This is a genomic window from Streptomyces sp. NPDC048441 (assembly GCF_043200235.1).
Lineage (GTDB): Bacteria > Actinomycetota > Actinomycetes > Streptomycetales > Streptomycetaceae > Streptomyces.
In genome coordinates, this window is the sequence record NZ_JBICXM010000005.1 from 453,268 (window position 1) to 507,905 (window position 54,638).

Here is a 54,638-nt window from a genome sequence, read left to right on the forward strand (position 1 = left end):
GCGACAACAAGTTCGCGTCGCTGAACTCCGCGGTGTGGTCCGGCGGCTCGTTCATCTACGTGCCGAAGGGCGTGCACGTCGAGATCCCGCTCCAGGCCTACTTCCGTATCAACACGGAGAACATGGGCCAGTTCGAGCGCACGCTGATCATCGTCGACGAGGGCGCGTACGTTCACTACGTCGAGGGCTGCACGGCGCCGATCTACAAGTCGGACTCCCTGCACTCCGCCGTGGTCGAGATCATCGTGAAGAAGGGCGGCCGCTGCCGCTACACGACGATCCAGAACTGGTCGAACAACGTCTACAACCTGGTCACCAAGCGCGCCGTGGCGTACGAGGGCGCGACCATGGAGTGGATCGACGGCAACATCGGCTCCAAGGTGACGATGAAGTACCCCGCCGTCTACCTGATGGGCGAGCACGCCAAGGGCGAGACCCTGTCCATCGCCTTCGCGGGCGAGGGCCAGCACCAGGACGCCGGTTCCAAGATGGTCCACATGGCGCCCAACACGTCCTCGAACATCGTCTCCAAGTCCGTGGCGCGAGGCGGTGGCCGCACCTCCTACCGCGGTCTCGTCGAGATCGGCGAGGGCGCTCACGGCTCGAAGTCGAACGTGCTCTGTGACGCGCTGCTGGTCGACACGATCTCCCGCTCGGACACGTATCCGTACGTCGACGTCCGCGAGGACGACGTGTCCATGGGCCACGAGGCGACCGTCTCCAAGGTCTCCGACGACCAGCTCTTCTACCTGATGAGCCGCGGTCTGACCGAGTTCGAGGCCATGGCGATGATCGTGCGAGGCTTCGTCGAGCCGATCGCCAAGGAACTGCCCATGGAGTACGCCCTGGAGCTGAACCGGCTGATCGAGCTGCAGATGGAGGGTTCGGTCGGTTAAGACCGGCCGACCGGCCCCGCAGCGACTGACTTCTTACGCAGTTACGCAGAGAGAGAGCACGACGACAGCCATGGCTGAGGCTCAGAACATCCCCGTGGGGTCGACGACCGCCGGGTCCATCGCGGTGGCCGCCGAGTCCACCGTCGCCACCCGCATGAGCGCGCCCCCGTCCTTCGACGTGGCGGACTTCCCGGTCCCCCACGGCCGCGAGGAGGAATGGCGGTTCACGCCGCTGGAGCGGCTGCGCGGGCTGCACGACGGCACGGCGGTCGCCACCGGCGGCATCCGTGTCGAGGTGAGCGCCCCGGCGGGCGTGACCCAGGAGACCGTCGGCCGTGACGACGCGCGCGTGGGCAAGGCGGGCAAGCCCGTCGACCGCGTCGCCGCGCAGGCGTACACGTCCTTCGAGAAGGCCTCGGTCGTGTCCGTCCCCAAGGAGACGGTCCTCACCGAGCCGATCCGCATCGCCGTGCACGGCGAGGGCGGCGTCGCCTTCGCGCACCAGGTCATCGAGGTGGGTGCGTTCGCCGAGGCCCTCGTCGTCATCGACCACACCGGTGACGCCGTGCTCGCCGCCAACGTCGACTACCTCCTGGGCGACGGCGCCAAGCTCACCGTCGTCTCCGTCCAGGACTGGGACGACAAGGCCGTGCACATCGCGCAGCACAACGCGCTGATCGGCCGTGACGCCACCTTCAAGTCGGTCGTCGTGACCTTCGGCGGCGACGTCGTCCGCCTGCACCCCCGCGTCGAGTACGCGGGCACGGGCGGCGAGGCCGAGCTCATCGGCCTGTACGTCACCGACGCGGGCCAGCACCAGGAGCACCGACTCCTGGTCGACCACAACCAGCCGCACTGCAAGTCGAACGTCGTCTACAAGGGCGCGCTCCAGGGCGACGACGCCCACGCGGTGTGGATCGGCGACGTCCTCATCGAGGCCGCGGCCGAGGGCACGGACACGTACGAGATGAACCGCAACCTGGTTCTGACCGACGGCGCCCGCGTGGACTCGGTCCCGAACCTGGAGATCGAGACCGGCGAGATCGTCGGAGCGGGACACGCCTCGGCGACCGGCCGCTTCGACGACGAGCAGCTCTTCTACCTGCAGTCGCGCGGTATCCCGGAGGGCGAGGCGCGCCGCCTGGTCGTCCGCGGGTTCTTCGCCGAGCTGATCCAGCAGATCGGCCTGCCCGACGTCGAAGAGCGCCTCCTCAGCAAGATCGAAGAGGAGCTGGAGGCGTCGGCCGCATGACATTCGTACGCGTCTGTGGACTGAGCGAGCTCTCGGAGGACACCCCGAAGCGGGTGGAACTCGACGGCACGCCGGTCTCGGTCGTCCACACCGAGGGCGAGGTGTTCGCGATCAACGACATCTGCTCGCACGCGAACGTCTCCCTCTCCGAGGGAGAGGTGGAGGACTGTCAGATCGAATGCTGGCTGCACGGCTCCGCCTTCGACCTCCGCACCGGCAAGCCGTCCGGCCTCCCCGCGACGCGCCCCGTCCCCGTATACCCCGTAAAGATCGAAGGGGACGATGTGCTCGTCTCCGTCACCCAGGAGTCCTGAGGCACATGGCAACGCTTGAAATCCACGACCTGCACGTCACCGTCGAGGCCGACAACGCCACGAAGGAGATCCTCAAGGGCGTCGACCTCACCGTGAAGCAGGGCGAGACGCACGCCATCATGGGCCCGAACGGCTCCGGCAAGTCGACGCTCGCCTACTCCATCGCGGGTCACCCCAAGTACACGATCACGCAGGGCACCGTCACCCTCGACGGCGAGGACGTCCTCGAGATGTCCGTCGACGAGCGCGCCCGCGCCGGCCTGTTCCTGGCCATGCAGTACCCGGTCGAGGTCCCCGGCGTCTCGGTCTCCAACTTCCTGCGTACGTCGGCGACGGCGATCCGCGGCGAGGCCCCCAAGCTGCGCACCTGGGTGAAGGAGGTCAAGTCCGCGATGGAGCAGCTCCAGATGGACCCGGCCTTCTCCGAGCGCAACGTGAACGAGGGCTTCTCCGGCGGTGAGAAGAAGCGCCACGAGATCCTCCAGATGGAGCTCCTCAAGCCGAAGATCGCGATCCTCGACGAGACTGACTCCGGCCTGGACGTCGACGCCCTGCGCCAGGTCTCGGACGGCGTGAACCGCGTCCGCGAGACGGGTGAGGTCGGCACCCTGCTGATCACGCACTACACGCGCATCCTGCGCTACATCAAGCCCGACTTCGTGCACGTCTTCGCGAACGGCCGCATCGCCGAGTCCGGCGGCGCCGAGCTCGCCGACAAGCTCGAGGCCGAGGGCTATGAGGCTTACACGAAGGGTGGCGTATCCGCGTGACACAGCTGCCGGGCCTCCTCGACACCGAGGCGATCCGCAAGGACTTCCCCATCCTGGATCGCACGATCCACGACGGCAAGAAGCTCGTGTACCTGGACAACGCGGCCACGTCCCAGACGCCGCGCCAGGTGCTCGACGTCATGAACGAGTACTACGAGCAGCACAACGCCAACGTCCACCGCGGCGTGCATGTCCTCGCCGAGGAGGCCACGGCGCTGTACGAGGGCGCCCGTGACAAGGTCGCGGCGTTCATCAACGCGCCGAGCCGCGATGAGGTGATCTTCACCAAGAACGCCTCGGAGTCGCTCAACCTCGTGGCCAACATGCTGGGTTGGGCCGACGAGCCCTACCGCGTGGACCACGAGACCGAGATCGTCATCACGGAGATGGAGCACCACTCCAACATCGTGCCGTGGCAGCTGCTCTCGCAGCGCACGGGCGCGAAGCTGAAGTGGTTCGGTCTCACGGACGACGGCCGGCTCGACCTGTCGAACATCAACGAGATCATCACGGAGAAGACGAAGATCGTCTCCTTCGTCCTGGTCTCGAACATCCTGGGCACGCAGAACCCCGTCGAGGCGATCGTCCGCCGCGCGCAGGAGGTCGGCGCGCTCGTCCTCATCGACGCCTCGCAGGCCGCCCCGCACATGGTGCTCGACGTGCAGGCGCTGCAGGCCGACTTCGTGGCCTTCACCGGCCACAAGATGCTCGGCCCGACGGGCATCGGCGTCCTCTGGGGCCGTCAGGAGCTTCTCGAGGACCTGCCGCCGTTCCTCGGCGGCGGCGAGATGATCGAGACGGTGTCGATGAGCTCGTCGACGTACGCTCCCGCGCCGCACAAGTTCGAGGCGGGTACGCCCCCGGTCTCCCAGGCCGTCGGCCTGGGCGCGGCCGTGGACTACCTCTCCGCGATCGGCATGGACAAGATCGCCGCTCATGAGCACGCGATCACCGAGTACGCGGTCAAGCGCCTCCTTGAGGTCCCCGACCTCCGGATCATCGGCCCGGCATCGGCCGAGGACCGCGGCGCCGCGATCTCCTTCGTACTCGGCGACATCCACCCGCACGACGTGGGCCAGGTCCTTGACGAGGAAGGCATCGCGGTCCGCGTGGGACACCACTGCGCCCGCCCCGTCTGCCTCCGTTACGGAATTCCTGCGACCACGCGAGCGTCGTTCTATCTGTACTCCACGCCCGGCGAGATCGACGCGCTGATCGACGGCCTGGAGCACGTACGGAACTTCTTCGGCTGAGGGGCTGACCGGGAACGTGAAGCTGGATTCGATGTACCAGGAAGTCATCCTGGACCACTACAAGCACCCGCACGGGCGCGGTCTTCGTGATGGCGACGCCGAGGTGCACCACGTCAACCCGACGTGCGGCGACGAGATCACGCTGCGCGTGAAGTACGACGGGTCGACGATCGCCGACGTGTCCTACGAGGGCCAGGGCTGCTCCATCAGCCAGGCCAGCGCATCCGTCCTGAACGACCTCCTGGTCGGCAAGGAGCTGGCCGAGGCGCAGAAGATCCAGGGCGTGTTCCTGGAACTGATGCAGTCCAAGGGCAAGCTGGAGCCGGACGACGCGATGGAGGAGGTCCTGGAGGACGCCGTCGCGTTCGCCGGGGTCTCGAAGTACCCGGCGCGTGTGAAGTGTGCTCTGCTGAGCTGGATGGCGTGGAAGGACGCGACGGCCCAGGCGCTGGGTTCCGACGACGTCGCTGAGAGGAAGACCGCATGAGCGAGAACGAGACTCTGTCCAAGCCGGCCTCAGAAGAAGAGGTCCGCGAGGCGCTGTACGACGTGGTCGACCCCGAGCTGGGCATCGACGTCGTCAACCTCGGCCTGATCTACGGCGTCCACGTCGACGACGCGAACATCGCGACGATCGACATGACGCTCACGTCGGCGGCCTGCCCGCTGACGGACGTCATCGAGGACCAGGCGAAGTCCGCCACCGACGGCATCGTCAATGAGCTGCGGATCAACTGGGTCTGGATGCCGCCGTGGGGCCCGGACAAGATCACGGACGATGGGCGCGAGCAGCTTCGGGCGCTCGGGTTCAACGTCTGAGGTGTGAACAGTAAGTACTGCAGGTTCGGCCCCCCGCGCTCACCGCGCGGGGGGCCGAACTGTTTCTACGGGGCGGGTTCCCGGACCGACACGGCCTCCGTCAGCGTCTGCGCGAGGCCCTCCTTGCGGATGCGCTGGTCGATGTAGAGCACGGCGGTCACCAGGGGCAGGAACACGCTGGCGGCCAGCTGCGTGAGGAACGTGGCGACCAGGCCGAACAGGGCGTACAGGCCGAACTGGGAGCGCAGTTGGTCGAGCAGGACCGCGGAGGCGGAGCTGCCCGGGGCGGGCGGGGGCGGCATCGGGGTGGCGAACTGCAGGGGCAGGCGTACCACGAGGGACACGATGCCCACGATGACTCCGGCGAGCAGGGAGATGCCGAACGTGCGCCACCAGGCGCCGCGGACCAGGCGTACGGAGCGGCGCAGGGCCTGGAGCGGGCCCGCCGTTTCGAGGGCCGCGACCGCCGGGGCGAAGGCGAAGAGGACGTACAGCCAGGCCGCGAGCGGGGTCACGACGAGGAGCAGCAGGAAGACCAGGCCGAAGGGGACGGCCGACTGGGTCAGGACCGTGATGAAGAAGGAGACGAAGAGCAGCGCGCACGCGCCCAGCGGAAGCAGCAGGACGAGGGCGAGCAGGACGGTCACGGCCATCACCGACGGCGTCCGTGACCACGCCCTGCGCCAGACCGCCCCGAACGTCGCCGGACGGCCGAGCACCGCCTCGTGCAGCGTGGCGGAGCACGAGGCCTGGATGAACGAGTTGACGGCCAGCGAGGCCAGCAGGCCCGCGAGCCACACCGCGCCGAACGCGATCAGGATCGGCCTGCCGTCGTCCCAGGAGAACGTCGCGCCGGGCTCGTACATCGCCTGGACGTGCTCGCGTACGGAGAGGTAGGCGAGGGCGGCCACCGTCGCCATGACCACGACGAGCAGGCCGTACGCCGCGACGGCGGTGCCGAACAGGGGCTTCGCGTACCGCCGCATCGTGGCGAACGTGCCGCCGAGTATGTGGTCGACGCCGAGCGGGGCGAGGGGGATGACGCCGGGCTTGGGCGGCGGGGGAGGCGGCGCCCAACCGCCGTTCGAGCCCCAGCCGTACGGCGGCCCGCCGTACGGTCCCGGCGGCCCGCCGTAAGGCGCCTGTGGTCCCCACCCCGATGTGTCTGACATCGCTCTTGTGCTCCGTAGTTCCGTGCGGTTTCCCGCGTGCGTCGCTGTGGCCCCCCACAGTGATCGCGTCACCTTAGCCGGTTCGTCCGCCGCCGTCCGCCGTCGTTATGTACGAGCGTACGCAACGTTGTGTACACTCGTACGCATGGGATACGGACTGCTGGCCGCGGCGATCGCGGCGGAGGTGGCCGGGACGACGGCCATGAAGTACAGCGAAGGGTTCAGCAGGCTCTGGCCTTCGCTGATCACTGTCGCGGGGTATCTGATCGCCTTCACGCTGCTCGCGCAGACGCTGAAAACGCTGTCGATGGGGACCGCCTACGCGATCTGGGCGGGCATCGGGACCGCCGCCGTCGCCGCCATCGGGATGCTGTTCATGGGGGAGTCCGCCAGTCTCGTTAAGATTTCGGGCGTCGCGCTCGTGATCGCGGGCGTCATCGTGCTCAACCTGGGAGGAGCCCACTGATGGTTCGCCGTTACGACCCCGAACGGCGGCAGCGGATCATCGACGCGGCGATCCGGGTCGTCGGGAAGAAGGGGATCAACGGGCTCAGTCACCGGTCGGTCGCCGCCGAGGCCGATGTGCCGCTCGGGTCGACGACCTACCATTTCAAGACACTTGACGACCTGATGGTGGCCGCGCTGCGGCAGGCCAACGAGGGGTTCGCCAAGGTGGTCGCGGGGCGGGGCGCGCTCGGGGATCCGCGGGCCGATCTCGCAGGTGAGCTCGCCGCGCTGCTCGGGGAGTGGCTCGGGGGAGACCGCACGGCGGTGGAGCTGGAGTACGAGCTCTATCTGGCCGCCCTGCGCAGGCCCGCGCTACAGCCCGTCGCCGCGGAGTGCGGCGTGGACCTCGGCGAGCTCCTCGCGCAGCGCACCGATCCCGTCACCGCGCGGGCGCTCGTCGCGCTCATGGACGGGATCTGCCTGGAAGTGCTGCTCACGGACGCGTGCTACGACGAGGCGTACGCGCGCGAGGCGTTCGGCAGGCTCGTTCCGTCGGAGGGCTGACGGCCGCAGGGGACTGGCGGACGCGGAGGGCTGGTGGCCGCAGGCTGCTGACCGGGCACGCCGGGGCCCGGACCCTGAGACCGGTTCGCTCGCGCGCCGCCCCGCCGGTTAGGTTTTCCCCATGACCGACACGAACGCTTCCCGCACCACCGGCGCCGTCGCCGCAGGCCTCGCCACCGTCACCGCCGACGGCACCGTTCTCGACACCTGGTTCCCCGCGCCCGAGCTCGTCGCCGAACCGGGCCCCGCCGGTACCGAGCGGCTGACCGCCGAGGGTGCCGCGCAGCTGCTCGGCGAGGGTGCCGCCAAGGCCATCCGCCTCGATGCCCGCCGTGGCGTGGAGATCATCGCCGTACGTACGGTCATCGCGTCCCTCGACGACAAGCCGCTGGACGCCCACGACGTCTACCTCCGCCTGCACCTGCTCTCGCACCGCCTGGTCAAGCCGCACGGCGTGAACCTCGACGGCCAGTTCGCCTTCCTCGCCAACATCGCGTGGACCTCGCTGGGCCCGGTCGCCGTCGACGACGTCGAGAAGGTCCGGCTCAACGCCCGCGCCGATGGCCTGCACCTCTCGGTGACCTCCATCGACAAGTTCCCGCGCATGACGGACTACGTCGCGCCGAAGGGCGTCCGCATCGCCGACGCCGACCGGGTCCGCCTCGGCGCGCACCTCGCCGAGGGCACCACGGTCATGCACGAGGGCTTCGTGAACTTCAACGCGGGCACCCTCGGCACCTCCATGGTCGAGGGCCGCATCTCCGCCGGTGTCGTCGTCGGCGACGGCTCCGACATCGGTGGCGGCGCCTCCACGATGGGCACCCTCTCCGGCGGCGGCAACGTCCGTATCGTCATCGGCGAGCGCTGCCTGATCGGCGCTGAGGCGGGCGTCGGCATCGCGCTCGGCGACGAGTGCGTCGTCGAGGCCGGTCTGTACGTCACCGCGGGCACGCGCGTCACCATGCCCGACGGGCAGATCGTCAAGGCCCGCGAGCTCTCCGGCGCCTCGAACATCCTCTTCCGCCGCAATTCGGTCTCCGGCGCCGTCGAGGCCCGCCCGAACAACGCGGTGTGGGGCGGCCTGAACGACGTGCTGCACAGCCACAACTGATCTTTGGCAGCCTGTCGGGAGCGCCCTCCGGAAACCGGGGGGCGCTCTTCGCATGCGTAAGCTGCGCTCCCAGGCGTGCGTATGAGGCGCGGGACGACAGGAGAGCGACATGCACCGAGCGGGTATCCGGGCCCTGGCCCTGAGCGGAACGGCGGCACTCGCGCTGGTGGCCGGGTGCGGTCAGAGCGCGGGCGTCGGCAGCGGGGCGGCGCAGGGGGCGAGCCGGATCTCGACCGGCGGTCACAGCTATCCGCTGGAGAAGAGCGACATCCACTGGAGCGGCAGCCCGAGCCCCTTCAACGCGCAGGTCAAGCTCGCCGACGGGCGCCGCGTGGCGATGCACTACATGAAGAGCAAGGGGCTCCTCGTGCAGGACTACAGCCCCAGGACCAAGGGGTGGTCCAAGTCGGCCCTGGTCCACAAGACGAAGACCGACGCCTGCCAGGGGATCACGCTCAAGGCCAAGGACGGGACCGTCGCCGCCTTCGGGGACTTCGGGGTGTACTGCGCGGACGGCGAGCCGCCGACCGAGTCGGTCGCCGCGGTCGCCACGGGGCCGCTGACGAAGTGGGGCACGCACCTCACGAAGGACTTCGACGGCTGGGAGAAGATCGCCGTCGCCGCCGGGGGCAAGACGGTCACGTTCAGCCGCGGCGGCGAGAAGCTCCGCTGGACCAAGGCCGGGGGCTTCCCCGCCGCGGGCTGACCGCGGCTAGCGCCTGTCGTCCAGCGCTTCGTCCAGCGCTTCGTCCAGCGCTTCGTCCAGTGCATTGTCCAGCGCTTCGTCCGGTGCTTCGTCAAGCGCTTCGTAGGCGGTGAGCAGCCCGTCGGTCGCCTCGCGTCCTGCGGGCCGCAGCGGTGCCCGGACCGGGCCGCCGGGCAGACCGAGCGCGCCGAGCAGCGCCTTGGAGGTGACCGCGCCCGGGAGCCCCGATGCCATCATCAACTCGATGAGCGGAGTGGCCTGTTGCTGCGCGCGCCGAGCCCCTGCCGTGTCACCGGCCTCGAACGCGTCGATGACCGAACGGAGTTGGCGCGGCACGGCGTTGGCCACCGTGCTGATGTAGCCGACGCCGCCCACCGCGTAGAGCGCGAGGATGTACTCGTCGCAGCCGGTGTAGTACGCCAAGTCCGTTCGGGCGATCACCTTCTGAGTGCCCATCAGGTCGTACGCGCAGTCCTTCACCGCGACGATCCGCGGATGCTCTGCGAGCCGCAGCATCGTCTCTGGCTCGATACGGGTGCCGGTGCGCCCCGGAATGTCGTACAGCGCGAGCGGAAGCCCCGACGCGTCGGCGACCTCGACGAAGTGCGCCTCGACGGCGTCCTGCGGCGGCTTGCTGTAGTACGGCGTGACCACCAACAGGCCGTCCGCACCTGCCTTTTCGGCCTGCTGTGCCAGCTCCACCGTGTGCCGGGTGGCGAAGCTGCCGACACCGGCGACGATCGAGGCCCGGTCGCCGACTGCCTCGGCGACGGCCCGTACGAGCGCGGACTTCTCACTGTCGGACGTGGTGGGGGACTCGCCGGTGGTGCCGGAGAGCACGAGCCCGTCGCAGCCGCCGTCCACCAGGCGCGCCGCGAGCAGCTGGGCGCCGTCCAGGTCGAGCAGGCCCTCGTCGGTGAAGGGCGTGACCATCGCGCAGAGGGCGCGGCCGAAGGGGGGAGGTGCTGGGGAGGGTGAGGTCATAGAGGCAGTGTCGGCGCACTGACTCTGAAGCTCCACTTAATTCTGCTACGAGATATGGGACAGGAGTGCTAAGAGGTCTGGAGGGTCAGCTTGAAGCCGTCGTGGCTGCGTGCGAACCCGAGCGAGGCATAGAAGCGGTGTGCGTCCGTGCGTCGTTTGTCGCTGGTCAGCTGGACGAGCGCGCAGCCACGCGCGCGTGCCCGTGCCACGGCCCCTTCCAGCAGCAGCCGTCCGAAGCCGCCCCCGCGCCGGTCGGCCCGTACGCGAACGGCTTCGACGAGGGCGCGCTCGGCGCCCCCTTTGCCGAGCCCGGGTATGTAGGTGATCTGCAGACACCCCACCACCACGTCCCCGTCGTCAAGCACGAGCACCTCATTGCGGGGGTCCGCTTCGATCGAGGCGAAGGCGCGCTCATACGCGGCGCCGACGACGACCGACGCCGGATCCACGACCCGCTCCTCGTCGGCGAGCAGGGCGAGGACGGCGGGCAGATCGGCGCGGGTGGCGGGGCGCGGGGCGGTCATGGCCGGAGTGTGCCATGCCCGTCAAAGCCGCGTTGACGTGCGGCGACTGCCGGGGGAGGCTCGGGCCATGACGACACATCCGTACGTGCGCTATGTCGCGATCGGCGACAGCCAGACGGAGGGGATCGGCGACGGCGACGAGTCCCACGGCTATCGCGGCTGGGCCGACCGGCTCGCCGAGATCCTGGCCGAGGGGAACCCCGGTCTCGGCTACGCGAACCTCGCGGTGCGCGGCAGGCTCACGGCAAGCATCAAGGCGGAGCAACTCGCCCCCGCCCTGGCGCTCGCCCCGGACCTGGTCACGGTCATGGCAGGCATGAACGACCTGGTGCGCCCCGGCTTCGACGTCGCCCAAGTGGCCCGCGACATCGAGGACATGTTCATCGAACTCACCGCGGCGGGCGCGCGCGTGGCCACGGTGACGTTCCCGGACATCGGACGGATCTCGCCGCTCGCGCGCAGGGCGCTGCCGCGCGTTCTCGAACTGAACGCCCGCATCCGCGCGGCAGCGGACCGCCACGGAGTCGTCGTCCTCGACACCTTCCCGCACCGCGTCACCACGGACCCCCGCCTGTGGAGCACGGACCGACTGCACGCGAGCCCCGTGGGCCACGCCCGGATCGCCGCCGGGATGGCCGACGCGCTGGGCATCCCCGGGTACGAGGACTGGGTGCGGCCCCTCGCGCCGCCCGCGCCCCGGGTGTCCACGCTGCGGGCGGTCGCGGCGGAGACGCGGTGGTTCGCGGGGTTCATGGGCCCGTGGGTGTGGCGCAGGCTCCGAGGGCGCTCGTCGGGGGACGGGCGCGAGGCGAAGCGGCCGGAGCTGAGCCCGGTGACCTCTCCTTGAACGGGTTTGACCGCAACTCCTGAACGGGCTTGACCTCAATCAAACTTGAGGTCGCAGTCTGTGCGTGATGACGGGGCAGGGCCCCACCCACGCGCTGAAGGAGCAGGCCATGAAGACACGCACCGACGCCACCCTCCCCGACCCGGCCCGCGCGGACGGAGGCCTCGTCTTCTTCAGTACGTGGAGCACGGGGACGCCGGAGCGGCAGCGGGCGGCGGCCGAGGCGATCGCCGAAGCCTGGGCGAGCCGTCCCTGGCCGCACGAGGGCCTGCTCTCGTACACCGTGTACGCCGGTGCGGACGGCTCGACACTGGCGCACCGCTCGCAGTGGCGGGACGACGCCGCGTACCAGGACTTCTTCGCCAACGGCAGGGACGAACGCAACGGCGACATCGACAGGGCCGTGCCGGGCATCGAGCGGCTCGGGCTGCACAAGACGCGGTTGCGGGGCGGGGTTCCGAGGGCGGCCGGTGACGAGCGGGTGGCCGGGGCGGTGGTGATCGCGGAGGCGGATCCGGGGAGCGGGTCGCCTCAGGTCGCGCCGCCCGGCCTGATCTCCGTTCACTTCCACCTGGCGACGGACAGCTCGGGGGGTATCCGCTACGAGGAGTGGGAGAGCGGGGAGGGGCTTGCGGAGGAGGGCCGGTACCGGTTGGCGTACGGCTTCGTGCCTCACTGAGGCCTACGCCGTGCTGAGGCCTGTGCCGCGCTGTACCCGGGATCCCCCGGCCCCCTGAATCCCCAATAGTCCCGACAATAACATTCCCCTGGACAAGAATAGTTGTCGGTGGGACGGTGGAGTCATGTTGGACGTCACCGTGATCGAGGACCCGGCGGCCGCGGCCGCTTCGCTCGACCCCATCAGGGCCGGGCTCCTCGCCGAGCTCGCGGCGGGACCCGCCTCCGCCGCGATGCTGGCGGGCCGGGTCGGGCTGCCCCGTCAGAAGGTCAACTACCACCTCAAGGCGCTGGAGCGGCACGGGCTCGTGGAGCTTGCGGGGGAGCGGCGCAAGGGGAACGTGACCGAGCGGCTGATGCGGGCATCGGCGGCGTCGTACGTCATCTCGCCGACCGCACTCGGCGCGATCCAGCCCGATCCGGGGCGGGCCAGGGACCAGCTCTCCGCGCGGTGGCTCCTCGCGGTGGCCGCGCGCCTCGTCCGGGACGTCGGGGCGCTGATCACGGGGGCGGCGAAGGCGCGGCAGGGGCTGGCCACGTACGCCTTGGACGGGGAGGTTCGGTTCGCTTCGGCGGCGGATCGGGCGGCGTTCATCGCGGAGTTGACGGAGGGGGTCGGGGGGCTGATCGACAAGTACGGGACCGCGGCCGGGGGCCGGGAGCATCGGGTGGTGGTCGCCGTCCACCCCTCGCTTCGGGGCTCCGCCCCCGTCCCGCATCCGGACGGTCCCGCACCCGCGCAGGGAACGCGCCCCCGCCCCACAGCCGGACAGCCCCGCACCCCGACCCCGGCCCCGGAAACGCTGACACACCCCACCTCGAAGGAGTCACCATGACCACCGGCAAGGAGTTTGAGATCGCGCGGGAGTTTGAGGTTGATGCCTCTCCTGTGGAGGTCTGGGACGCGCTCACCACCGGCACCGCCGGCTGGCTGTGGCCTGTGGAGTACGAGCCCCGCGAAGGCGGCACCGCCCCCTTCGGCGGCATCGTCACCCGCTGGGATCCACCGCACCGCCTCACCGGCCTCGTCGAGGACCCCGAAGGTCTCCCGCCCGGCCAGATCCGCAACGAGCTCGACCACACCATCGAACCCCGCGACGGCGGCCGCCGCTCCTGGGTGCGTTATGTGCACAGCGGCATGTTCACCGACGACTGGGACAACCAGTACGACGGAGCGAGCAAGCACACCGACTTCTACCTGCACACCCTGCGCCAGTACCTGACGTACTTCACGGGCCGCCCCGCAACCTTCATCACCCTGGACGGCCCTGCCGCCTCCACCGCGCAGGACGCCTTCACCAAGCTGGGCCGACGCCTCGGGCTGCCCGACGACGCGGCGGAGGGCGCCCGCGTGCGCGTGGACGCCCCCGGCGAACACCTCGACGCGGTCCTCGACTTCCGCAGCCGGCACTTCATCGGCCTGCGTACGGACACCGCCCTCTACCGCTTCTTCGGCCGCAACCACTTCGGCGCCCCGGTAGGCATCAGCATCCACGAGTTCGCCCCGCAGGCTGATGGCAAGAGCACCGAACTGGCTTGGCGCGACTGGCTGCACAGGCTTTACGGCTGACGGCCGCCCGCTGACGGCCTACGGCCGGAACCTCAGCACCTGCGGGTCATGATCACTGTTCTGCTCGGCGAACTCCGCGTTGATGTGCACGCTGTCGAACGCGAAGCCCCCACCGGCCCGCACCCCGGGGCTGGTCAGAATCTGGTCGAGGACCTGGGAGTTCCCCTGGTAGACGTACGAGTAACGCTCCGACCGCGGAAGGGACTTGACCGCGGACTTCAACGCGCCCTCGGCCTCGAGCGCCTGCGCCGTCGCCGAGAACTCGAAGTCGTTCACATCGCCGACGACCACCACATCGGCGTCCTTCTCGACCTTACGGACGTCCCGCACGAAGGAGTTCACCGCTTCGGCCTGCCGCAGCCTCTTCGCCTCGGAGGACCGCACCGGCGGCTGATGCTGTGACGTGAGCCCCTCGTCGCCGCCCTTCGACCCGAAGTGATTGGCGACCACGAACACAGTCCGCCCCCGGAAGGTGAACTCACCGGCCAGCGGCTTACGGCTGTCGGCCCAAGCGGTGTTCGCGGGGTCGATGCGCCCGGGGGAGAGGGTCAGGGCCGCGCGTCCCCCGGAGGAACGTACGACATCCGTAGCCGTCGTCGCGTCCCCCTTGCCCCGGTCCGTGAAGGAGACCCGCTCGGGGTTGAAGAGGAACACCTGACGGATGTTCCCGCCCGGCTCCCCGCCGTCCTTGTTGTTCTGCGGGTCGATGGACCGCCACTCGTACCGAGGTCCGCCCGCGGCGACGATCGCGTCCGTGAACTTCTTCAGGGTCGCCTCCGCCGAGACGGTCCCGTCGTTCTTCGCGCCGTTGTCGTCCTGGATCTCCTCCAGGGCGAGGACGTCGGGCGAGGCGAGGTTCGAGACGACGGCGCCCGCGAGCGCGTCGAACTTCGTCTGCGGGTCGGTCGGGTCGAGGTTCTCGACGTTGTACGTGGCGACAGCGAGCTCACTCTTCGCCTGCCGCCGCGTCTTCTCCCGTACGAGACCCTTGTCGGTGACCTTCCCGAGCGTCCGGCCGACCAGCGTGTATCCGCCGAACTGGTTGAAGTCCAGGGGCCCTTCGGCACCGCCGGACAGCACATCGCCGACGTTCGCCTTCGGGAAGGGCTGCTCGGCGAGCGGCGCGAGCTGCTGGATCTGCAGCCGCCCGGTGTTCTGCGCGGAGTACGAGCCGTAGAGCGCGCCGCCCCGCCGGGCCGGGTTCTCGTGCGGCTTCACGGTGATCCACAGCTCCGAGTACGGATCCGTGGCGCCGACCACACGCGAGGTGCCGACGGTGACGTTCATGCCCTCAAGGGACTCGTACAGATCGAGGGCGTACGAGCGGGGCTTCAGCGGCAGCGCGTTGATGCTGCCGCTGTTCGCGGGGTCGCCGTCGGGCGCGTACGCGGAAGGCACCTTCTTGGCGTTCACCGTGACCGGCGCGGGCAGCGCGTTGCCGGACGACTCGACGGTCACCGTCGGCTTGGTGAGCTGGGTGAGCGACTGGTTGCCGGACGCGGCGCCGCCGGGCACGTACTCGCTGACGGTCCCGGAGACACGGACCGCGTCACCGGCCTTCACCGTCAGGGCCGCCGAGCCGGTGTAGACGAAGACGCCCTCGCTGGTCGCGGGGTCGGCGTCCGCCTTCGGGTCCTGGATCCAGAAGCCCTTGGAGCCGTAGGAGCGGACACCGGTCACGATGCCCGTCACGCCCGTGACCTGCTGATTCGCGAGAGGCGAGAGGCGGGTGGTGCCCTGGATGTCGTGGATCCTGACCTCGTCGGCGGACGCGGACGACGACGAGGAGGTCGCGGCGAGCAGACCGGCCGCGAGGGCGGTGGCGACGACGGCGGAGAAGGCGGCGGATCTCACGGCGGGCCGGGTGGCACGGGATATGTGCGGCATGGACAGACTCCGGATGAGGGTGAGGGTCGTATGAAGCAAGGGAGGTGGACCGACTGAGCGAGCGCGGCGGACCGGCGGACGCCAAGTGCAGCGCCCGTCGCCCCCGCGCTCTACGCGCGTCAATCTCTTGCGTGGCCAGGGGAGTTGTCAAGGTTCGGCGGGTGTTCTCGCCGTGTATGTCTTCTGACAGGGACATGAACCGGGCGGCATGGGCCCAAATCCGTCTAGGCTTCGGGGGAAGCCCCATCCTCCGGAGGAGAACCAGCCGATGTCCGTAAGTCCCGCCACCCTGCCGCCGGTGCTGCTGCACTCCGAAGCGGAACTCGCGCGGGCCGCGCTCGCCACGCCGCTGCTCTCCCGCGCCGTGCGGCTCGCCCGCTGGGCGGGCCCCGAGACGCGGGTCGGCGCGGGCGGTGAACTGATCGAGGAGCAGCTGCCCGCCGCGGCGGCGGAGCTCGGCCTCGCGGCGGACGACCCGGACGCCGCGGCGCACGCGAGCGAGGCCTGGCGCGTGGCCGTCGACACCGGCCTGGTCGACGTCACGGACGGCGATGAGAGCGAGGAAGGCGACGGCGAGGACGCGCAGGGGACCGTCACCGCGGGCGAGGACCTTGCCGCGCTCACGTCCGGCAGCCCGCAGGACATCCTCGGCGTCTGGCTCGGTGCCCTGGACACCGTGTACGGGGACGCGACCGTGCCCGACATGGACGGCCTCCTGGACGTCCTCGAGGAGAAGGGCGAGATCGACTTCGAGGAGCTCGGCTGGGACCCGCAGGCGGAGGCGGACTTCCTGGACGGCGTACTCGGCAATCTGTATCTGCTGACCGCGACCGACGCCGCGGCGGGCGAAGGCCCTGTGCCGCTGCCCGCGCTCGCCGCGTCGATGATCGTGCCCGACGACATGGCGGAGCCGACGGACGACGTCCTCGAGCAGGTGTCGGACGCGATGATGAAGCTCGACGACCAGTTCCGGCTCTTCGAGCCGCTGGGGCTCGTCGAGTACCAGCCGGTCGACGAGGCCCTCATGGTGGACATCGACGAGGCCGAGGCGCCGCTCCCCGCGGACGACGATGACGTCTCCCGGTACGGAATGGTCCGCCTCACCCCGCTCGGCGTCTATGGCGTCAGGGCGCGGATGCTGGAGGCGGGCGTGGACGCCCCCGCGGTCGGCGATCTCGCGGACAAGGGCGCCGACGCGCTGCTCGAAGGGACGGCCGGTTTCCCGCAGACCGCCGCGCAGGCCGAGATCGAGCTGTGGCTCGCCCGGCATGAACAGCTGGACGCGGCACGGGAGTTGCTGTCCGCCGCGCGGGGCGGGGACGAGGGGGCGCCGCTGCGCAGGCTGCGGTGCCAGCAGGCGCTGTCCCTGGTGGGCAAGGATGCGGAGCCCGCACTTCGGGAGGTCCTCGATGACGCGGAGCTCGGCGGTCTTGCTCGGGTGTGGCTGGCGGAGCACGGTGCTTCGGACGTGCCCCCGCCCTCCGAGGCGCTCGTCTTCTGGCTGACCATCGACACGATCGCCGCGCAGCTCGCCGCCGAGGGCAACTCCGATGAGCTGCAGGGCCTCGTCGAGGGGCTCTCCGAGCAGCACAGCGGCTTCTTCGCCGCGGCTTGGCGGGTCGAACACCCGGCCACCGCCGATGTGCTGGAAGCCATGGGTCGGCTGCACCCCGACAAGAAGGTGGCCAAGGAAGCACGGAAGGCGGCCTTCAAGGCGCGGTCGCAGCAAGGGATGTGAACGGTTTCCGGGCGGGCTCAGGCGTACGGCCCTGAGCCCGCCCGGAACTCCGCTCACCCGGCCGGAGGCCTCAGCACTGGTACTTCGTCGTGTGCTTGAAGGATGACGTCGCGCCGTCGAAGCCGTACGTCCCCCGGTAGGCCGGAGGGTTCTGGAATTCGCCGACGATGGTGATGGTGTTGGCGCAGGAGCCCTGGCCCGTGCGTTTGGCGTCAAGACGGATGGTGTCGCCCACCAGGCCGCCGGTGATGTCCCAGGGTGCGCCGCAGATGCCGGACGTGATCTGGCCGCCGGTCACCACGTGCGGGTAGGTGTTGGGGTTGTACTTCACCGTGATGGCGAAGGTGATCGCGCCGTTGTGCAGCTCCAGCTTGCAGTCGGTGGAGAGCGCCTCGGCGGACACCTCCTGGGGCGCGGCGAACGCCTCGTCGCGCGTCTTGACCTCGGCGCCCTGCGGATTGTGGAAGCGGTGCTCTCCGCGCGCCTGGCCCTTCTGCTTGCGTGCCTGTGTGGTCATGGAGCCTCCTCTCGGTGCCGGGTTCGGTCAGGCCAGCTGCTCGGAGACCTCCACCCGCAGCAGCGCGCGGACGTTCTCCAGGTGGTTGAGGATGGTCACGGTTGAGGAACCGGCGAACAGCAGCCCGAGCGCGACGTTGTCGAGCGAGGTCACCAAGGACCCCGAGTCCCCGCCCGCCGAGATGTTGGTCGTCAGGATCTGGTCCTTGAAGCGGGCCGTGCCCGCCGTGCCGTAGTTGACGTCGATGGTCGCGTCGACGGCCATGATCCGGCCGAAGGAGATGTTGGTCGTACGGCCGGTCTTCTTCACCAGGTCGCCGACCGCGACGTTCGCCTTGCGGCGCCAGGCGCGCGGCGCACCGCTGAAGTACGTCTCGCGGGTCGCGTCCTGGAACTCGACGGTGCCGAGCGCCGCGTCGACGACGTTGTTGTGCCGCTCCAGCGGAATCTGCGGGGCGAACTGGATCGTGATGAAACGCTCCAGCGTCGCGATGCGGTCGGCCGGGTCCTGGCCGCCGTCGAAGACACCGGGCTGCACGATCGCGCTGCCGAGCTGCGCGCGGTTGGAGTCGGCGAGTACGTGGTTGTTGGAGAGGATGTAGAACTTCGCCGGTACTCCGAGGCCGGGGCCCGGCGGGTCGACCGAAGCGCCGGGCAGGAAGTCGTAGACCACGCTGCCGAGCGTGCCCGCCGTCACGCGGACGTTCCCGACCGAGAAGCCGGCGGGGCACGGACGCATCCGGCGCTTGAGGAGCTGCGGCTCGAACGCACCGAGTCCGGCGAGCTCTTCGAGCATGGGCTGCGACAACCCGGCGAGCTGCTCACTGATGCTGCCGTCCGGGTCGTACGTAAACGACGAGCGGTCGTCGGAGCGAGCGGCCTTGCGCTGCTGCCGCTGTGCGGCGACGTGGCCGACGGCGACGACGTCGGTGGGCGTGCCGTCGTCCATCTGCGACGGTACGACGTCCCGCTCGGGGAGCATGGACTCCGGAACCTTCTGCGTCACGAACACGATGACGGCGGGTTCACCGGTGGGCTGTCCGTCGGTCCACTTCACGCCATGGCCGTAGCCGACGATGTTGGCGGGCGGAGACTGGGGCCGCAGGAATTCCGCGGCCGCTTGCTGACGGGAGCTGTCGCTGAGCTGACCGCCGGTGGGTCCTCGCATCAATTCGGGCTGGCTCACCACGCCAGACCACCTCTTCCCTTTGGTTGAAGGGTGGAGTTCCGGGCCGTGTCCGTCCGTTCGTCTACTGCGCCGCGGTCTCACCGATGGCGAGCACGCGCACGGGGACGCCTTCGAGCAGGTCCGGAATCACGTCCTCGTCCCGGAGCCGGTCACGGGGCACTGTGCGGGTCACGAAGACGACGATGACGTCCGCGCCCGAGTGTTCGTCCTTCCCGATGCCGACACCCGTGACATTGGCCAGCTTCATCAGCCGGTCCTCATGGAGGCTGCGAGCCTGCTGTGCGTCCACGCGGCTCGCCTCCCCCAACGGGTGATGCAGGTAGGGGGATGTCTATTGCCGTGTGGATGGCCGGTCAAGGCGTTACGCACGAAATCTTGGCTTTACGGGTGATCCGCCCCTGTTGACCTTGTTTACGAAGACTCTTCCAACCAATGGCTCACGTACGCGGACGCATGGGTTCACATACGCGGATGCGTCGGTTCATGTTTCACGTACGCAGATGTGAAGCCCCATTGAGGTCGAGCACCGTGCCCGAAGCCCACTCCGCGGCCGGGGACGCCAGCCACAGCACGGCCGCCGCGATCTCGTCCGCCGTGCCCGCCCGCCCGAACGGACTCTGCGCGCGGATCGCCGCCCCCTCGTCCCCGCTCAGCCGGTGCGCCACCCTCCCCCAAGCTCTTATGGTCCTCGCTCTCGCCCTTGAGCGAGGCGAGCGTCGCGCGCGCCTCCTCCTCGCGCGAGCCGAAGTGCACCGCGACGCGGTCGCCGTTTTCGGCGAAAGCCTGCGCGAGGGCTCTCCCGAGGCCCCGGGAGGCTCCGCTGATCAGGACACGGCGGCCGGTGGCTGGCAGGTTCATGGAAGGAAGCCCCTCCACGTCGGACAGCGTTCAACCGCCGTTTATACGTGAGCGGGAACGTGACGCCGACAGCAGCCCGGCCGGAACCCGCCCCAGGAGACATCATGTCGCTCACCCGCAGGGACTTCGCCAGACGCTCCGCGATCACCGGCGCGGGGGTCGCGCTCGCAGGCAGCGTCGGTGCGCTCGCCACCGCGCCCGGCGCGCTCGCCGCCGAGGAGACGGTGGTGGACGGCGAAGACGGCGAGGACGGGGCCGACGCGCTCGGCGGCGCCCCCGGCTACGGCCCCCTCGTCCCCGACCCGAAGGGCCTGCTCGCGCTGCCCGCCGGATTCTCGTACCGCGTCCTGACCCACAGCGGAAAGACGAAGCTGGAGAGCGGCGAGTTCACGCCCTCCAACCACGACGGCACGGCGACCTTCGATGGCCCGCGCGGCGCGACCCTGCTGGTCAACAACCACGAGCTCGGCGGCCCCCGCTCCAAGTGGCCGCACCCGGTCCCGCTGACCGAGGGCCTCGTCTACGACCCGGCAGCGTCCGGCGGCTGCACGGTCGTCGAGGTCCGCCGTGACGGGCACGTCGCCGAGTGGGTCGGCATCGCGGGCACCGCCACCAACTGCGCGGGCGGAAGCACTCCTTGGGGCACCTGGCTGACCTGCGAGGAGACCGAGGACCGGGCCGGTCAGAACGGCATGACCAAGGACCACGGCTACGTCTTCGAGGTCGACCCGACAGACAAGCGTGCCAACCGCGCCCCCAAGCCGGTCAAGGCGCTCGGCCGCTACGCCCACGAGGCCGTGGTCGTCGACCCCAAGCGCGGCCACCTCTACCTCACTGAGGACGCCTCCGGGCCCAACGGCCTGCTCTACCGCTGGACGCCGCCGCACGGCTTCGAGCACGGCCGCGGCAAGCTGCGCGGTCTCGCCGACGACGCGGGCGTTCTGAAGGCCCCCAAGTGCTACGACTCCGGCGGCCGGTTCGTCGACGACCTGTCCCGCGCCACGAAGACCGGCACCGTGTACGGCGTGGACTGGGTGGAGGTGCCGGACCGCGACGCCCGTACGGTCCCGGTGCGCAAGCAGTTCGACGCCGGTGAGATCACCCGTGCCCGCAAGCTCGAAGGCATGTGGTGGGGTGACGGCGGCGTCTACATCGTCGCCTCGTTCGCCCGCGACGAGAGCCCGGTCCAGCACGACGGGCAGGTGTGGTTCTACCACCCGTCGCGCCGCACCCTCACCCTGAAGGTCCTCTTCGGGGTCAACCCGGACCCCTCCAAGGACGGCGCCTTCGACGGCCCCGACAACATCACCGTCTCCCCGTACGGCGGCCTCGTCATCGCCGAGGACGGCGAAGGCGTCCAGCACCTCATCGGGGCGACCGAGCGCGGCCGTACGTACCCGATCGCACGCAATGAACTCAACGCCGGTACACCGGAGGAGCCCTCCTACAGCGAGTTCACCGGCGTCACGTTCTCGCCCGACGGCAAGACCCTCTACGCCAACATCCAGACGCCCGGCATCATGCTGGCGATCACAGGGCCGTGGCGCCGCGGGCGCCACTGACGGCGTACCGCTTAGAGAAGGGTGAGGTCGGCGCGCGGCGGGTGGGATCCCGTCGCGCGCCTCTCTGTCGTCTCTGTCATCCGCCCGTTCCTTCAAGCCCCTTGCCCCTGCCTGGAATTGGTATCTAACATTTCAGTGCATGGGAGCCATGCAACCGGTCCGCCGCACCCTCCTCAGGGACCAGGCGCACGCCGCGATCCGTGACGCGATCGTCGGCGGTGACATCCCGCCGGGCAGCGTCGTGCGGGATGCCGACCTCGCCGCGTCGCTCGGCCTGTCGCGCGCACCCGTCAGGGAGGCCTTCTCGCGGCTCGTCGACGAGGGGCTCCTGGAGTCCAAACCGCAGAGCCACACCCGTGTGACGCCCCTGGTCGCGGCCGACGTCAGGGACGCGGCGGCCGTGGTCCGCGCCATGCACGAACTCGCCGCCCGCAGTGCCGTGCCCCGCCTGGAGCCCGCGCACCTCTACGCGATGCGCGAGGCCAACCGCCGGTTCACGGCGTCCGTCGCCTCCGGGGACGTCGATGGCGCCCTGCGCGCCGACGACGACCTGCACGGCGTCCTCCTGGCGGCAGGTGGCAACAGAGCGGCCGCCGCCACCATCGCCCGCTACACCCCCCTGATCCGCCGCCTGGAGCGGCAGCGCTTCGGCGAGGGCGTGTCCTGCGGCTCCGCCGAACTGCACGAGCGGCTGATCGGCGCGTGCGCGGACGGCGACCCGGAGGCGGCGGTGGCCGTCACCACGGAGATCTGGCGCGTCCTGGAAGAGCTCGCCGACGACCACCCGGCCCCCTGACCCGCACCCCCTGACTCCCGCACTCCCTGAACCCGGAGGCCCCCGTGACCGCACTTCTCGACTCCTACGCCCGCTATCCCCTCCTGTTCGGCCCTTCACCCGTCCACCCCATGGAGCGCCTCAGTCACCACCTCGGCGGCGCCGCGCTCTGGGCCAAGCGGGAGGACTGCAACTCCGGCATCGCGTACGGCGGAAACAAGACCCGCAAGCTGGAGTACCTGGTCGCCGACGCGCTCGCGCAGGGCTGCGACACCCTCGTCTCGATCGGCGGCGTCCAGTCCAACCACACCCGCCAGGTCGCGGCCGTCGCCGCCCGCGCCGGGCTCAAGTGCGTGCTCGTCCAGGAGGGCTGGGTCGAGTGGCCCGACTCCGTGTACGACAAGGTCGGCAACATCCTCATCAGCAGGCTCGCGGGCGCCGACGTGCGCCTCGTACGTGCCGGATTCGACATCGGCATCAGGGAGAGCTGGGAGCGGGCGGTGCGTGAGGTCGAGGAGGCGGGCGGCAAGCCGTACGCGATCCCGGCGGGCTGTTCCGAGCACCGCCTCGGGGGCCTCGGCTTCGCGCGCTGGGCGTACGAGGTGGAGGAGCAGGAGCGGGATCTCGGTGTCTTCTTCGACACCGTCGTCGTGTGCTCGGTGACCGGGTCCACGCAGGCGGGGATGGTCGCCGGGTTCGCCGCACTCGCGGAGGACGGCGGCCGCCCCCGCCGGGTCCTCGGCATCGACGCCTCCGCCGACCCCGACCGCACCCGCGAGCAGATCACCAGGATCACCCGCGGTACGGCGGAACTCATCGGCCTACAGGGAGAAGTGAAGGACTCCGAGATCGAGCTCGACGCGCGCTATCACGCGGGCACCTACGGGATCCCCGACGAGGCGACCCTCGACGCGATGCGGCTCGCGGCCCGCACGGAGGGCATGGTGACCGACCCGGTCTACGAGGGGAAGTCGATGGCCGGGATGATCGACTTGGTGGACAGCGGGGAGATCGCGCGCGACGCGACCGTCCTCTACGCCCACCTCGGCGGGCAGCCCGCGCTGAACGCGTACAGCGCCTTGTTCTGATCGGCGCGGGTCGAGCGAGGGCCGACCGGGGGCGAGCGGGGGCCGAGCGAGGTGGCCGTGAGGTGACGGAGACCGATGGGGCACAGATGTGCGCGCGGTGCCACGGAACGACTACAGAACGCTATGGGGAACTGGCGGTTGTGTGTCGGTTTGATGCCGATGTGAGGACCGTGTGAGCTCGGAGCATGGTGCGTCGGGGTCCCGAGGGCGCATACTCAGAACATGACGAGGCCCCCCGGTACCCGACGCCACCTGCCGAACAGCCCTTTTAACGTTCCGCCGCCGCCCGCACCGCCCATCGAGCAGTTCGCCGTGGGCGACCGGGTCTCCCACGACCAGTACGGACTCGGACGGATCGTCGGAGTCGAAGGCGAGGATGCGGTGGTCATCGACTTCGCAGGCCGCCAGGGAAGGTTCCTGAGCCCTTACACGAAGCTGGCCAAGCTCTGACCTGACGCACGCCTCAGGGCGCGTCTGCACGCACGACAAGGGGCGGTCGGCGGGAAGGTTCATCCCTTCCCGCCGACCGCCCCTGCGCGTCCCTGAGCCCCTCCGGAGGGTGTCTGTGCCTGTCCGGAGGGTGCCTGTGCCGCGGCTACAGCGCCTGCGCCGCGGGCTTCACCATTCCGCGCACGGTGCGTGACTTCACGAAGTCACCGATGGCGGTCATCTCCCACTCGCCGGTGAACTGCTTGATCATCTTCGCCATCATCACGCCCGTCTGCGCCTCCGCGTTCGTGAGGTCGAAGCGGACCAGCTCCTCGCCCGTCGCCGCGTCGAGGAGACGGCAGTACGCCTTGGCGACCTGCGTGAACTTCTGGCCCGAGAACGAGTTCACCGTGAAGACGAGCCCCGTCACCTCCTGCGGAAGACGGCCCAGGTCCACGACGATCACCTCGTCGTCACCGCCGCCCTCGCCCGTGAGGTTGTCTCCGGAGTGCTTGATCGCGCCGTTCACGATCGACAGCTTGCCGAAGTAGCAGCTGTCCACGTGATTGCGCTGCGGGCCGTAGGCGATGACCGAGGCGTCCAGGTCGATGTCCTTGCCGCCGTACGCCGGCTCCCAGCCGAGGCCCATCTTGACCTGCGAGAGCAGCGGCTTGCCGCCCTTGACCAGGGACACCGTCTGGTTCTTCTGGAGATTGACCCGCCCCTTGTCCAGGTTGATCTTCCCGGCACCGGGTGCGGGGGCGGCGGGCGCCGGGGGAGCGGCCGGTGCTGCCGGGGCGGCGAGGCGGGGGTCCGCGACCGGCGGGGGCGGGCCCTGGACGGGGGCGCCGACCGGCGGCGCCATCGGGGCGGGAGCGGCGGCGGCCGGGGCGGGCTCCTCCACCGATACCCCGAAGTCCGTCGCGATGCCCGCCAGGCCGTTCGAGTACCCCTGTCCGACGGCGCGCGCCTTCCACGCGCCGTTCCGCAGATAGACCTCGACGATCACCAGGGCGGTTTCGCCGCCGAGCTGCGGGGGCGTGAACGTGGCGAGCACGGAAGCGTCGTCCGCGTTGCGGATGGTGGCGGTGGGCTCGACGCCCTGGAAGGTCTGGCCCGCCGCGTCGGGGCTCGCCGTGACGACGATCTTCTCGATGCCCGCAGGCACGGCGCTGGTGTCCACCGTGATCTTGTCGGGCGTCGTGCCGCCGCCCGACTGGTAGGTCACGCCGGGGCCCGAGGGCTGGTTGAAGAAGATGAAGTCGTCGTCGGAGCGGACCTTGCCGTCGGCGGTGAGCAGCAGGCCCGATACGTCGAGCCGCACCGGTGCGGCGACGTCCACCGCTACGCGGGTGGCGGTGAGGGGGATGTTCGAGCCGGGTGTCATTGCGGTCATGTCCGGGGTAACGAACGTCCCGGCTTTGCCGTTCCCTTACCTACGGAACTTTTCTCCCCAACCCCGCCGGGCCCGCCCCTACGGCACGACCACGATCTTCCGGCCGAGCCCGGAGGCGAACCGCTCCAGGGCGTCGGGGTACGACCCCAACGGCATCCGATCGCTGATGAACACATCGGGATCCAGCACACCCCCGGCGAACAACTCCGCCGCCCGCTCATAGCTGTGAAGCACCGCCATCGACCCGGTGATGGTGATCTCCTGGTTGTAGATCCGGTACGGATCGATGCTGACCCGCGTCGCGTAATCAGCCACCCCGAACTGAAGGAACGTACCCGCCTTGGCGACCCGACCGAGCCCGTCCTGGATCGCCCCCGCGTTCCCCGTGGCGTCGACCACGATGTCCCACCCCTGGGGCCGATCGAGCTCGTCCGCGCCCGCTGCCGACCCCGAGACGCCCAACTGCCGTGCAGTGGCGAGGCGGTCCGCGTTGAGGTCCACGACGTCGACACTCGCCGCACCCGTCCGCTTGGCGAGCTCCAGCATCATCAGGCCCATCGTCCCGGACCCGTAGATCAGGACGTGCGCGCCGAGACGGGCGCGGAGCACGTCGTAGCCGCGCACCGCGCAGGACAGCGGCTCGATGAGGGCCGCGTCCTGGGTGCGTACGTTCTCGGGGAGCCGCACGCAGTTGGCGACGGGCGCTACCGCGTACTGGGCGGCGCCGCCCGCCGTGGTGACACCGATCGCGGCCCAGCGCTCGCAGAGGTTGTTGTGGCCGGTGCGGCAGTAGCGGCACTCGTAGCAGTAGAGGGAAGGGTCGACGGCGACCTGGTCGCCGACCGAGAGCTCCGTGACCTCGCGGCCGAGACCCACCACCTCCCCGGCGAACTCGTGCCCCGGCACGACCGGCAGCGTGGGCGCGAACTCGCCCTGCAAAATGTGCAGATCGGTCCCGCACAGACCGCACGCGGCGACCTCGACGACGACCTCGCGCGGCCCCGGAGTGGGGTCGGGCACCTCGCCGACGACAGCCTTGCCGACGGACTCGATGATGGCGGCCTTCACTTGACGGCTCCCAACGACAGGCCCTGGACCAGCTTGTCCTGGGCGGCGAACCCCGCGGCGAGCACCGGCAGGGAGATCACGAGCGACGCGGCGCACACCTTCGCCAGGAACAGGCCCTGGCTGGTGATGAAGCCGGTCAGGAACACGGGCGCGGTCTGGGCGACGACGCCCGTGAGCACCCGTGCGAAGAGAAGTTCGTTCCAGCTGAAGATGAAGCAGATCAGGGCCGTCGCCGCGATCCCCGGCAGGGCGATGGGGGCCACCACGCGCGTGAGGATGGTCGGCAGGCGCGCCCCGTCGATCTGCGCGGCCTCGATGATGGCGACCGGTACTTCGGCGAGGAAGGACTGCATCATCCACACCGCGATCGGCAGGTTCATCGAGGTGTAGAGGATGACGAGCAGCCAGATGTTGTCGAGCATCTCGGTGTTCTTGGCGAAGAGGTAGATCGGGAGCAGGCCCGCCACGACCGGCAGCATCTTCGTCGACAGGAAGAAGAACAGGACGTCCGTCCACTTCTTCACCGGCCTGATGGAGAGCGCGTACGCGGCGGGCAGCGCGAGGAGAAGGACAAGGAGGGTCGAAGCGGTCGACGCCACCATCGAGTTGATCAGCGAGGGCCAGGGGCTCGCGCCGCCTCCCGTGCCGAAGAAGTCGCGGTAGCCGTCCAGGGTGAGCGAGGCGGCGAGCGAGGGCGGGTTGGTGGCGGCGTCCTCCTCCGAGTGGAAGGAGGTCAGCGTCATCCAGGCGATGGGCAGGAAGAACAGGATTCCGGCCAGCCAGGCGGCCAGGCCGAGTCCGGCCGACCCCCGGATATGGAAGCGGCTCCCGGTCTGTGTACGTACACGCGTCACGGCAGTGCTCATGCGCGGGACGCCTCCTCACGGAACAGGGACGAGACGACCCGCAGCGCGAAGGTCGCGATGATGATGGAACCGATGACGACGAGGACACCGGCGGCGGACGCCAGACCGTTCTCGTGGGCCTGGTAGAAGCTCTGGTAGACGGTGTACGGGAGGTTGGCCGTGCCCAGGCCGCCCGAGGTGATCGTGAAGACGGCGTCGAAGTTCTGCACGATGTAGATCGAGCCGAGCAGCGCCCCCAGCTCCAGATAGCGGCGCAGATGCGGCAGCGTCAGATAGCGGAACACCTGCCAGTTGCCCGCTCCGTCCATGCGGGCCGCTTCGATGAGCTCACTGTCGCGGCTCTGTAGCCCGGCGAGCAGGATCAGCATCATGAAGGGCGTCCACTGCCAGATCAGGGAGGCCTCGACGGCGATCAGCGGGGTGTTGGACACCCAGTCGGGCTGGGTCGCACCGTCACCGCCCACCCAGTGCAGGAGGCCGTTGAAGAGGCCGTACTCGGGGTTGTAGAGCACGTGCTTCCACAGCAGCGCCGCGGCCACCGGAACCAGCAGGAACGGCGCGATGAGCAACGTACGGACGAATCCCCGCCCGCGGAACTTCCGGTCGAGGAGCAGCGCGAGAGCGAGCCCGATGACGAGGCTCGCGATCACGACGGTGGCCGTGAGCACGATGGTCGTCAGGACCGACTTGCGCAGGTCCGGATCGGTGAGGACCTCCGAGTAGTTGCCGAAGCCGGTGAAGCTGCGGGCGTCGGGATAGAGGGCGTTCCAGTCGAAGAAGGAGATCACCAGCGTGGCCACGAACGGCAGCTGGGTCACGACGACCATGAAGATCAGGGCGGGCAGCAGCGGGGCCCTGGTGGCCCAGGCGCGCAGCCTTCCCGGTGTCTTGGCAGTGGGCCCGCGCGCGGGCGCGGGCGCGGTGGTGGTACTCGCGGTGGCGGTCATCGTCCCTCGTACTCCTCGGCGATCTTCTCGGCGAGCTTCTGTGACTTCTTGAGGGCCGATTCGACGGACTGACGCCCGGCGATGGCCGCGCTGATCTCCTGGGAGACCTTCGTGCCGAGGTCGGTGAACTCGGGGATGCCGACGAACTGGATGCCGGGCGCGGGCCGGGGCTGCACGCCCGGGTCGGTCGGCCGCGCCCCTTCGATGGCGGCGCGGGTGACGTCCTGGAAAGCGGCGGCTTCCTTGCGGTACGCGGGGTTGGTGTACGTCGAAGCGCGCTTGCCCGCGGGCACGTTGGACCAGCCGATCTTCTCGCCGACCAGCCGCTCGTACTCCTTGCTCGATGCCCAGGAGACGAACTTCCAGGCCTTGTCCGGGTTGCGCGAGGCCTTTTGCAGGCCCCAGGCCCAGGTGTAGAGCCACCCGGAGCTCTTCGTCTTCTCGACGGGCGCGGGTACGTAGCCGATCTTGCCCTTGACGGGAGACTTGGCGGATTCGAGCGAACCGGCGGCGGCCGTGGCGTCGTACCACATGGCGGTCTTGCCCTGCGTGAGGTTGTTCAGGCACTCGGCATACCCGGACTGGGCGGCGCCGGACTCGCCGTGCTTGCGAACGAGGTCTACGTAGAAGCGAGTTGCCTTCTCGAACTCGGGCGAGTCGAGGCGGGCCTTCCACCCCTTGTCGAACCACGTTCCTCCGAAGGTGTTCACCACGCTCGTCAGGGGCGCGATCAACTCACCCCAGCCGGGAAGCCCGCGCAGACAGATGCCCTTCATCCCGGACTCGGCACCGGCGCCTTCGACGTCACCGGCGAGCTTGGCCACCTGCTGCCAAGTGGGGTGCTTCGGCATGGTGAGACCGGCCTTCTTGAAGACGTCCTTCCGGTACATCAAGAAGGACGACTCTCCGTAGAAGGGCTGTCCGTAGAGCTTGCCGTCGTCGCCGGTGAGGGACTGGCGCATGGGCGGCAGGACGTCCTTCTCGTCGTACGCCTTGTCCTTGCGCGTGTACGAACCGACCTCGTGCAGCCAGCCGTTCTTGGCGTAGATCGGGATCTCGTAGTTGCTGAGCGTGGCGACGTCGTACTGGCCCGCCTGGTTGGCGAAGTCCTGGCTGATCTTGTCGCGGACGTCGTTCTCGGGCAGGACCGTGAAGCTCACCTTGATGCCCGTCTTCTTTGTGAAGTGGGCCGCGGTGAGCTTCTGCAGTTCGACCATCTGCGGGTTGTTCACCATCAGTACGTTGATGGAGTCGCCGCCGGAACCGGTCCCGCCCGCCCCGGCCCAGCAGCCGGAGAGCAGCGGGGCAAGCAGCGTCCCTGCGGCGGCCGCGGCGAGGGCGCGCGACCTCCGTCGGCTCTGGGTTCGCATGAATGCTCCTGGACGTATGGGGTGAGTGGGAGGGGTGGTGGGGGTTGGTGGGGGTGTTTTTGGGCGTGCGGGGTCACGGGATGTGCGGGGAGCTGAGCGGACGTGGTGCTGCCGGGTGGCGTCAGACGCGGATGACCTGAGGGCCCTGGAGCGAGTAGCGGTGCGCCTCGGAGGCGGGCAGCTGGGTGCTCGTGACGATCGTCTCCAGCTCGCCGACGTGGGCGAACCGGCAGAAGCTCGTCGCCCCGAACTTGGTGTGCACGCCCGCGAACACGGTGCGCCGAGACGCACGGATGGCCTGCGTCTTCACTTCGCTGACCGCGGGGTCGGGCGTGGTCAGGCCGTGCTCACGGGAGATGCCGTTGGCCCCGATGTACGCGAGGTCGATCACGAATCCCGCCAGCATCCGGGTCGTCCAGTGGTCGACGGTCGCGAGGGTGCCGGGGCGGACACGGCCGCCGAGGAGGAGGACGGACATGTTGTCGGCCTCCGCGAGGGCGCCGGCGGTCGCCAGGGATGCGGTGACCACGGTCAGGGCGCGGCCCCTGGCGGCCTCGGGGAGCGCTTCGGCGATGAGCTGCGGGGTGAAGCCCTCGTCGACGAAGACGGTCTCGGCGTCGCCGAGGAGGTCGGCGGCGGCGGTCGCGATCCGCCGCTTCTCCGGGACGTGCATGGTGGTGCGGAACGCGAGGGTCGTCTCGAAGCCGGCGCTCTCCACGGGGTAGGCGCCGCCGTGGGTGCGGCGGACCAGGCCGTGGTCCTCCAGGGCGCGGAGGTCGCGGCGGACGGTCTCCTTGGCGACGCCCAGCTTGATGGCGAGTGCGGTGACGTCCACGGCGCCGGAGGTCCGTGCCGCCCTGACGATTTCCCGCTGGCGCTCTTCCGCGGTCATGCGTGCCGCCTCCCTTCCTCGCCTGTGCCCGTTCGGGCCCTGTGGGGAATTTCTACAGCGGGGGGCGGTACGTGAACAGGCTCGGAGCGGGGGTGATGGTGCCCGGCTGTGCCCGTTTGGCGGGGCTGTGGCCTCTGCTTCGGGCGGGAGGGGTGCCCGTTCGGGGGGTAGGGGGTGCCCGTTCGGTGCCCGGGTGCGGGTTCAGGGCTCTTCTTCCCCCCTAGTACGGCCACACCGGAGGGTTAGTGCAGAAGTGCCCCCCAAGATTCGCGTGATCCGGGTTCGCCGGATCCAGCTCCCCCTGCTCAGCCACCAACTTCTCCGCGTACGGCTCGGAGTCGTCCTGCGGCGCATAGCCGAGCGCACGTGCCGACGAAAGGTCCCACCACAGCCGCGTATTCGCGGACGACCCGTACACCACCGAATGCCCCACCGCGGAAGCGGTCAGCGCCGCGTGGAACAGCCGGGCCCCGTCCCCGGGGCTCATCCAGACGGACAGCATCCGCACGCTCGACGGCTCCAAGAAGCACGATCCGATCCGCACCGAGACCGTCTCCAGGCCGTGCTTGTCCCAGTAGAGCTGGGCCAGGTCCTCGCCGAAGGACTTCGAAAGGCCGTAGAAGGTGTCGGGGCGGTGCGTCACGTCGACCGGGATCAGCGGGTCGTCGCCGACCGGGCGCGGTGTGAACCCCACCGCGTGGTTCGACGACGCGAACACGATCCGGGACACACCCTCCTCGCGCGCGGCTTCGTAGAGGTTGTACGTCCCCTCGATGTTCGCCCGCAGGATCTTGTCGAAGGAGGACTCCAGGGAGATGCCCGCGAGATGGATGATCGCGTCGACACCCCGCACGGCGTCCCGCAGCGCCTTCTTGTCGGCGAGGTCCGCCGTGATCGCGTCGGGCTCGCCCTCGATGGGCCTCACGTCGAGCAGCCGAAGTTCGTAGCCGTGGGCCGGAAGGAGCCCCCGCATCAAGGTGCCGAGGCCGCCTGCGGCGCCGGTGAGCAGGATGGTGCGGGGAGCGGGCATGAGGGAGTCTCCTCGGATCAGCGGCTGCATTCGTGTGCGCGTACAGCATTCACATCTGTGGACACGCTAGAGATCGGCGCCCCGTTGCGTCAAGTGTCGTACGGAGGCGGGGAATCCGCTCTTGAATCACCGTTCTCTCGCGGACCTTGGCGCTTGACCAGGGCTCGGGGAGCGGCTTAGCGTAGGTGTGTTCAGAAATATAGACGTGAATCAGAAACGTGCACGCACGCTTAGGGAGAGCCCGTGAGAGAGCCCGTGACGTCAGCACCCCTCGCCGCTCGACTCGTCATCCCCAGCGGGCCGCTGTTCTTCCCCGTCACCGCCTATGGACCGGACGGCTCCCTCGACCTCGACATCTTCCGCGAGCACGTGCGCGCGGGCGTCGAGGCGGGCGCGGCGGCCGTGTTCGCCTGCTGTGGCACCGGCGAGTTCCACGCCCTGACCCCCGAGGAGTTCCAGGCGTGCGTCGCCGCCGCCGTCGAGGAGTCGGCCGGGCGGGTGCCGGTGGTAGCGGGCGCCGGGTACGGCACCGCGCTCGCCGTGCGGTACGCGAAGCTCGCCGAGGAAGCCGGAGCCGACGGACTGCTCGCGATGCCGCCCTACCTCGTCGTCGCCGGGCAGGAGGGCCTCCTCAGGCATTACGCCGAGCTCGCCGGGGCCACCTCCCTCGACGTCATCGTGTACCAGCGCGACAACGCCGTGTTCACTCCGGAGACGGTCGTCGAGCTCGCCCGCACCGAGGGCATCATCGGCTTCAAGGACGGCCTCGGCGACATGGACCTGATGCAGCGCATCGTCAGCGCCGTGCGTGCCGAAGTCCCGGAGGAATTCCTCTACTTCAACGGCCTGCCCACCGCCGAGCTGACCGGGCTCGCCTATCGGGGCATCGGCGTGACGCTCTACTCGTCGGCCGTCTTCTGCTTCGCGCCTGACATCGCGCTCGCCTTCCACCGGGCGTTCAACGCCGGGACCGTCGAGGGCGACGCCTTGGTGAACCGGCTCATCGACGGCTTCTACCGGCCCTTCGTGGAGCTGCGCGCCGAGGGGCGTGGATACGCCGTCTCCCTCGTCAAGGCGGGCGTACGCATGGGCGGGCTCGACGTCGGCGGGGTGCGGACGCCGCTGCACGAACCCGCCGACGACCACATCAAGCGCCTCGCCGAGCTGACCGAGCGCGGGCGCGCCCTGGTGCGGGAGGCGGGCGCGTGAGGGCCTCCGCCTTCCTGTACCCCTGGGACATCGTCGGCGACCCCGCCGCCCCCGCGCGCATCGCGGAACTCGGCGTCCAGCAGGTCACCCTCGCCTCCGCCTACCACTCCACGCGCGCGCTGACCCCCCGCCACCCCCGCCACCGCATCGTCACCGCCGAGTATGCGGCGGTCCTCTACGAGCCCGGCAACCGGTGGGAAGGGCGCGAGCTGCGTCCGTACGCGGCCGGACACTGGGCGCCCGGTGACGCCTACGGAGAGGCCGCCGAAGCGCTGGCCGCCGCCGGGCTCGACGTGCACACCTGGGTGGTCCTCGCCCACAACTCCCGTATGGGCGCCGACCATCCGGACACCTCCGTAGTCAACGCCTACGGAGACCGTTACCCCTGGGCGCCCTGCATCGCGCGGCCCGCCACGCGCGCGTACCTCGTCGACCTCGCGGCGGAGGCCGCCGCACGCCCCGGCGCGCGCGGCACCGAACTGGAGTCCCTCGGCTGGTACGGCCTCGCGCATCTGCACGCCCACGACAAGATCGCGGGAGTGCCGCTCGGGGAGGCCGGGCAGTACCTGATGTCGCTGTGCTTCTGCGCGGACTGCCGCGCGGGGTACGCCGGGCAAGGGCTCGACCCCGGTGAGCTGGCGACCGGAGTCCGCCGCGCCCTGGAGCCCCTGTGGCGCGGCGACGAGCCCACCGGCGGCTGGGACGCGGTGGAGAAGCTCATCGGCGCGGAAACGGCGAACGCCACGCGCGCGTGGCGCGAGGAAACCGCCCGCGCACTCCAGGAGGCGGCGATCGCGGCCGTGCGCGCGGCCGCCCCGGAAGGCTTCCAAGTGCTGCTGCACGCAGACCCGGTGGCCTATCACTGCGGGGCGAACGCCGGTGTCGACCCGGCACACATCCTCTCCGTGGCCGACGGCGTGGTCGTGCCCTGCACGGGCGGCGCCGGAGCGCTCACTCCGTTCGCCGGGCACCGCACCGAAGGCACGGTCCTCGCCGCGAACTTCACCATCGTGTCCGGCATGGGCGGCAGCCCCGCCACGCTCGCCGCCGACGCCACGCGCGCGCGCACGCTGGGCGCCGATGAACTACGGCTCTATCACGCGGGGTTGGCGTCGGACGGCGATCTCACGTACGTGAAGAAGGCCCTGTCAGGGGGGTCTTGAGCAGGGGCGCGGCGATCAGCAGTCGCGCCCCTGCCAGGACCGGCAGCAGAACGCGGTAGTCGACGGTCTCGACGAGGCCCGCGCCCAGGGCGATGCCCAGCGCGGTCGGTGTGAACATCAGCGTGTTCGCCGTCGCCGCCGCGCGGCCGAGCAGGGCCTGTGGCGTCTCGCGCTGTACCGCCGTCATGCCCGCGATCAGTACGCAGGGCAGCCCCAGGCCGTTGGCGAGGCTGCCGGCCAGGGCTGTCACGTCGTACGGCAGTGACTGGAGGACCACGGAGAGCGCGGTGAGCGCGATGCCCGCCCCGCCGAACCGCCGCCCTCCGAAGCGCCGCATCAGCGCCCCCGAAGCGACGCCGACCGCGACCGATCCGGCGCCCTGCACGACGTACAGGACGCCGGTGTACGCGGGGGAGTGGCCGAGCCCCTCCACGACGGCGTAGACGGCCGCCCCGCTGATCCCCGAGGTCAGCATGGTCAGGCCGCCCGCGCGGACCAGGGGGCGCAGCTGCGGATGGGCCCACAAGTAGCGTGCCCCTTCGGCTGTTTGAGCCCGCCAGCCCAACGCGCCACGCACGGGTGTGTCCTCGTGCACCCGCAGCAGCGTGAACATTCCGGCCGCGAGTACGAAGGTGGCGGCGTCCAGGAGCGCCACCCGGGTGCCTCCGTAGGCGGCGAAGAGGCCCGCTCCGGCGAGCGGGGCGATGAGCTTCATGCCCTCGTTCGCGGACATCCGCAGGCCGTTGAAGTCGCCCGTCAGATCCTTGCCGACGGCCGCCGTCACCAGGGCCGCCTCCGCCGCGTCGGTGACGGCGCCACACGCCCCGTAGAGGAAGAGCACCGCGTAGAGGATCCACAGAGTGCTCGTGGAGTCGACGAACAGGAGAGAGGTCAGCAGGGCGCCCAGGGCCAGGTTCGTGCCGATGAGCAGAGGGCCCCGGCGGGTGCGGTCGGCGATCGTGCCCAGGAGGGGGCCGATCAGGGCCGGGGCCCAGAGGGCGAAGGTGCACAGGGCGGCCAGGCCGTCCGACCCGGTCAGCTCCTTCACCCAGATCCCGGAGACCAGCCACATGGCGGAGCTCCCGAAGCCGGATACCACCACCGCACCCAGACAGAGGCTCGCGTCGCGGTTGCGCAGGACCCGCGTGATCGTCGATGTCATGGCAGACGATGGTGGTTCTAAGGCCCCCGGCCCGGCATAGGGCAGGTGCGGTAGATGCGGTGTGGATAGCGGTGGACGCGGTAGATCCGCGTGCCGGTCCGGCGATGAGTTCCGGGCGCCGGGGCGGTCTACAAGGCAGGACCACGGCCCGTGGAGCCGGGCTGCCGAGACTCAGGAGGACCCCATGACAGGGACGATCGACTTCGCGCCGCAGGCCAGGCTCGTGGCGGGGCTCGCGGATGGCGTCACCGATGAGCGGCTCTCCGGGCCCACGCCCTGCCCGGAGTACGAGGTGCGCCATCTGCTGGGTCATCTGGTCGGTCTCACCGGCGCGTTCCGGGACGCCGCGCGCAAGGACCTCGGGCCTCACCTCGACCAGGCCCCGGGGAGCGTCCTGCCGGACATCGGCCCCGAGTGGCGTGCCGAGCTGCCGAAGCTGCTCGACGAGCTGGTGGAGGCGTGGCGCGACCCGGCCGCGTGGGAGGGCATGACCCGGGCGGGCGGCATCGATCTGCCGGGCGCCGTCGCGGGTGCCGTCGCCCTCGATGAACTCGTCGTGCACGGCTGGGACCTGGCGCGGGCGACGGGCCAGGCGTACGCCCCCGACGAGGCGAGCCTCGGGGTGGCCCAGGCCCTGCTCACGCCCGAGGAGGGCGGCACATCCGGGAACAGCCTGTTCGGGGCCGTGGTCCCGGTGCCGGACGACGCCCCGCTCCTCGACCGCGTCATCGGCATGAGCGGCCGCGACCCGCGCTGGACGCCGGGCGGCTGACGGCGGCTGAGCGCCGGACTTTCCCCAGGCTCAGATATCGATCGGGTAAAGGGTGTCCCGGAGTCTCGCGAGGGTGCGTGTGATGCGCGTAGACATTGCGCGTAGACAGGTGTTGACCTGCTCGAACTTGTTGCCCCTGCACAGACTCTGACCCTGAATCTGATCCGGAGAAATCGACATATGCGGAAGTCCCTACGGGTGGCGGGCATCGCCACCGCCTGTGCCGTCGCCGGTGCCGCGCTCTACGGCACCGGCGCCGCCACCGCCGACAATGCCTCGGCGCGGCACACCGCCGAACCCCAGAACATCGGCGTGCTCGTCGGTGAGATCGACGACTACTACGGCGCTCATCAGGACGCCGATGGCGTCTGGCGGTCCTCGCCCGACAGTCCGTACGCCAAGGACCTCGCGCGCATCCAGGCGAAGGCGAAGAAGGACATCAGGAAGGCCGCCGCGCATGGCAAGGAGAGCGGCAGGAAGAGCGGCAAGAAGCCCGCGATCGTCCTCGACGTGGACGACACCGCGCTGCTCAGCTTCGACTACGAGAAGACCACCAACTACACGTACAACAACACCACGTGGGACGCGTACGTGAAGGCGGCCAAGCGCCCCGCCGTCTTCGGTATGCCCGAACTGGTCTCGTACGCCAAGGGCAAGGGCGTGGAGGTCTTCTTCCTGACCGGCCTGAGCGAGTCGCAGCGCGAGGGGGCCGTCACCAACCTCGCCAAGGCCGGGTACGACACGCGCCTCGACACCACGCACGTGTTCACCAAGAACAAGACGGACCCGCCCGCCTACCTGAACAACTGCGCCACGCCCGCCAAGTGGGAGTGCACCACCGTGCAGTTCAAGGAAGGCACCCGCAAGCACATCGAGTCGACGGGCTACGACATCGTCGGCAGCTTCGGCGACCAGGTCTCCGACCTCGCGGGCGGCTACGCGGACAAGACGTACAAGCTGCCGAACCCGACGTACTTCGTGGGGTGACTCATGGGGCGGAACGCCCTCCTACAGCGGCCACGGAGGCCGCTGTAGGAGGGCGGCGGGCCGCTGTGGGAGCAGGCCCTACGACGTCAGCGCCGCCTCCATCATCGACTTGGCGATCGGCGCCGCGAGGCCGTTGCCGCTGACCTCCGACCGTGCCGCGCTCGAGGACTCGACGATGACCGCGACGGAGACCTCCTTGCCGTCGCTCCCTTTCGCGTACGACGTGAACCACGCGTACGGCGTCTTGCTGTTGTTCTCGCCGTGCTGGGCCGTACCGGTCTTGCCGCCCACGTCCGCGCCACTGATCTGCGCGTTCGTACCGGTGCCCTTCTCGACGACCGTCTCCATCGCCGACTGCAGCTGACTCGCCGTGCCCTCGCTCATCACACGCTGCGAGTCCGCGTCGTCGTACGACTCGAGGACATTGCCGTCCGAGTCGGTGATCTGGGACACCATGTGCGGCGACACCAGCTCGCCGCCGTTGGCGATCGCTCCGGAGACCATCGACATCTGCAGCGGCGTCGCCGTCACGTCGAACTGGCCGATGCCGGTCAGGGCCGTCTGGGCCTTGTCCATGTCCGAGGGGTACACGCTCTCGCTCGCGCGCACCGGCACGTCCAACTTCTCGGCGTTGAAGCCCATCTTCTCGGCCATCGACTTGACCTTGTCCTGGCCCAGGTCGACGGCCATCTTCCCGAAGACGTTGTTGCACGAGTACTGGAGCGCCGTACGAATCGTCGCGTCCTCGCAGGGCGCGCTCGCGCTCTCGTTCTCGAGGTCCCTGGTCGTGCCGGGCAGCCTGTACGGGTTCGGGCTTTCGGTCTTGGTGTCCGCCGAACCGTAGAGCCCGTCCTCAAGGGCCGCCGCCGCGACGACCAGCTTGAACGTCGAACCCGGCGGCAGCGGCTGCCGCAGCGCGCGGTTGACCGTCGGCTTGTCCGCGTCCTTCAGGAGCGCCTTCCACTCCTTGGAGTCCGTGGAACCGCTGATCTTCGAGGGGTCGTACGAGGGAGTCGACACCATGCCGAGGATCTTGCCCGACTTCGGGTCGACGGCGACCGCCGCGCCCTTCTTGTCGCCGAGCGCCTTGTACGCGGCCTTCTGTACGGAGGGGTCGATGGTCGTCACCACGTCGCCCGGATCGGCGCGCTTGTTGGTCACTGTGTCCAGCGGGTTCTTCAGCCGGTTGTCGGTGCCGTCGAGCACGTCCTTGTAGATGCCCTCGATCTGCGTCGCTCCGTACACCTGCGAGCTGTAGCCCGTGACGGCCGAGTACAGATCGCCGTCCTTGTACGTGCGCTTGTACGCGAGGTCACCGCCCGACGTCCGCTCGGAGCCGGTGACGGAGTCACCGCCCACGATGATGTCGCCCAGCGGGTGCGCGTACTGCTCGATCGCGTTGCGCCGGTTCAGCTTGTCGTCTGCGAGGGCCTTCGAGTCGTAGAACTGCACCCACGTCGCCCGCGCCAGGAGGGCGAGCACGAGCAGCAGCGTGAAGACCGAGGCACGCCTGATCGTCTTGTTCATCCCACGGGAGGACGAGCCGCACGGATGCTTTCGTTCCGTTCTGCGGGGTTTCTCAGACATTCCTCATAGTCGGCGGCGCTGTTCCCGATCGCGCTCAGACGTCTTTCATGAAGCCCGCCTCGTACGCCGCGATCACCGCCTGCGTGCGGTCCCGCGCCCCCGTCTTGGCGAGCACCGCCGCCACATGTGTCTTCACCGTCGCGGGGCCCACGCCCATCCGCCCGGCGATCTCCGCGTTGGTCAGACCCGCCGCCATCAGCCGCAGGACCTCGCTCTCGCGCCCGGTGAGCCTGGCCACCCAGGCGGGGGCGGCGGGCTTCTCGCGCGCGTACTCGGCGGCCAGGGCGCGCACGGCGGCCGGGAAGAGCAGCGAGTCGCTGCGCGCGACAAGACGCACGGCCTGGACGAGCGAGTCCGCGTCGGCCCGCTTGAGCAGGAACCCGGAGGCCCCGGCGCGCAGCGCCTCGTACACGTAGGAGTCGTTCTCGAAAGTCGTCACGACCACGATGCGCGGCGGGTCGGCAAGTGTCCGCAGGATCTGCTCGGTGGCGCGGATGCCGTCGATCTCCGGCATACGTACGTCCATGAGCACCACGTCGGGCTTCAGCTCGCGCACGACGGACACCGCCTCCGCGCCGCTCGCCGCCTCGCCGACGACCTCCAGGTCGGGCTCGGCGGAGAGGATCACGCGCAGGGCGGTGCGCACCATGCGCTCGTCGTCGGCGAGCACGATGCGGATGGGGCCGCCGGTTGTGCCGGTCATGCGGGTCCCTTCAGGGGAAGTCGTACGTTCACTCGCCACACCCCGTCGGCGGGGCCCGTCAGGACCGTGCCGCCGAGGAGCCTGGCCCGGTCGGTGATGCCCCGCAGGCCGTGTCCGCCGCCGGGGCGGGGCGCGGGCGCGGGAGCGGTGCGGGGCAGCGGGTTCTCCGCGAGGATCTCCAGGTCGGTGCCTTCCAGGGCGACGCGGAGGGCGACGGGGGCGTCGTGGTCCGCGTGCCGCAGGGCGTTGCTCAGGCTCTCCTGGACGATGCGGTAGGCCTCGCGGGACACCATCGGGGGCAGGGCGTCCGGGCCTCCGGGGCCGAGATCGACCGTCGCCTTCACCCGCAGGCCGCTCGCGCGGGTGCGTTTGAGGAGCCCGTCGAGATCGGTGGAGAGGGTGGGGGCGGGCGCGGTCGGACTCGCCCGGTCGCCGCCGCTCGCCCCGCCGCTTTCCCCGCCCTCCCTCAACACCCCGAGGACCGCGTCGAGTTCGCCCACGGTGCGCCGGGTCGTCTCCTCGATGGCGGCGAGCGCGTCGCGGACGAACTCCGGGTCGCGGTCAAGGACGCGGCGGGCCGCGCTCGCCTGGAGCGTGACGGCGCTCAGTGCGTGGCCCACCGAGTCGTGCAGCTCCCGCGCGAGCCGGTTGCGTACGGCGAGGTCCGCGGCGCGCTGTTCGGCTGCCGCGAGCCGGTCGGCGGGCGTCGGCCCGAGGAGTTCGGGCGCCCAGCGCGCGAGCAGGCCCCCTGCCGCCGCCGCGCACCCCGCGAGCGCGACGAGGGAGAGGGCCCCGATGACCGGCGACAGCGCGAGCATCCAGCCGTCGCCGAAGACTTCGGGCATCCCGGCCCGGCTGCCCCGCAGCGCCGCCACGAACGGCAGTGCGATGAGCATCGTCGCGAACGGCGGCAGGGCGAGGGACATCCCGCTGATGATCCCGCCGAACCCGAGGTGCAGCGTGAACCACGTGGCAGTGCGCCCGCGCGCCTGCCGGGACCGGGCGGGCCCGTCGGCGAGCGCATCGGCAGGCACTGCGCAGAGGGCGCGTACGGCGGCCACCGAGATGGGCCGGGTGAGCGGGAAGAGCGCGGTGACAGCGGCGAGCGGCAACCCCACGGCGAAGGCGCCGAGCTGGGAGGTGAGCGAGCCGAACACGTTGTCCTCGCCGAGCAGCGGCCCGACGATGACGGAGCCCACGAGGACGTACGGCATGGCGAGCGCGCCGCCGAGGATCAGATGGACCCAGCGGCGCCGGGCCCGCCGCCCGAACAGGGCGGTCGGAACGGTCAGGGCTGTGGCGGGCATGTCCCCAGGCTCCCGTCGCGGGGCGCGGGGCACGTCCTGCGTGGCGATGATCCGGGTCCGCCGTGCGGGGGAGGAGCCACGAGATGTGCTCAATCGCCGGACGGGCCGGATTCCCCCAGGATCAGCACCGCCTCGTCTATCTCCTCGCCCCGTGCATGGGCGAAGCCTCGCGCAGCGGCAGTGACCCGGAACCCGCACTTCTCGAGCACTCGCAGTGACCCCGCGTTGTCCGCGGCCGCCCGTGCGTAGAGAGGCCGCTCCGGCACCTCCGCGAGGAGTCCCCGCAAGGCCGCCGTGGCGAGCCCCCGGCCCCAGTAGTAGCGGTCGATCCAGTACGTGACCTCGCGCTCGCCCGGCTCCCCGTACACCGCCGCACTGCCCACCACGTCGCCGTCCGCGAGGACCGTGCGCACGTCGACGTCGGCGGACTCCCGAAGTCCCTTCCAGTGGGCCTCGAAGAGCGTCCAGTCCGCCGTCTTCGGCGAGGTGAACGCGGCGACGTGGTTCGACTCGGGATCGTTCATCTGCCGGTAGAAGACCGGGAGATCACTGTCGTGGACCGGGCGGAGGCTGATATCCATGCTGACCATGGTCAGAGCCTACGAGTCGCCAGTGTCAAGCGGTCCCGCGCGTCGAACAACGCGTCCTTCACCATCTGTTCGTGCGCGGGCGTCAGCCGTGCCACCGGCACCGAGCAGCTGATGGCGTCCCGCGCGGGCGTGCGGTACGGGATCGCGACGCCGAAACAGCGCAGGCCGAGCGTGTTCTCCTCGCGGTCCACCGCGATGCCCTGCTCACGGACCGTCCGCAGCTCCTCGATCAGCTTCTCGCGGTCGGTGATCGTGTGCTCGGTCAGCGCGGGCAGCGTCTCCGGGAGCATCTTGCGGACCTGCTCGTCGGTGTGGGTGGCGAGCAGGGCCTTGCCCAGGGACGTCGAGTGCGCCGGGAGGCGACGGCCGACCCGAGTGAAGGGCCGCAGGTAGTGCTGCGACTGGCGCGTGGCCAGATACACGACGTTCGTGCCGTCGAGGCGCGCCAGGTGGATCGTCTCCGTGGTGTCGTCCGAGAGGCGGTCGAGGGTGGGCCGTGCGGCTGCCACGACCTCGTCGCCGTCGATGTACGAGGTGCCGACAAGCAGGGCCCGCACCCCGATCCCGTACCGCGTGCCCGTCGCGTCCGTCTCCACCCAGCCCAGCTCCACCAGCGTACGAAGGAGCATGTAGAGGCTGGATTTGGGGTACCCGACGGCTTCCTGGACGGCGGCCAAAGAGTGCATTCCGGGGCGGCCCGCGAAATACTCGAGCAACTCCACCGTCCGCACAGCGGACTTGACCTGCGCCCCGCCAGTCTCGCCAGCCGACATCGCCCTTGACCCCTTAGTTCGACGAGAAATAGTCTCCGAAGTCTCCGCTATTCATCACCGGAGACAGCGTTCAGCATATCGAACAGCCCAGGTGGGTGGCAGCACATCAGCACATCTGTGGCATCACCTCTTGAGGAGCCCGCGGTGGCAGCAGCACCAGTCTGGAGTGTCGACCCCCGAACCGGGAAGCAGCGCGAACAGGTTGCGGTCGAAGCCACAGTCCAGGAGGTGGACCAGGATGTACGTGCCGCACTGGCCGCCCAGGACGCCCTGGCCGACCGCACCGTACGCGCGGCGTTCCTGCGCTCCGCGGCGGAACTGCTCGACGGGGCCAAGGATCACCTGGTGGAGGCCGCGGACGCGGAGACCGCGCTCGGTCCCGTCCGGCTCACCGGTGAACTCGCCCGCACCTGCTACCAACTGCGGGCCTTCGCCGATGTGGTCGACGAGGGCGGGTTCCTGGGCGTCGTCATCGACCACCCCGACAGCAGCGCGACCCCGCCCATCCCGGACCTGCGGCGCTACAAGATCCCGCTGGGCGTCGTAGCCGTCTACTCGGCATCGAACTTCCCCTTCGCCTTCTCCGTCCCCGGCGGCGACACCGCGAGCGCGCTCGCCGCGGGCTGCCCCGTGGTCGTCAAGGCGCACCCGGACCACCCGGCCACCTCCGAGCTGGTGGCGGCGCTGCTGCGGCGGGCCGCGGGCCTGCACGGCATCCCGGAGGGTGTCGTCGGCCTCGTGCACGGCTTCGATGCGGGCGTCGAGCTGGTCAAGCACCCCCTCGTCTCCGGCGCCGGCTTCACGGGCTCGATCCGCGGTGGCCGCGCCCTCTTCGACGCGGCGGCGGCCCGCCCCGTGCCGATCCCCTTCCACGGCGAGCTCGGCTCCCTCAACCCGGTCGTCGTGACCGAGGCCGCGGCGGTCGAGCGCGCGGAGGAGATCGGCGCCGGGCTCGCGGGCTCGATGACGCTCGGCGTCGGCCAGTTCTGCGTCAAGCCGGGCCTGGTCTTCGCGCCGACGGGCGCGGGCGGCGACCGTTTCGTGAAGTCCCTGACCGCAGCGGTCAGCGACACCGAGGCCGGGGTACTCCTCGACCACCGGATGCGGGACAACTTCGTGGCGGGCGTGCGCGAGCGGGGCGAACTGCCGGACGTGGACGCGCCGGTGACGCCGGGCGCGGGCAGCGAGCACACGGTGAGCGCGGGCTTCCTGACGGTTCCCGCGGCGCGGCTCGCGGTCTCCGGTGAGCACGATCTGCTCCTGGAGGAGTGCTTCGGTCCCGTGACGGTCGTCGCGCGCTACGAGGACGAGGCGGAGATCACCGCCGTGCTCACGCGGCTTCCCGGCAACCTGACGGCGACGGTGCAGCTGTCCGCCGATGAGGTCGCGGGCGAGGGCAGCGGCGCGGCGCTGCTCGCCGAACTCACGCCGCTCGCCGGTCGCGTCCTGGTCAACGGATGGCCGACCGGGGTCGCGGTGGCGCCCGCGCAGCACCACGGCGGTCCTTACCCCGCGACGACGTCCACCTCCACCTCCGTGGGCGGTACGGCGATCGAGCGCTGGCTGCGCCCCGTGGCGTACCAGAACACGCCCGCCGCGCTGCTCCCGCCCGAGCTGCGGGACGACAACCCGCTGGGGCTGCCGCGTCGCTACGACGGGCGCCTGGAACACTGACGCCCATGGACGTCGACATCCCCGAACTGCCCTTCTCCCTGCGCTCGTACGGCCCTGACGGAAACTGGTCGTACGAGAACGGGGTACTCACCGGCTGGGCGGGCGCCCGCCAGGACCGCTTCGTGCCCCCGACGGGCGAGGCCCTGGACCCCGCGTCGGACGCGCCCCGCCTCCTCGGTGCGCCCGAGGGCGACTTCCAGCTGATCGCCCGTGTGACGGTCGGCTTCGCGGCGGCGTTCGACGCGGGGGTTCTCTACCTCCACGTCGGCGACCGGGAGTGGGCCAAGCTCTGCCTCGAGCGGTCGCCGGACGAGGCGACGGTCTGCACGGTCGTCACCCGCGGCCGCTCCGACGACTCGAACGCGTTCGTGGTGGACGGCAGCAGCGTCTGGCTCCGCATCAGCCGCACGGGCTCGGCGTTCGCTTTCCACGCCTCCTTGGACGGGGAGCGCTGGAGGTTCGTCCGGATCTTCTCCCTCGGCGAGGAGAAGACGGCGGGTGCGGCGCTGGTGGGCTTCATGGCGCAGTCCCCTGTCGGGGAGGGGTGCGTGGTGACGTACGACGGGATCGAGTTCCGCCCGAACTGGCCGCGGGGCCTCAGGGATGGTTCCTGACCCTGCGGCCGCGCGCACCGTCCCTGGCGGGATCGGGGAAAGATCAACGTCCCCGCCGCAGCCGCAGCGTCGCCACCCCCGTAACCGCCAGCAACCCCGCCGCGATCAGCAGACTCACCCGCATCCCGGAAACGAAGTCCCCGGCGACAAGCCCCCCGAAGGCCGCGATCCCCAGGCCTCCGGCCACCTGCCGGGCCGAGTTGAGGACCCCCGCGGCAAGACCCGCCCGGTCGGCGGGTACCGCCTCCATCATCGCCGCGGTGAGCGGCGGGATCGTCAGCGCGCAGCCGAGCGCCAGCGGCACCATGAGGAACGCCAGGCCGAGCGCGGGCGTCCCCGCGTCGGCGAACAGCACGAGCAGCAGCAGCCCGGCCACCGCGACCGCCTGCCCCGCCAGCATCGGCGTCCGGGGCCCCACCCGTGCCGCCAGCTTCCCGGCGAAGACATTCGTCACCGCGATGAGCCCGGTCATCGGCAGGAACATGAGACCGGCCCACAGGGCCGAACGCCCCTGCACCTCCTGGAAGAAGAGGCTGAAGACGAAGACGAGGCCGTAGAAGGCGACACTGCACGCGGCCCCGGCCGCGACAGTGATCGCGACCGTCCGGTCGCGGAAGAGGCCGAGCGGCACCACCGGATGCGCCTGTCGCGTCTCCGTCCACAGGAACACCGCCCCCGCCGCCACCGCGACGGCCAGGGCGATCAGACCCGTCGTACCGCCCTCGATCACCGCGAAGGTCAAGGCCGTCAGGGTCAGTACGGCAAGCAACTGCCCCGGCACGTCGAGCGGCGCGGGCCGCCGCTCCGAGCGCGGCGCCCGCAGCAACAGCACGAGCGCCACCGCCCCCAACGGGACGTTGATGAAGAAGATGCCGCTCCAGCCCCACGCAGTGGTCAGCGCACCGCCCGCCACCGGGCCGAGGGCCACCGCCACCGAACCGCCCGCCGCCCACATCGCCACCGCACGCGCCCGCTTGGCCGCGTTCGAGTAGGACTGGCGTACGAGGGAGAGCGAGGCCGGCAGGACCACGGCGGCGGCGACACCCTGCACCACCCGCGCGCCGATCAGCGCGGGAAGGGAGGGAGCGAAGCCGCACGCCACCGATGCGGCGGTGAACACCGCGATGCCGATCGCGTACGACCGGGTCGCGCCGATCCGGTCGGAGAGCGCGCCGGTGGACAGCATCAGGGCGGCGAAGGCGAGGGTGTAGGCGTCCACGACCCACTGGAGGCCGGACATGCCGCCGCCCAGGGAGTCGCCGATCGCGGGCAGCGCCACGTTCACCACGGAGGCGTCGAGCGTGATCAGGGCGAAGCCGAGCATGGCTGCGGCGAGCGTGAGACCGGGGGAGGTGCGGCCCTTGCCGGGCGTGGGGCGGGGCGCAGGAGCCGGTTCCGTCAACTGCCCTGTGGGGCCTGAACCTTCGCGGAGGAGGGGTTTCGTTGCCATGTCCATGAGTCTGCTGGCCAGGGCACGTCTACAGTAGTGGCCTGAATGCCATACCTCCGGAGGTTCTGGCCATGCCCCGCCCCAAGCCTGCCCATCGCCCCCACCGCGTCGCCGTCATCGCGCCCTCACCTGTGTCGATGTTCAATCTCGCGGTCCCCGAGATGCTCCTCGAGAGGGTCGAGGTGGCGGGCGGACCCGGCTACGAAGTGGTCGTCTGCACCCCGCAGCCCGGCGCCATCGCCACCACCGGCGGGCTCAGCCTCCAGGTGGAGCGCGGTCTCGACGCCGTACGGGACGCCGACACCGTCCTCGTCGCGGGCACCGGACACCGCTACGAACCCGACCCCCGGACCGTCGCCGCCGTCCGCGACGCCGCCGCCGCGGGCAGGCGCATCGCGTCCATCTGTAGTGGCGCCTTCGTGCTCGCGGAGGCGGGACTGCTCGACGGGCGCAGCGCGACCACGTACTGGCAGCTCGCCGAAGAGCTGCGCAGCCGCTACCCGGCGCTCGATCTCAAGGGAGACGTCCTCTACGTAGAGGACGGTCAGGTGATGACGTCCTCCGGGTACGCCGCCGGGATCGACCTCTGCCTGCACATCATCCGTACCGACTACGGAGCGGCCGTCGCCAACGAGGTGGCGAGGTCCGCGCTCGTCGCCCCCGTACGGCCAGGCGGCCAGACCCAGTTCACCCAGACCCCGCTCCCGCCCGAGCGCGGCAACGCCTGCGCCGACACCCGGGGCTGGGCCATGCGGCACCTCGACGAGCCGCTCACGCTCACCGACCTGGCCAGACACGCGGGCGTCAGCGTGCGCACCCTCACCCGGCGTTTTCATGCCGAGAGCGGGGTGAGCCCGTTGCAGTGGCTGCTCCACCAGCGCATCGAGCGGGCGAAGGAACTCCTGGAGACGACGTCGCTCGCCATGGACCAGGTGGCCCAGGCCTGCGGTCTCGGCACCGCGGACTCACTCCGCGGCCACCTGGTGCGCCGCACGGGACTCACGCCGAGCGCCTACCGCGTCCAGTTCAGCCGCCTAGGAACTCAAGACTCCCGGAACACGTCTATCGCAGCGTGATCCACTCAGTTCCCCCCACTCCCCCCACTCCCCCCACGACGATGCGGACTGTGATGCCGACCGTCATACGCACCGCACTCACCGCCGATGCCCCCGCCCTGGCGGCCCTGCACGCCCGCGCCCGCGCCACGTACTACCCCGAAGGACTGCCGGACGCGGGCGTCGACGGGACGGCGATGTGGCGGGGAGCGGTCGAGCGCCGTGACGGCCATGTGCTGTGCGCGGTCCGCGAGGGCCGGATCGTGGGCATCGCGTCCTTCCGTACGCCCGATGACGAGGCGGCGGACACCGTGGCGCTCTTCCAGTTCCACGTCGACCCCGACCACTGGCGCGCGGGGGTCGGCGCCGCCCTGCACGCCGCCTGCGTGGAGGAGTGGCGGGCCGACGGCATCCGGACGGCCTCTCTGGACGTCCACCGCGAGAACGGCCGCGCCCAGGCCTTCTACGCCCGCCACGGCTGGCAGCCCGCGGAGCCTGGCGCGGGAGCGGGCACTCACCTGCGGATGCGGCTCTCCGTGACGGCCGGGGAATGAGAAGCGCCGGTCGTACGTTGTTCAACTGACCGGAGGGACCCTCCGCACTGCCCGTACGACCTGAAGAGAGCTAGACACATGCGCGTCGAGATCTGGAGCGACATCGCCTGCCCCTGGTGCTACGTGGGCAAGGCCCGCTTCGAGAAGGCGCTCGCCGCCTTCCCGCACCGCGACGGCGTCGAGGTGGTGCACCGCTCCTTCGAGCTCGATCCTTCGCGGGCCAAGGGCGACAGCGGGCTCGTGATCCCCATGCTCGCCAAGAAGTACGGCATGAGCGAGGAGCAGGCCCAGGAGGCCGAGCGCAACCTCGGAGTGAACGCCTCCTCCGAAGGCCTCGACTACCTCACCGAGGGCCGCGACCACGGCAGCACCTTCGACATGCACCGCCTCCTGCACTTCGCCAGGGAGCAGGGCAGGCAGGACGCGCTGATCGGGCTCCTCTACCGGGCCAACTTCGCCGAGGAGCGTTCCGTCTTCGACGACGAGCGGCTCGTGGAGCTCGCGGTCGAGGCCGGTCTCGACGCGGACGACGCCCGCGCGGTCCTCGCCGACTCCTCCCGTTACGCCGACGACGTACGCACCGACGAGCGCGAGGCCGCCGAACTCGGCGCGAACGGCGTGCCGTTCTTCGTCCTCGACCGCAAGTACGGCGTCTCCGGCGCCCAGCCCGCCGACGTCTTCGCGCAGGCCCTCGATCAGGCGTGGGACAGCCGCTCACCCCTCACCACCCTGGCCGACGGCGACGCCTGCGGCCCCGACGGCTGCGCGGTCCCGCAGACCGGAAGCCACGAAGCGTAAGCAGCGCTAACCGGATGTCTCCACGCATCCGCGATGGACGTGGGCGTGAACGGGCGCGAGAGTTGATGCCATGGGGATCATCAACGGCGCCGAGTTCGCGCCCACGTCGACGTATCTGAACACGGCGAGCTGCGGTCTGCTGCCCGCGCGCGCCGTCGAGGCCATCCAGACCCTCGCGGCGGAGAACAGTGCGGGCAGGCGCGGCGGCGCGGGTGACTTCGAGGTCGTGGACGCCGCCCGCGCGTCCTTCGCGCGGCTCGTCGGCGTGCCTCACGTGCGCGTGGCCAACGGCGGCTCGGTCGCCGTCCACGCCGGACTGATCGCCGCGGCGCAGCGGTCCGGCTCCGAAGTCCTCTTCCCCGAAGGGGACTTCAGCTCGATCATCAACCCCTTCGTGGTGCGCGGTGACCTCAAGATCCGCTACGCGCCCCTTGAAGACCTCGCCGATGCGGTGCGCCCCACCACGGCCCTCGTCGTGTACTCCGCCGTGCAGTCGGCGGACGGCCGGATCGCCGACGACACGGCGCTGCGCGGGGCTGCCGCCGCCCACGGCGCCCGCATCCTCAATGACGCCACGCAGACCGCGGGCTGGCTGCCCTTCGACGCGAGTCTGTACGACTACACCGTCACCGGCGCCTTCAAGTGGCTGCTCTGCCCGCGCGGTACGTCGTTCCTGACGGTGAGCGAGGAGGCGCAGGAGTCCCTCCTCCCGCTGCACGGCGGCTGGCTCGCGGCGGCGGACACCTGGAACTCCACGTACGGCCCGCTCTCGGAACTGGCCCCCGACGCCCGCCGCTACGACGAACCCCCCGCCTTCCTCGCGTACCACGGCGCGGCGGCGGCCCTGGCGTACCTGGAGGAGACCGGCATCGAAGCGGTGCATGCCCACGACACGGCCCTCGCGGCCCGCTACCGCGCAGGACTCGCCGGCCTGGGCCACGAACCGGTCCCCGGCGCATCGCCCATCGTCTCCGTCCCCGGCCTCGCCGACAGGGAGCCCGAGCTGAGCCGTGCCGGGGTCATCACGTCGGCGCGGGCGGGACACCTGCGAGCCTCGTTCCACCTGTACAACACGGAGGCGGACGTGGACCGGATCCTCGACGTGCTGTCCGGCTGAACCCTGGCGCGCCGGGCCGCGGGGCGCTAGGAAGGCAGGACGGGGTGGCCTCACGAGGCGGTGGTGCTGGTGTCAGTGGCCGAACAGCCTGTGAAGGACACGAAGGACACCGATCTGCACCAGCGTCTGGTGTACGGCGACGAGACGGCTCTCGCCGAGGCCTATGACACGTACGGCACCCTCGTCCACCGCATCGCGGGACGCGTCACCCGCAGCCCCGCCGCGGCGGAGGACGTGGCCCAGGAGGTCTTCGCCCATCTCTGGTCGAGGCCCTACGCGTTCGACGTGCGGCGCGGCAGTCTGCGCACCTGGCTCTGACCGTCCTCTACGCCCCTGCGGGCGTCTCTACGCCCCTGCGGGGCAGTCAGCCGTCTCCGTGCACAGATTCGCCTCCACCCGGCCGAGCAGCCGCGTCAGCTCTGCCCGCTCACCCGCGTCGAGCCCGGCCAGCGTCCGCTCCTCGAGCTCGCCCCACGCCACTTCCACGGCCGTCAGCAACCCGCAGCTCGCGTCCGTGGCCTCGACGAGGACCGCTCGGCGGTCGTCCGGGTCCGGGCGGCGCAGGACATGCCCGGCCTGTTCGAGCCGCTGGAGCATCTTGGTGACCGTGGACGGGTCGAGGTCGACGGCCTTGATGAGCTCCGCCTGCCGCACGGCCCCCTTGTCCCACAGGTACATCATCACGAACTCCTGGCCGGGGTAGAGCCCCGCCCCCTTCAGCGCCTTGCCCGCCGCGGTCCGGTGCAGCCGGGCCACCCGGCTCACGGTGTGGCTGACAGGCCCCCGCCGCGCCGCGGTGGGGAGCTCGGTACAGGCGGGGTCGGCCGAGGCTTTCATCGGTACTCCTGAGAGGGGGGCGGTAGCGGGGTGCGGGCCAGCCCCATCAGATTAGCTTGGTCGGCCAAGGAATGAGTTACAGTGACGCTCGGTTCTATTAATTGGCCGACCAATTACATCCCTCTGGGGGCACCTGATGACCACCGCGTTCGATTCGCTCGACCTCTCCGGCACCCCGCTCGGCAACCGCATCGCCATGGCCCCGATGACCCGGAGCCGTGCCGGTGCCGGTGCCACCGCCACCGAGCTCACCGTCGAGTACTACGCCCAGCGCGCGTCGGCGGGCCTGATCATCACGGAGGGCATCCAGCCATCCGCGATAGGCCAGGGCTACCCGGACACTCCCGGCCTGCACTCCGACGGCCAGGTCGAGTCCTGGCGCAAGGTCACCGACGCGGTCCACGCCGCGGGCGGCAAGATCTTCGCCCAGATCATGCACGCCGGTCGCGTCGGTCACCCCGTACTGCTCCCCGACGGTCTGGTGAACGTGGCACCCTCGGCCATCCAGGCCAAGGGGCAGGTCTACACGGCAGAGGGTCCGAAGGACTTCATCACGCCCCGCGAGCTGACCGGCGACGAGGTCCGTGCCACCATCGCCGACTTCGTGGCCGCGGCCCGCAACGCGATCGCCGCGGGCTTCGACGGAGTCGAACTGCACGGCGCCAACGGCTACTTGATCCACCAGTTCCTGGCGCCGGGCTCCAACCAGCGCACCGACGAGTGGGGCGGCACACCGGAGAACCGCATCCGCTTCGCGGTCGAGACAGCACGGGCGGTCGCCGCCGAGATCGGCGCGGCCCGCACCGGCTTCCGCCTCTCGCCCGGCAACCCCTTCAACGACATCTCCGAGCCCCAGGCCGACCTTGAGGCGACGTACACCTCCCTGGCGAAGGAGCTGAGCGCGCTCGACCTCGCGTATCTGCACGTCATGGAGGTGGGCCCGATCCGCGACCTGGTGACGGACCTGCGCGGGAGGTTCGACGGAACCTTCATCCTGAGCCCCGCCACCGAGGGCCCCACCGGACCCGATGCCCTCGCCCTCGTCGAGGACGGCACCGCCGACATCGTCGCGTACGGCGCACTGTTCCTGGCCAACCCCGACCTGCCGGCCCGCCTCAAGGCCGAAGGCCCGTACAACACGCCTGACGCGGCGACGTTCTACGGCGGCACGGAGAAGGGCTACACGGACTACCCGTCGCTGCCCGAGTCATAGAGCCGTAGAGCACGCCCCGCACGCCCCGCACAAAGCGAGCCCGGCACCCCCAGGTGCCGGGCCAACTCCCTTATGGGCCGGGTTACTTCACCGGAGTGAAGTCCCGGGCCCCAATGTAATCCGGCCGCCGGATCGGCGCCGCGAACGGCTCCACCGCAGTGTTCTCCACACTGTTGAAGACGATGAAGACATTGCTGCGCGGGAACGGCGTGATGTTGTCCCCCGAACCGTGCATGGCATTGCAGTCGAACCAGGTCGCGGAGCCTGCCTCACCGGTGAAGAGCCGGATGCCGAAGTCCGAGGCGAGGCTGGTCAGCGTCCCGTCCGAGGGGATGCCCGCGTCCTGCATCTGCAGGGACCGCTTGTAGTTGTCCTTCGGCGTCGCGCCTTCACAGCCGAGGAACGTCTTGTGCGACCCCGGCATGATCATGAGGCCGCCGTTGGTGTCGTGATTCTTGGTGAGCGCGATCGAGACCGAGACGGTTCGCATGTTCGCGAGGCCGTCCTCAGCGTGCCAGGTCTCGAAGTCCGAGTGCCAGTAGAAGCCAGAGGCGCCGAAGCCCGGCTTCACATTGATCCGGGACTGGTGGACGTAGACGTCGGAACCCAGGATCTGCCGGGCCCGTCCTACCACCCTCGGGTCGGCAGCGAGCCTCGCGAACAGCTCGCTGATTTTGTGCACCTCAAAGATGGTGCGAATTTCCTGGGAACGCGGTTCCACGATGGAGCGGTCGTTCTCCCGCATCGTGGGGTCGTCGATCAACCGCTCGAGCTCGGCGTGGTAGACGCTCACCTCGTCGGGCGTGATGAGCTGGTCGATCGCCAGGAATCCGTCCCGTTCGAACCCCGCCAGTTCGTCGGCCACGATGGGCCCAGGCGTACCCGGCTCGGACCACACGACGGGGTCCTTGCGCTCGATGAGGACCTCTTCGGTGCCTCGCGTCGGGTACAGGTCGGCGGTGCGTTCGGGTGCGGTGGTCATGGTGTTGCCTGCCTCTCCTCTCGTACGGCCCTTTCCGGGATGTACACCCCCGCCGCCCAGAGGAAGAGGGCGGCGGGGGAGATTCAGGGGGCGTGCTTCAGCCCTTCAGTGTGGCGCCGTGGCCTTTCGCGCCGTGGCCCTTTCAGGCCGATTCCGGCTCCGGCTCCGTGAGCAGCGGGTACACGCCGTTCTCGTCGTGGTCCTCACGCCCCGTAACGGGCGGGTTGAAGACACAGATGCAGTGGAAGTCCTCCTTGATCCGCATCGTGTGCTTCTCGTTCCCGTCGAGCAGGTACATGGTTCCCGGCGTGATCGTGTACTTCTTGCCGGTCGTGTCGTCGGTCAGCTCGGCCTCGCCCTTGGTGCACACGACGGCTTCGATGTGGTTGGCGTACCACATGGAAGTCTCCGTCCCTGCATACAGGATGGTCTCGTGGACCGAGAAGCCGACGCGCTCCTTGGCGAGCACGATGCGCTTGCTCTCCCAGGTGCCCGAAGCGGCCTTCACGTGCCGGTCGGTGCCTTCAATGTCCTTGAACGAACGGACGATCACGGTGAGTTGGTTCCTTTTCTCTTACGGGGGTGAGGACGTGCTGCGCGGGCCGCCCGGCCGGGGCGGCCCGCGCAGCACTCAGGCGGTCTCGCGCACCGCGCGGGCGAGTGTGCGAAGGCCTTCGTCCAGCTCGTCGGCGGTGATCGTCAGCGCCGGAAGGAGCTTGACGACCTCGCTCTCGGGGCCGGAGGTCTCGATGAGCAGGCCGAGCTCGAAGGCCCGCTTGGCGATGGCGCCCGCACGGTCCTTGTCCAGGAACTCCATGCCCCAGACCATGCCGCGGCCGCGGTACTCCTTGATCGCGTCGGGGTTCTCTTCGACGATCGCGACGAACGCCTCTTCGATCTGCTCGCCGCGGGCACGGGTCTGCTTCTCCATGGCCGGGCCGTCGGACCAGTAGGTCTCCAGGGCGGCGGCGGCCGTGACGAACGCCGCGTTGTTGCCGCGGAAGGTGCCGTTGTGCTCGCCCGGCTCCCAGATGTCCAGCTCGGGCTTGAACAGGGTCAGCGCCATCGGCAGGCCGTAGCCGCTGATGGACTTGGACACCGTCACGATGTCCGGCGTGATGCCCGCCTCCTCGAAGGAGAAGAACGCGCCGGTGCGGCCACAGCCCATCTGGATGTCGTCGACGATGAGCAGCATGTCCCAGCGCTCGCACACGTCGGCGAGCTTGCGGAGCCACTCGGCGCGGGCGACGTTGATGCCGCCCTCGCCCTGCACCGTCTCGACGATCACGGCGGCGGGCTGGTTCAGGCCGGAGCCCTGGTCCTCCAGCAGACGCTCGAACCAGACGAAGTCGGGGGTCGTGCCCTCGAGGTAGCGGTCGAAGGGCATCGGCGTGCCGTGCACCAGCGGGATACCCGCACCGGCGCGCTTGAAGGCGTTGCCGGTCACCGCGAGCGAGCCGAGCGACATGCCGTGGAAGGCGTTCGTGAACGACACGATCGACTCGCGGCCCTTGACCTTGCGCGCCAGCTTCAGCGCGGACTCGACGGCGTTGGTACCCGTCGGGCCCGGGAACATGACCTTGTACGGCAGGTCACGCGGGCGCAGGATGATGTTCTGGAACGACTCGAGGAACGCGCGCTTGGCGGTCGTCGACATGTCCAGGCCGTGGACGATGCTGTCGCGCTCCAGGTAGTCGATCAGGGCGCGTTTGAGGACCGGGTTGTTGTGGCCGTAGTTGAGCGAGCCGGCCCCGGCGAAGAAGTCGAGGTACGAGTGGCCGTCCTCGTCGAACATGCGGCTGCCCTGCGCACGGTCGAAGATGGTGGGCCAACCGCGGCAGTAGCTGCGCACCTCCGACTCCAGGGTCTCGAAGACGCTCAGGTCGGGCTGGGTGATGGTCACAGCAGATCTCCTGGGAGATGGAAAGACGTGGGAGGTGGGGGAGTTGACGGGTGGAGCGTGGGGGGAGGGGCGGAACTCAGCCGAGTGGCTCTTCCGGCCCGATCTGCGCTGTTTTCCCGGTTCCGGCGATCGGCTCTATGAGGAACAGGACCTCGGGCTCGTGCCCCTCGTCGGGGAAGAGCCCCGCGTCGAAGAGCACCGTGCGCTCGACCGTCGCGTCGTGGCGCTTGGCGTACGAGGTGAAGAGCCGCTCGGAGGGGGTGTTGTCCGGCGTGATGGTCGTCTCGACCGAGACCAGCTCCCGGTCGGCGGCGACCTTGGCGGTCAGACCGTCGAGCAGCGCACCGGCAAGGCCGCGGCCGCGGTGCGCCTGGTCGACGGCCACCTGCCAGACCACCAGGGTGCGTGGGCGCTCGGGCCGGATGTAGCCGGTGATGAACCCGGCGGGTTCACCGTTCGAGTCCCGGGCCACCACGGAGGTGGCAGCGAAGTCCCGGCACCACAGCAGGTAGCTGTACGACGAGTTGAGGTCGAGCACCTTCGAGTCGCGGGCGATCCGCCAGATTGCGGCGCCGTCGGCGACGTCAGGAGTGTCGAGTCGCAACCCCTCGGGCATTTTCAGGGAATTCGCTTGCAGGTCGGTCGGTAGATCGGCTTGTGCAGCGGTCAT

General features: G+C 70.1%; 57 protein-coding genes and 2 pseudogenes (1 of these 59 running past the window's edge). 32 read left to right on the forward strand and 27 right to left on the reverse strand.

What is annotated here, in order from left to right:
- From sufB to ACGFSB_RS15780, 7 genes are all read left to right on the forward strand, one after another.
- Window positions 1-896 carry the 3' portion of a Fe-S cluster assembly protein SufB gene (gene sufB, locus ACGFSB_RS15750; RefSeq protein ID WP_393398851.1) on the forward strand. The gene continues 526 nt to the left of window position 1, outside the view, so only the last 896 of its 1,422 coding nucleotides appear in the window; its start codon lies beyond the left edge, outside the window; it ends in the stop codon at window positions 894-896.
- 70 nt (window positions 897-966) lie between these two features.
- The gene (sufD, locus tag ACGFSB_RS15755; protein ID WP_393398853.1) at window positions 967-2,148 is read left to right on the forward strand and encodes a Fe-S cluster assembly protein SufD; all 1,182 of its coding nucleotides are present in this window, start codon (window positions 967-969) and stop codon (window positions 2,146-2,148) included.
- Window positions 2,145-2,462 (forward strand): bifunctional 3-phenylpropionate/cinnamic acid dioxygenase ferredoxin subunit, encoded by a 318-nt coding sequence (locus tag ACGFSB_RS15760; protein ID WP_393398855.1) that lies wholly within the window; start codon window positions 2,145-2,147, stop codon window positions 2,460-2,462. Before sufD ends, ACGFSB_RS15760 begins: the two co-directional genes overlap by 4 nt.
- Window positions 2,463-2,467: 5 nt before the next feature.
- Window positions 2,468-3,232: a Fe-S cluster assembly ATPase SufC gene (gene sufC / locus ACGFSB_RS15765; protein WP_393398857.1), complete on the forward strand. Its 765-nt coding sequence runs from the start codon at window positions 2,468-2,470 to the stop codon at window positions 3,230-3,232.
- Window positions 3,229-4,485 (forward strand): cysteine desulfurase, encoded by a 1,257-nt coding sequence (locus tag ACGFSB_RS15770; RefSeq protein WP_393398859.1) that lies wholly within the window; start codon window positions 3,229-3,231, stop codon window positions 4,483-4,485. Before sufC ends, ACGFSB_RS15770 begins: the two co-directional genes overlap by 4 nt.
- Window positions 4,486-4,501: 16 nt before the next feature.
- A complete protein-coding gene (sufU, locus tag ACGFSB_RS15775) occupies window positions 4,502-4,972 on the forward strand; it encodes a Fe-S cluster assembly sulfur transfer protein SufU (RefSeq protein WP_393398861.1) in 471 nt (156 codons plus the stop codon).
- Window positions 4,969-5,304, forward strand: coding sequence for a metal-sulfur cluster assembly factor (locus ACGFSB_RS15780; protein WP_393398863.1), 336 nt, complete (start codon window positions 4,969-4,971; stop codon window positions 5,302-5,304). The genes sufU and ACGFSB_RS15780 overlap by 4 nt, the downstream gene beginning before the upstream one ends.
- A 65-nt stretch (window positions 5,305-5,369) precedes the next feature.
- Here the strand turns inward: ACGFSB_RS15780 and ACGFSB_RS15785 are convergent, their stop codons facing one another.
- Window positions 5,370-6,476, reverse strand: a complete 1,107-nt coding sequence (locus tag ACGFSB_RS15785) for a hypothetical protein (protein WP_393398865.1) — start codon at window positions 6,474-6,476, stop codon at window positions 5,370-5,372.
- Window positions 6,477-6,621: 145 nt separating this feature from the next.
- Between ACGFSB_RS15785 and ACGFSB_RS15790 the strand changes: the two genes are divergently transcribed.
- From ACGFSB_RS15790 to ACGFSB_RS15805, 4 genes are all read left to right on the forward strand, one after another.
- Entirely contained in the window at window positions 6,622-6,942 is a 321-nt protein-coding gene (locus ACGFSB_RS15790; protein ID WP_393398867.1) for a DMT family transporter, read from the forward strand.
- Entirely contained in the window at window positions 6,942-7,487 is a 546-nt protein-coding gene (locus ACGFSB_RS15795) for a TetR/AcrR family transcriptional regulator (protein ID WP_393398869.1), read from the forward strand. Before ACGFSB_RS15790 ends, ACGFSB_RS15795 begins: the two co-directional genes overlap by 1 nt.
- A gap of 121 nt (window positions 7,488-7,608) precedes the next feature.
- On the forward strand, window positions 7,609-8,598 hold the full coding sequence (dapD, locus tag ACGFSB_RS15800) for a 2,3,4,5-tetrahydropyridine-2,6-dicarboxylate N-succinyltransferase (protein ID WP_393398871.1): 990 nt from the start codon (window positions 7,609-7,611) through the stop codon (window positions 8,596-8,598).
- Window positions 8,599-8,707: 109 nt separating this feature from the next.
- Window positions 8,708-9,304, forward strand: a complete 597-nt coding sequence (locus ACGFSB_RS15805; protein ID WP_393398873.1) for a hypothetical protein — start codon at window positions 8,708-8,710, stop codon at window positions 9,302-9,304.
- Window positions 9,305-9,310: 6 nt separating this feature from the next.
- On the opposite strand, the gene dapA is transcribed toward ACGFSB_RS15805, so the two are convergent.
- Window positions 9,311-10,288, reverse strand: a complete 978-nt coding sequence (dapA, locus tag ACGFSB_RS15810; protein ID WP_393398875.1) for a 4-hydroxy-tetrahydrodipicolinate synthase — start codon at window positions 10,286-10,288, stop codon at window positions 9,311-9,313.
- A 68-nt stretch (window positions 10,289-10,356) separates the two neighbouring features.
- Complete coding sequence (locus ACGFSB_RS15815) at window positions 10,357-10,812, reverse strand: GNAT family N-acetyltransferase (protein ID WP_393398877.1); 456 nt, start codon at window positions 10,810-10,812, stop codon at window positions 10,357-10,359.
- A 67-nt stretch (window positions 10,813-10,879) separates the two neighbouring features.
- On the opposite strand from ACGFSB_RS15815, the gene ACGFSB_RS15820 reads away from it, so the two are divergent.
- The 4 genes from ACGFSB_RS15820 (at window position 10,880) to ACGFSB_RS15835 (ending at window position 13,907) form a co-directional block, all read left to right on the forward strand.
- Window positions 10,880-11,659, forward strand: a complete 780-nt coding sequence (locus ACGFSB_RS15820) for an SGNH/GDSL hydrolase family protein (protein ID WP_393398879.1) — start codon at window positions 10,880-10,882, stop codon at window positions 11,657-11,659.
- 109 nt (window positions 11,660-11,768) lie between these two features.
- Complete coding sequence (locus tag ACGFSB_RS15825; protein WP_393398881.1) at window positions 11,769-12,338, forward strand: antibiotic biosynthesis monooxygenase; 570 nt, start codon at window positions 11,769-11,771, stop codon at window positions 12,336-12,338.
- Between the two features lie 124 nt (window positions 12,339-12,462).
- A complete protein-coding gene (locus ACGFSB_RS15830; protein WP_393398883.1) occupies window positions 12,463-13,173 on the forward strand; it encodes an ArsR/SmtB family transcription factor in 711 nt (236 codons plus the stop codon).
- On the forward strand, window positions 13,170-13,907 hold the full coding sequence (locus ACGFSB_RS15835) for an SRPBCC domain-containing protein (protein ID WP_393398885.1): 738 nt from the start codon (window positions 13,170-13,172) through the stop codon (window positions 13,905-13,907). The genes ACGFSB_RS15830 and ACGFSB_RS15835 overlap by 4 nt, the downstream gene beginning before the upstream one ends.
- Before the next feature lie 18 nt (window positions 13,908-13,925).
- On the opposite strand, the gene ACGFSB_RS15840 is transcribed toward ACGFSB_RS15835, so the two are convergent.
- Window positions 13,926-15,794: an endonuclease/exonuclease/phosphatase family protein gene (locus ACGFSB_RS15840; protein WP_393398887.1), complete on the reverse strand. Its 1,869-nt coding sequence runs from the start codon at window positions 15,792-15,794 to the stop codon at window positions 13,926-13,928.
- A gap of 268 nt (window positions 15,795-16,062) precedes the next feature.
- On the opposite strand from ACGFSB_RS15840, the gene ACGFSB_RS15845 reads away from it, so the two are divergent.
- Entirely contained in the window at window positions 16,063-17,532 is a 1,470-nt protein-coding gene (locus ACGFSB_RS15845) for a hypothetical protein (RefSeq protein WP_393398889.1), read from the forward strand.
- A gap of 70 nt (window positions 17,533-17,602) precedes the next feature.
- On the opposite strand, the gene ACGFSB_RS15850 is transcribed toward ACGFSB_RS15845, so the two are convergent.
- From ACGFSB_RS15850 to ACGFSB_RS15865, 4 genes and pseudogenes are all read right to left on the reverse strand, one after another.
- A complete protein-coding gene (locus ACGFSB_RS15850; RefSeq protein WP_393398891.1) occupies window positions 17,603-18,049 on the reverse strand; it encodes a hypothetical protein in 447 nt (148 codons plus the stop codon).
- Window positions 18,050-18,076: 27 nt separating this feature from the next.
- Window positions 18,077-19,234, reverse strand: a complete 1,158-nt coding sequence (locus ACGFSB_RS15855; RefSeq protein ID WP_393398893.1) for a hypothetical protein — start codon at window positions 19,232-19,234, stop codon at window positions 18,077-18,079.
- Window positions 19,235-19,298: 64 nt separating this feature from the next.
- Window positions 19,299-19,526 (reverse strand): hypothetical protein, encoded by a 228-nt coding sequence (locus ACGFSB_RS15860; protein ID WP_393398895.1) that lies wholly within the window; start codon window positions 19,524-19,526, stop codon window positions 19,299-19,301.
- Between the two features lie 199 nt (window positions 19,527-19,725).
- Window positions 19,726-20,095 (reverse strand): annotated as a pseudogene (locus tag ACGFSB_RS15865) (SDR family oxidoreductase).
- A 104-nt stretch (window positions 20,096-20,199) separates the two neighbouring features.
- On the opposite strand from ACGFSB_RS15865, the gene ACGFSB_RS15870 reads away from it, so the two are divergent.
- From ACGFSB_RS15870 to ACGFSB_RS15885, 4 genes are all read left to right on the forward strand, one after another.
- Window positions 20,200-21,657 carry an alkaline phosphatase PhoX gene (locus tag ACGFSB_RS15870; RefSeq protein ID WP_393398897.1) on the forward strand — a complete coding sequence of 486 codons (1,458 nt, stop codon included), beginning with the start codon at window positions 20,200-20,202 and terminating at the stop codon, window positions 21,655-21,657.
- A gap of 139 nt (window positions 21,658-21,796) precedes the next feature.
- Window positions 21,797-22,453: a GntR family transcriptional regulator gene (locus ACGFSB_RS15875; protein WP_393398899.1), complete on the forward strand. Its 657-nt coding sequence runs from the start codon at window positions 21,797-21,799 to the stop codon at window positions 22,451-22,453.
- 44 nt (window positions 22,454-22,497) lie between these two features.
- Window positions 22,498-23,520 carry a 1-aminocyclopropane-1-carboxylate deaminase gene (locus tag ACGFSB_RS15880; protein ID WP_393398901.1) on the forward strand — a complete coding sequence of 341 codons (1,023 nt, stop codon included), beginning with the start codon at window positions 22,498-22,500 and terminating at the stop codon, window positions 23,518-23,520.
- A gap of 222 nt (window positions 23,521-23,742) precedes the next feature.
- Window positions 23,743-23,970: a CarD family transcriptional regulator gene (locus ACGFSB_RS15885; protein ID WP_393398903.1), complete on the forward strand. Its 228-nt coding sequence runs from the start codon at window positions 23,743-23,745 to the stop codon at window positions 23,968-23,970.
- A 145-nt stretch (window positions 23,971-24,115) separates the two neighbouring features.
- Here the strand turns inward: ACGFSB_RS15885 and ACGFSB_RS15890 are convergent, their stop codons facing one another.
- From ACGFSB_RS15890 to ACGFSB_RS15920, 7 genes are all read right to left on the reverse strand, one after another.
- Entirely contained in the window at window positions 24,116-25,336 is a 1,221-nt protein-coding gene (locus ACGFSB_RS15890) for a TerD family protein (RefSeq protein WP_393399058.1), read from the reverse strand.
- Between the two features lie 87 nt (window positions 25,337-25,423).
- The gene (locus ACGFSB_RS15895; RefSeq protein ID WP_393398905.1) at window positions 25,424-26,413 is read right to left on the reverse strand and encodes a zinc-dependent alcohol dehydrogenase family protein; all 990 of its coding nucleotides are present in this window, start codon (window positions 26,411-26,413) and stop codon (window positions 25,424-25,426) included.
- Window positions 26,410-27,279, reverse strand: a complete 870-nt coding sequence (locus tag ACGFSB_RS15900; protein ID WP_393398907.1) for a carbohydrate ABC transporter permease — start codon at window positions 27,277-27,279, stop codon at window positions 26,410-26,412. The genes ACGFSB_RS15895 and ACGFSB_RS15900 overlap by 4 nt, the downstream gene beginning before the upstream one ends.
- Window positions 27,276-28,226 carry a carbohydrate ABC transporter permease gene (locus tag ACGFSB_RS15905; RefSeq protein ID WP_393398909.1) on the reverse strand — a complete coding sequence of 317 codons (951 nt, stop codon included), beginning with the start codon at window positions 28,224-28,226 and terminating at the stop codon, window positions 27,276-27,278. Before ACGFSB_RS15905 ends, ACGFSB_RS15900 begins: the two co-directional genes overlap by 4 nt.
- The gene (locus ACGFSB_RS15910; RefSeq protein ID WP_393398911.1) at window positions 28,223-29,596 is read right to left on the reverse strand and encodes an ABC transporter substrate-binding protein; all 1,374 of its coding nucleotides are present in this window, start codon (window positions 29,594-29,596) and stop codon (window positions 28,223-28,225) included. The genes ACGFSB_RS15905 and ACGFSB_RS15910 overlap by 4 nt, the downstream gene beginning before the upstream one ends.
- A gap of 121 nt (window positions 29,597-29,717) precedes the next feature.
- Window positions 29,718-30,488, reverse strand: coding sequence for a DeoR/GlpR family DNA-binding transcription regulator (locus tag ACGFSB_RS15915; RefSeq protein WP_393398913.1), 771 nt, complete (start codon window positions 30,486-30,488; stop codon window positions 29,718-29,720).
- 220 nt (window positions 30,489-30,708) lie between these two features.
- Window positions 30,709-31,518, reverse strand: coding sequence for an NAD-dependent epimerase/dehydratase family protein (locus ACGFSB_RS15920; protein ID WP_393398915.1), 810 nt, complete (start codon window positions 31,516-31,518; stop codon window positions 30,709-30,711).
- A 255-nt stretch (window positions 31,519-31,773) separates the two neighbouring features.
- On the opposite strand from ACGFSB_RS15920, the gene ACGFSB_RS15925 reads away from it, so the two are divergent.
- Together ACGFSB_RS15925 and ACGFSB_RS15930 are read left to right on the forward strand one after the other, a co-directional pair.
- Window positions 31,774-32,727, forward strand: a complete 954-nt coding sequence (locus tag ACGFSB_RS15925) for a 5-dehydro-4-deoxyglucarate dehydratase (protein ID WP_393399061.1) — start codon at window positions 31,774-31,776, stop codon at window positions 32,725-32,727.
- Entirely contained in the window at window positions 32,724-33,890 is a 1,167-nt protein-coding gene (locus ACGFSB_RS15930) for a hypothetical protein (protein WP_393398917.1), read from the forward strand. Before ACGFSB_RS15925 ends, ACGFSB_RS15930 begins: the two co-directional genes overlap by 4 nt.
- Here ACGFSB_RS15930 and ACGFSB_RS15935 read toward each other — a convergent pair.
- The gene (locus ACGFSB_RS15935; RefSeq protein WP_393398919.1) at window positions 33,853-35,052 is read right to left on the reverse strand and encodes an MFS transporter; all 1,200 of its coding nucleotides are present in this window, start codon (window positions 35,050-35,052) and stop codon (window positions 33,853-33,855) included. The genes ACGFSB_RS15930 and ACGFSB_RS15935 overlap by 38 nt on opposite strands.
- A gap of 184 nt (window positions 35,053-35,236) precedes the next feature.
- Here ACGFSB_RS15935 and ACGFSB_RS15940 point away from each other — a divergent pair, with 184 nt between their 5' ends.
- Entirely contained in the window at window positions 35,237-35,824 is a 588-nt protein-coding gene (locus ACGFSB_RS15940) for a TIGR03086 family metal-binding protein (protein WP_393398921.1), read from the forward strand.
- Between the two features lie 180 nt (window positions 35,825-36,004).
- Window positions 36,005-36,811 carry an HAD family acid phosphatase gene (locus ACGFSB_RS15945; protein ID WP_393398923.1) on the forward strand — a complete coding sequence of 269 codons (807 nt, stop codon included), beginning with the start codon at window positions 36,005-36,007 and terminating at the stop codon, window positions 36,809-36,811.
- A gap of 78 nt (window positions 36,812-36,889) precedes the next feature.
- Here ACGFSB_RS15945 and ACGFSB_RS15950 read toward each other — a convergent pair whose 3' ends face one another.
- The 5 genes from ACGFSB_RS15950 to ACGFSB_RS15970 form a co-directional block, all read right to left on the reverse strand.
- Entirely contained in the window at window positions 36,890-38,338 is a 1,449-nt protein-coding gene (locus ACGFSB_RS15950; protein ID WP_393398925.1) for a peptidoglycan D,D-transpeptidase FtsI family protein, read from the reverse strand.
- A gap of 94 nt (window positions 38,339-38,432) precedes the next feature.
- The gene (locus ACGFSB_RS15955; protein ID WP_393398927.1) at window positions 38,433-39,101 is read right to left on the reverse strand and encodes a response regulator; all 669 of its coding nucleotides are present in this window, start codon (window positions 39,099-39,101) and stop codon (window positions 38,433-38,435) included.
- Window positions 39,098-40,408, reverse strand: a complete 1,311-nt coding sequence (locus ACGFSB_RS15960) for a sensor histidine kinase (protein ID WP_393398929.1) — start codon at window positions 40,406-40,408, stop codon at window positions 39,098-39,100. The genes ACGFSB_RS15955 and ACGFSB_RS15960 overlap by 4 nt, the downstream gene beginning before the upstream one ends.
- 89 nt (window positions 40,409-40,497) lie before the next feature.
- On the reverse strand, window positions 40,498-40,989 hold the full coding sequence (locus ACGFSB_RS15965) for a GNAT family N-acetyltransferase (RefSeq protein WP_393399063.1): 492 nt from the start codon (window positions 40,987-40,989) through the stop codon (window positions 40,498-40,500).
- A gap of 11 nt (window positions 40,990-41,000) precedes the next feature.
- Window positions 41,001-41,771 carry an IclR family transcriptional regulator gene (locus ACGFSB_RS15970; protein ID WP_393398931.1) on the reverse strand — a complete coding sequence of 257 codons (771 nt, stop codon included), beginning with the start codon at window positions 41,769-41,771 and terminating at the stop codon, window positions 41,001-41,003.
- Between the two features lie 144 nt (window positions 41,772-41,915).
- Here ACGFSB_RS15970 and ACGFSB_RS15975 point away from each other — a divergent pair, with 144 nt between their 5' ends.
- Together ACGFSB_RS15975 and ACGFSB_RS15980 are read left to right on the forward strand one after the other, a co-directional pair.
- Window positions 41,916-43,445, forward strand: coding sequence for an aldehyde dehydrogenase (NADP(+)) (locus tag ACGFSB_RS15975; protein WP_393398933.1), 1,530 nt, complete (start codon window positions 41,916-41,918; stop codon window positions 43,443-43,445).
- A gap of 5 nt (window positions 43,446-43,450) precedes the next feature.
- Window positions 43,451-44,059: a DUF1349 domain-containing protein gene (locus tag ACGFSB_RS15980; RefSeq protein ID WP_393398935.1), complete on the forward strand. Its 609-nt coding sequence runs from the start codon at window positions 43,451-43,453 to the stop codon at window positions 44,057-44,059.
- 43 nt (window positions 44,060-44,102) lie between these two features.
- On the opposite strand, the gene ACGFSB_RS15985 is transcribed toward ACGFSB_RS15980, so the two are convergent.
- Complete coding sequence (locus ACGFSB_RS15985; protein WP_393398937.1) at window positions 44,103-45,509, reverse strand: MFS transporter; 1,407 nt, start codon at window positions 45,507-45,509, stop codon at window positions 44,103-44,105.
- 71 nt (window positions 45,510-45,580) lie between these two features.
- Between ACGFSB_RS15985 and ACGFSB_RS15990 the strand changes: the two genes are divergently transcribed.
- From ACGFSB_RS15990 to ACGFSB_RS16010, 5 genes and pseudogenes are all read left to right on the forward strand, one after another.
- The gene (locus ACGFSB_RS15990; RefSeq protein ID WP_393398939.1) at window positions 45,581-46,585 is read left to right on the forward strand and encodes a GlxA family transcriptional regulator; all 1,005 of its coding nucleotides are present in this window, start codon (window positions 45,581-45,583) and stop codon (window positions 46,583-46,585) included.
- A 53-nt stretch (window positions 46,586-46,638) separates the two neighbouring features.
- Window positions 46,639-47,118, forward strand: coding sequence for a GNAT family N-acetyltransferase (locus ACGFSB_RS15995; RefSeq protein WP_393398941.1), 480 nt, complete (start codon window positions 46,639-46,641; stop codon window positions 47,116-47,118).
- A gap of 78 nt (window positions 47,119-47,196) precedes the next feature.
- A complete protein-coding gene (locus ACGFSB_RS16000) occupies window positions 47,197-47,916 on the forward strand; it encodes a DsbA family oxidoreductase (protein WP_393398943.1) in 720 nt (239 codons plus the stop codon).
- A 70-nt stretch (window positions 47,917-47,986) separates the two neighbouring features.
- A complete protein-coding gene (locus tag ACGFSB_RS16005) occupies window positions 47,987-49,033 on the forward strand; it encodes an aminotransferase class V-fold PLP-dependent enzyme (RefSeq protein WP_393398945.1) in 1,047 nt (348 codons plus the stop codon).
- 69 nt (window positions 49,034-49,102) lie between these two features.
- Window positions 49,103-49,348 (forward strand): annotated as a pseudogene (locus ACGFSB_RS16010) (sigma factor); the annotation flags it as partial.
- 30 nt (window positions 49,349-49,378) lie between these two features.
- On the opposite strand, the gene ACGFSB_RS16015 reads toward ACGFSB_RS16010, so the two are convergent.
- On the reverse strand, window positions 49,379-49,870 hold the full coding sequence (locus ACGFSB_RS16015; RefSeq protein WP_393398947.1) for a MarR family winged helix-turn-helix transcriptional regulator: 492 nt from the start codon (window positions 49,868-49,870) through the stop codon (window positions 49,379-49,381).
- 136 nt (window positions 49,871-50,006) lie between these two features.
- Here ACGFSB_RS16015 and ACGFSB_RS16020 point away from each other — a divergent pair, with 136 nt between their 5' ends.
- Window positions 50,007-51,083: an alkene reductase gene (locus tag ACGFSB_RS16020; protein WP_393398949.1), complete on the forward strand. Its 1,077-nt coding sequence runs from the start codon at window positions 50,007-50,009 to the stop codon at window positions 51,081-51,083.
- Between the two features lie 82 nt (window positions 51,084-51,165).
- Here the strand turns inward: ACGFSB_RS16020 and thpD are convergent, their stop codons facing one another.
- The 4 genes from thpD to ectA all read right to left on the reverse strand — a co-directional run bounded on the left by thpD (window position 51,166) and on the right by ectA (window position 54,638).
- Complete coding sequence (thpD, locus tag ACGFSB_RS16025; protein WP_393398951.1) at window positions 51,166-52,065, reverse strand: ectoine hydroxylase; 900 nt, start codon at window positions 52,063-52,065, stop codon at window positions 51,166-51,168.
- Between the two features lie 142 nt (window positions 52,066-52,207).
- The gene (locus ACGFSB_RS16030) at window positions 52,208-52,618 is read right to left on the reverse strand and encodes an ectoine synthase (protein ID WP_393398953.1); all 411 of its coding nucleotides are present in this window, start codon (window positions 52,616-52,618) and stop codon (window positions 52,208-52,210) included.
- Window positions 52,619-52,696: 78 nt separating this feature from the next.
- Window positions 52,697-53,968 (reverse strand): diaminobutyrate--2-oxoglutarate transaminase, encoded by a 1,272-nt coding sequence (ectB, locus tag ACGFSB_RS16035; RefSeq protein ID WP_393398955.1) that lies wholly within the window; start codon window positions 53,966-53,968, stop codon window positions 52,697-52,699.
- A gap of 76 nt (window positions 53,969-54,044) precedes the next feature.
- Window positions 54,045-54,638 carry a diaminobutyrate acetyltransferase gene (gene ectA / locus ACGFSB_RS16040; RefSeq protein ID WP_393398957.1) on the reverse strand — a complete coding sequence of 198 codons (594 nt, stop codon included), beginning with the start codon at window positions 54,636-54,638 and terminating at the stop codon, window positions 54,045-54,047.

Coding starts and splice junctions, on each gene's coding strand:
- sufD (WP_393398853.1), top strand. CDS start 967: ATGGCTGAGGCTCAGAACATCCCCGTGGGGTCGACGACCGCCGGGTCC.
- ACGFSB_RS15760 (WP_393398855.1), top strand. CDS start 2,145: ATGACATTCGTACGCGTCTGTGGACTGAGCGAGCTCTCGGAGGACACC.
- sufC (WP_393398857.1), top strand. CDS start 2,468: ATGGCAACGCTTGAAATCCACGACCTGCACGTCACCGTCGAGGCCGAC.
- ACGFSB_RS15780 (WP_393398863.1), top strand. CDS start 4,969: ATGAGCGAGAACGAGACTCTGTCCAAGCCGGCCTCAGAAGAAGAGGTC.
- ACGFSB_RS15785 (WP_393398865.1), bottom strand. CDS start 6,476: ATGTCAGACACATCGGGGTGGGGACCACAGGCGCCTTACGGCGGGCCG.
- ACGFSB_RS15790 (WP_393398867.1), top strand. CDS start 6,622: ATGGGATACGGACTGCTGGCCGCGGCGATCGCGGCGGAGGTGGCCGGG.
- ACGFSB_RS15795 (WP_393398869.1), top strand. CDS start 6,942: ATGGTTCGCCGTTACGACCCCGAACGGCGGCAGCGGATCATCGACGCG.
- dapD (WP_393398871.1), top strand. CDS start 7,609: ATGACCGACACGAACGCTTCCCGCACCACCGGCGCCGTCGCCGCAGGC.
- ACGFSB_RS15805 (WP_393398873.1), top strand. CDS start 8,708: ATGCACCGAGCGGGTATCCGGGCCCTGGCCCTGAGCGGAACGGCGGCA.
- dapA (WP_393398875.1), bottom strand. CDS start 10,288: ATGACCTCACCCTCCCCAGCACCTCCCCCCTTCGGCCGCGCCCTCTGC.
- ACGFSB_RS15815 (WP_393398877.1), bottom strand. CDS start 10,812: ATGACCGCCCCGCGCCCCGCCACCCGCGCCGATCTGCCCGCCGTCCTC.
- ACGFSB_RS15820 (WP_393398879.1), top strand. CDS start 10,880: ATGACGACACATCCGTACGTGCGCTATGTCGCGATCGGCGACAGCCAG.
- ACGFSB_RS15825 (WP_393398881.1), top strand. CDS start 11,769: ATGAAGACACGCACCGACGCCACCCTCCCCGACCCGGCCCGCGCGGAC.
- ACGFSB_RS15830 (WP_393398883.1), top strand. CDS start 12,463: ATGTTGGACGTCACCGTGATCGAGGACCCGGCGGCCGCGGCCGCTTCG.
- ACGFSB_RS15835 (WP_393398885.1), top strand. CDS start 13,170: ATGACCACCGGCAAGGAGTTTGAGATCGCGCGGGAGTTTGAGGTTGAT.
- ACGFSB_RS15840 (WP_393398887.1), bottom strand. CDS start 15,794: ATGCCGCACATATCCCGTGCCACCCGGCCCGCCGTGAGATCCGCCGCC.
- ACGFSB_RS15845 (WP_393398889.1), top strand. CDS start 16,063: ATGTCCGTAAGTCCCGCCACCCTGCCGCCGGTGCTGCTGCACTCCGAA.
- ACGFSB_RS15850 (WP_393398891.1), bottom strand. CDS start 18,049: ATGACCACACAGGCACGCAAGCAGAAGGGCCAGGCGCGCGGAGAGCAC.
- ACGFSB_RS15870 (WP_393398897.1), top strand. CDS start 20,200: ATGTCGCTCACCCGCAGGGACTTCGCCAGACGCTCCGCGATCACCGGC.
- ACGFSB_RS15875 (WP_393398899.1), top strand. CDS start 21,797: ATGGGAGCCATGCAACCGGTCCGCCGCACCCTCCTCAGGGACCAGGCG.
- ACGFSB_RS15885 (WP_393398903.1), top strand. CDS start 23,743: ATGACGAGGCCCCCCGGTACCCGACGCCACCTGCCGAACAGCCCTTTT.
- ACGFSB_RS15890 (WP_393399058.1), bottom strand. CDS start 25,336: ATGACACCCGGCTCGAACATCCCCCTCACCGCCACCCGCGTAGCGGTG.
- ACGFSB_RS15900 (WP_393398907.1), bottom strand. CDS start 27,279: ATGAGCACTGCCGTGACGCGTGTACGTACACAGACCGGGAGCCGCTTC.
- ACGFSB_RS15905 (WP_393398909.1), bottom strand. CDS start 28,226: ATGACCGCCACCGCGAGTACCACCACCGCGCCCGCGCCCGCGCGCGGG.
- ACGFSB_RS15910 (WP_393398911.1), bottom strand. CDS start 29,596: ATGCGAACCCAGAGCCGACGGAGGTCGCGCGCCCTCGCCGCGGCCGCC.
- ACGFSB_RS15915 (WP_393398913.1), bottom strand. CDS start 30,488: ATGACCGCGGAAGAGCGCCAGCGGGAAATCGTCAGGGCGGCACGGACC.
- ACGFSB_RS15920 (WP_393398915.1), bottom strand. CDS start 31,518: ATGCCCGCTCCCCGCACCATCCTGCTCACCGGCGCCGCAGGCGGCCTC.
- ACGFSB_RS15935 (WP_393398919.1), bottom strand. CDS start 35,052: ATGACATCGACGATCACGCGGGTCCTGCGCAACCGCGACGCGAGCCTC.
- ACGFSB_RS15940 (WP_393398921.1), top strand. CDS start 35,237: ATGACAGGGACGATCGACTTCGCGCCGCAGGCCAGGCTCGTGGCGGGG.
- ACGFSB_RS15945 (WP_393398923.1), top strand. CDS start 36,005: ATGCGGAAGTCCCTACGGGTGGCGGGCATCGCCACCGCCTGTGCCGTC.
- ACGFSB_RS15950 (WP_393398925.1), bottom strand. CDS start 38,338: ATGAACAAGACGATCAGGCGTGCCTCGGTCTTCACGCTGCTGCTCGTG.
- ACGFSB_RS15955 (WP_393398927.1), bottom strand. CDS start 39,101: ATGACCGGCACAACCGGCGGCCCCATCCGCATCGTGCTCGCCGACGAC.
- ACGFSB_RS15960 (WP_393398929.1), bottom strand. CDS start 40,408: ATGCCCGCCACAGCCCTGACCGTTCCGACCGCCCTGTTCGGGCGGCGG.
- ACGFSB_RS15965 (WP_393399063.1), bottom strand. CDS start 40,989: ATGGATATCAGCCTCCGCCCGGTCCACGACAGTGATCTCCCGGTCTTC.
- ACGFSB_RS15970 (WP_393398931.1), bottom strand. CDS start 41,771: ATGTCGGCTGGCGAGACTGGCGGGGCGCAGGTCAAGTCCGCTGTGCGG.
- ACGFSB_RS15980 (WP_393398935.1), top strand. CDS start 43,451: ATGGACGTCGACATCCCCGAACTGCCCTTCTCCCTGCGCTCGTACGGC.
- ACGFSB_RS15985 (WP_393398937.1), bottom strand. CDS start 45,509: ATGGCAACGAAACCCCTCCTCCGCGAAGGTTCAGGCCCCACAGGGCAG.
- ACGFSB_RS15990 (WP_393398939.1), top strand. CDS start 45,581: ATGCCCCGCCCCAAGCCTGCCCATCGCCCCCACCGCGTCGCCGTCATC.
- ACGFSB_RS15995 (WP_393398941.1), top strand. CDS start 46,639: ATGCCGACCGTCATACGCACCGCACTCACCGCCGATGCCCCCGCCCTG.
- ACGFSB_RS16000 (WP_393398943.1), top strand. CDS start 47,197: ATGCGCGTCGAGATCTGGAGCGACATCGCCTGCCCCTGGTGCTACGTG.
- ACGFSB_RS16005 (WP_393398945.1), top strand. CDS start 47,987: ATGGGGATCATCAACGGCGCCGAGTTCGCGCCCACGTCGACGTATCTG.
- ACGFSB_RS16015 (WP_393398947.1), bottom strand. CDS start 49,870: ATGAAAGCCTCGGCCGACCCCGCCTGTACCGAGCTCCCCACCGCGGCG.
- ACGFSB_RS16020 (WP_393398949.1), top strand. CDS start 50,007: ATGACCACCGCGTTCGATTCGCTCGACCTCTCCGGCACCCCGCTCGGC.
- thpD (WP_393398951.1), bottom strand. CDS start 52,065: ATGACCACCGCACCCGAACGCACCGCCGACCTGTACCCGACGCGAGGC.
- ectA (WP_393398957.1), bottom strand. CDS start 54,638: ATGACCGCTGCACAAGCCGATCTACCGACCGACCTGCAAGCGAATTCC.